57 protein-coding genes and 1 other RNA gene (1 of these 58 only partly in view) are annotated in these 57,273 nt (G+C 38.6%); 38 read left to right on the forward strand and 20 right to left on the reverse strand.

Annotation, left to right across the window (positions count from 1 at the left end; all coding sequences use genetic code 11):
* Positions 1-715: 715 nt before the first annotated feature.
* From lgt to LW137_RS02040, 6 genes are read right to left on the reverse strand one after another with little or no spacing between them, the layout of a single operon-like run.
* Positions 716-1,546, reverse strand: coding sequence for a prolipoprotein diacylglyceryl transferase (lgt, locus tag LW137_RS02015; protein WP_233032768.1), 831 nt, complete (start codon positions 1,544-1,546; stop codon positions 716-718).
* Positions 1,539-1,856, reverse strand: coding sequence for a hypothetical protein (locus LW137_RS02020; protein ID WP_233032769.1), 318 nt, complete (start codon positions 1,854-1,856; stop codon positions 1,539-1,541). Before LW137_RS02020 ends, lgt begins: the two co-directional genes overlap by 8 nt.
* The gene (locus LW137_RS02025; protein ID WP_233032770.1) at positions 1,853-2,584 is read right to left on the reverse strand and encodes an RluA family pseudouridine synthase; all 732 of its coding nucleotides are present in this window, start codon (positions 2,582-2,584) and stop codon (positions 1,853-1,855) included. Before LW137_RS02025 ends, LW137_RS02020 begins: the two co-directional genes overlap by 4 nt.
* A complete protein-coding gene (gene waaA, locus LW137_RS02030) occupies positions 2,560-3,732 on the reverse strand; it encodes a lipid IV(A) 3-deoxy-D-manno-octulosonic acid transferase (RefSeq protein WP_233032771.1) in 1,173 nt (390 codons plus the stop codon). Before waaA ends, LW137_RS02025 begins: the two co-directional genes overlap by 25 nt.
* A 52-nt stretch (positions 3,733-3,784) precedes the next feature.
* Positions 3,785-4,492 carry a zinc ribbon domain-containing protein gene (locus LW137_RS02035; RefSeq protein ID WP_233032772.1) on the reverse strand — a complete coding sequence of 236 codons (708 nt, stop codon included), beginning with the start codon at positions 4,490-4,492 and terminating at the stop codon, positions 3,785-3,787.
* Positions 4,493-4,506: 14 nt separating this feature from the next.
* Entirely contained in the window at positions 4,507-5,241 is a 735-nt protein-coding gene (locus LW137_RS02040; protein WP_233032773.1) for a Nif3-like dinuclear metal center hexameric protein, read from the reverse strand.
* Positions 5,242-5,281: 40 nt separating this feature from the next.
* On the opposite strand from LW137_RS02040, the gene LW137_RS02045 reads away from it, so the two are divergent.
* Complete coding sequence (locus LW137_RS02045; RefSeq protein WP_233032774.1) at positions 5,282-6,070, forward strand: CvfB family protein; 789 nt, start codon at positions 5,282-5,284, stop codon at positions 6,068-6,070.
* Here LW137_RS02045 and LW137_RS02050 read toward each other — a convergent pair.
* Positions 6,063-7,394, reverse strand: a complete 1,332-nt coding sequence (locus LW137_RS02050; protein WP_233032775.1) for a sodium-dependent transporter — start codon at positions 7,392-7,394, stop codon at positions 6,063-6,065. The two genes, LW137_RS02045 and LW137_RS02050, sit on opposite strands and share 8 nt — an antisense overlap.
* A 169-nt stretch (positions 7,395-7,563) precedes the next feature.
* Here LW137_RS02050 and LW137_RS02055 point away from each other — a divergent pair, with 169 nt between their 5' ends.
* From LW137_RS02055 to LW137_RS02070, 4 genes are read left to right on the forward strand one after another with little or no spacing between them, the layout of a single operon-like run.
* Positions 7,564-7,938 (forward strand): YbgC/FadM family acyl-CoA thioesterase, encoded by a 375-nt coding sequence (locus tag LW137_RS02055; RefSeq protein WP_233032776.1) that lies wholly within the window; start codon positions 7,564-7,566, stop codon positions 7,936-7,938.
* Positions 7,926-8,183: an HP0495 family protein gene (locus tag LW137_RS02060; protein ID WP_233032777.1), complete on the forward strand. Its 258-nt coding sequence runs from the start codon at positions 7,926-7,928 to the stop codon at positions 8,181-8,183. The genes LW137_RS02055 and LW137_RS02060 overlap by 13 nt, the downstream gene beginning before the upstream one ends.
* A 3-nt stretch (positions 8,184-8,186) precedes the next feature.
* Entirely contained in the window at positions 8,187-8,864 is a 678-nt protein-coding gene (locus LW137_RS02065; RefSeq protein ID WP_233032778.1) for an MqnA/MqnD/SBP family protein, read from the forward strand.
* 22 nt (positions 8,865-8,886) lie between these two features.
* Complete coding sequence (locus tag LW137_RS02070) at positions 8,887-10,158, forward strand: M20/M25/M40 family metallo-hydrolase (protein ID WP_233032779.1); 1,272 nt, start codon at positions 8,887-8,889, stop codon at positions 10,156-10,158.
* An 18-nt stretch (positions 10,159-10,176) separates the two neighbouring features.
* On the opposite strand, the gene LW137_RS02075 is transcribed toward LW137_RS02070, so the two are convergent.
* Genes LW137_RS02075 through LW137_RS02085 form a run of 3 tightly spaced genes read right to left on the reverse strand, consistent with a single transcriptional unit; the run spans position 10,177 to position 12,574 of the window.
* Positions 10,177-11,355 (reverse strand): replication-associated recombination protein A, encoded by a 1,179-nt coding sequence (locus tag LW137_RS02075; protein WP_233032780.1) that lies wholly within the window; start codon positions 11,353-11,355, stop codon positions 10,177-10,179.
* Positions 11,352-11,696, reverse strand: a complete 345-nt coding sequence (locus LW137_RS02080; RefSeq protein WP_233032781.1) for a heat shock protein transcriptional repressor HspR — start codon at positions 11,694-11,696, stop codon at positions 11,352-11,354. Before LW137_RS02080 ends, LW137_RS02075 begins: the two co-directional genes overlap by 4 nt.
* Positions 11,696-12,574 (reverse strand): DnaJ C-terminal domain-containing protein, encoded by an 879-nt coding sequence (locus LW137_RS02085; protein ID WP_233032782.1) that lies wholly within the window; start codon positions 12,572-12,574, stop codon positions 11,696-11,698. Before LW137_RS02085 ends, LW137_RS02080 begins: the two co-directional genes overlap by 1 nt.
* A 220-nt stretch (positions 12,575-12,794) precedes the next feature.
* Here LW137_RS02085 and LW137_RS02090 point away from each other — a divergent pair, with 220 nt between their 5' ends.
* The 14 genes from LW137_RS02090 to mfd are packed head-to-tail and all read left to right on the forward strand — an operon-like array spanning position 12,795 to position 31,863.
* The gene (locus LW137_RS02090; RefSeq protein ID WP_233032783.1) at positions 12,795-15,389 is read left to right on the forward strand and encodes a vacuolating cytotoxin domain-containing protein; all 2,595 of its coding nucleotides are present in this window, start codon (positions 12,795-12,797) and stop codon (positions 15,387-15,389) included.
* Positions 15,389-18,172 carry a RecB-like helicase gene (locus LW137_RS02095; RefSeq protein WP_233032784.1) on the forward strand — a complete coding sequence of 928 codons (2,784 nt, stop codon included), beginning with the start codon at positions 15,389-15,391 and terminating at the stop codon, positions 18,170-18,172. The genes LW137_RS02090 and LW137_RS02095 overlap by 1 nt, the downstream gene beginning before the upstream one ends.
* Before the next feature lie 14 nt (positions 18,173-18,186).
* The gene (gene nhaA / locus LW137_RS02100; RefSeq protein WP_233032785.1) at positions 18,187-19,494 is read left to right on the forward strand and encodes a Na+/H+ antiporter NhaA; all 1,308 of its coding nucleotides are present in this window, start codon (positions 18,187-18,189) and stop codon (positions 19,492-19,494) included.
* 21 nt (positions 19,495-19,515) lie between these two features.
* Positions 19,516-19,791, forward strand: coding sequence for a preprotein translocase subunit YajC (gene yajC, locus LW137_RS02105; RefSeq protein ID WP_233032786.1), 276 nt, complete (start codon positions 19,516-19,518; stop codon positions 19,789-19,791).
* Entirely contained in the window at positions 19,788-21,362 is a 1,575-nt protein-coding gene (gene secD / locus LW137_RS02110; RefSeq protein WP_233033140.1) for a protein translocase subunit SecD, read from the forward strand. Before yajC ends, secD begins: the two co-directional genes overlap by 4 nt.
* The gene (gene secF, locus LW137_RS02115) at positions 21,349-22,320 is read left to right on the forward strand and encodes a protein translocase subunit SecF (protein WP_233032787.1); all 972 of its coding nucleotides are present in this window, start codon (positions 21,349-21,351) and stop codon (positions 22,318-22,320) included. Before secD ends, secF begins: the two co-directional genes overlap by 14 nt.
* Before the next feature lie 11 nt (positions 22,321-22,331).
* Complete coding sequence (locus tag LW137_RS02120) at positions 22,332-22,673, forward strand: DUF6394 family protein (protein WP_233032788.1); 342 nt, start codon at positions 22,332-22,334, stop codon at positions 22,671-22,673.
* 8 nt (positions 22,674-22,681) lie between these two features.
* Positions 22,682-25,105, forward strand: coding sequence for a leucine--tRNA ligase (gene leuS, locus LW137_RS02125; protein WP_233032789.1), 2,424 nt, complete (start codon positions 22,682-22,684; stop codon positions 25,103-25,105).
* A gap of 53 nt (positions 25,106-25,158) precedes the next feature.
* Positions 25,159-25,632: an LPS assembly lipoprotein LptE gene (gene lptE / locus LW137_RS02130; protein ID WP_233032790.1), complete on the forward strand. Its 474-nt coding sequence runs from the start codon at positions 25,159-25,161 to the stop codon at positions 25,630-25,632.
* Complete coding sequence (locus tag LW137_RS02135; protein ID WP_233032791.1) at positions 25,613-26,734, forward strand: Mur ligase family protein; 1,122 nt, start codon at positions 25,613-25,615, stop codon at positions 26,732-26,734. Before lptE ends, LW137_RS02135 begins: the two co-directional genes overlap by 20 nt.
* Positions 26,724-27,626, forward strand: coding sequence for a M23 family metallopeptidase (locus LW137_RS02140; protein WP_233032792.1), 903 nt, complete (start codon positions 26,724-26,726; stop codon positions 27,624-27,626). Before LW137_RS02135 ends, LW137_RS02140 begins: the two co-directional genes overlap by 11 nt.
* Positions 27,627-27,632: 6 nt before the next feature.
* Positions 27,633-28,571, forward strand: coding sequence for a M23 family metallopeptidase (locus LW137_RS02145; protein WP_233032793.1), 939 nt, complete (start codon positions 27,633-27,635; stop codon positions 28,569-28,571).
* On the forward strand, positions 28,493-28,864 hold the full coding sequence (locus LW137_RS02150) for a bactofilin family protein (RefSeq protein WP_233032794.1): 372 nt from the start codon (positions 28,493-28,495) through the stop codon (positions 28,862-28,864). The genes LW137_RS02145 and LW137_RS02150 overlap by 79 nt, the downstream gene beginning before the upstream one ends.
* Entirely contained in the window at positions 28,864-31,863 is a 3,000-nt protein-coding gene (gene mfd, locus LW137_RS02155) for a transcription-repair coupling factor (protein WP_233032795.1), read from the forward strand. Before LW137_RS02150 ends, mfd begins: the two co-directional genes overlap by 1 nt.
* Positions 31,864-31,877: 14 nt before the next feature.
* Here mfd and motB read toward each other — a convergent pair whose 3' ends face one another.
* The 5 genes from motB to LW137_RS02180 are packed head-to-tail and all read right to left on the reverse strand — an operon-like array spanning position 31,878 to position 35,274.
* Positions 31,878-32,660, reverse strand: coding sequence for a flagellar motor protein MotB (gene motB, locus LW137_RS02160; RefSeq protein WP_233032796.1), 783 nt, complete (start codon positions 32,658-32,660; stop codon positions 31,878-31,880).
* Positions 32,661-32,669: 9 nt separating this feature from the next.
* Entirely contained in the window at positions 32,670-33,440 is a 771-nt protein-coding gene (motA, locus tag LW137_RS02165; RefSeq protein ID WP_233032797.1) for a flagellar motor stator protein MotA, read from the reverse strand.
* Between the two features lie 44 nt (positions 33,441-33,484).
* Positions 33,485-33,898: a M67 family metallopeptidase gene (locus LW137_RS02170; protein WP_233032798.1), complete on the reverse strand. Its 414-nt coding sequence runs from the start codon at positions 33,896-33,898 to the stop codon at positions 33,485-33,487.
* The gene (locus tag LW137_RS02175) at positions 33,889-34,662 is read right to left on the reverse strand and encodes a HesA/MoeB/ThiF family protein (protein WP_233032799.1); all 774 of its coding nucleotides are present in this window, start codon (positions 34,660-34,662) and stop codon (positions 33,889-33,891) included. The genes LW137_RS02170 and LW137_RS02175 overlap by 10 nt, the downstream gene beginning before the upstream one ends.
* 9 nt (positions 34,663-34,671) lie before the next feature.
* Complete coding sequence (locus LW137_RS02180; protein ID WP_233032800.1) at positions 34,672-35,274, reverse strand: MBL fold metallo-hydrolase; 603 nt, start codon at positions 35,272-35,274, stop codon at positions 34,672-34,674.
* Between the two features lie 54 nt (positions 35,275-35,328).
* Here LW137_RS02180 and LW137_RS02185 point away from each other — a divergent pair, with 54 nt between their 5' ends.
* The 3 genes from LW137_RS02185 (at position 35,329) to LW137_RS02195 (ending at position 38,542) form a co-directional block, all read left to right on the forward strand.
* Entirely contained in the window at positions 35,329-36,510 is a 1,182-nt protein-coding gene (locus LW137_RS02185; protein WP_233032801.1) for an aspartate aminotransferase family protein, read from the forward strand.
* A complete protein-coding gene (locus LW137_RS02190) occupies positions 36,511-37,635 on the forward strand; it encodes a metallophosphoesterase (protein WP_233032802.1) in 1,125 nt (374 codons plus the stop codon).
* Between the two features lie 115 nt (positions 37,636-37,750).
* Complete coding sequence (locus LW137_RS02195; protein ID WP_233032803.1) at positions 37,751-38,542, forward strand: hypothetical protein; 792 nt, start codon at positions 37,751-37,753, stop codon at positions 38,540-38,542.
* A 22-nt stretch (positions 38,543-38,564) separates the two neighbouring features.
* Here LW137_RS02195 and LW137_RS02200 read toward each other — a convergent pair whose 3' ends face one another.
* From LW137_RS02200 to LW137_RS02210, 3 genes are read right to left on the reverse strand one after another with little or no spacing between them, the layout of a single operon-like run.
* Positions 38,565-40,745, reverse strand: a complete 2,181-nt coding sequence (locus LW137_RS02200; protein WP_233032804.1) for a flagellar hook-basal body complex protein — start codon at positions 40,743-40,745, stop codon at positions 38,565-38,567.
* Complete coding sequence (gene flgD / locus LW137_RS02205) at positions 40,742-41,647, reverse strand: flagellar hook assembly protein FlgD (protein WP_249206127.1); 906 nt, start codon at positions 41,645-41,647, stop codon at positions 40,742-40,744. Before flgD ends, LW137_RS02200 begins: the two co-directional genes overlap by 4 nt.
* A gap of 13 nt (positions 41,648-41,660) precedes the next feature.
* Positions 41,661-42,962 (reverse strand): flagellar hook-length control protein FliK, encoded by a 1,302-nt coding sequence (locus LW137_RS02210; protein WP_233032805.1) that lies wholly within the window; start codon positions 42,960-42,962, stop codon positions 41,661-41,663.
* A gap of 216 nt (positions 42,963-43,178) precedes the next feature.
* Between LW137_RS02210 and typA the strand changes: the two genes are divergently transcribed.
* From typA to ssrA, 4 genes are all read left to right on the forward strand, one after another.
* Positions 43,179-44,981: a translational GTPase TypA gene (typA, locus tag LW137_RS02215; protein ID WP_233032806.1), complete on the forward strand. Its 1,803-nt coding sequence runs from the start codon at positions 43,179-43,181 to the stop codon at positions 44,979-44,981.
* A gap of 9 nt (positions 44,982-44,990) precedes the next feature.
* On the forward strand, positions 44,991-45,599 hold the full coding sequence (locus LW137_RS02220; protein WP_233032807.1) for an NAD(P)H-dependent oxidoreductase: 609 nt from the start codon (positions 44,991-44,993) through the stop codon (positions 45,597-45,599).
* Positions 45,600-45,609: 10 nt separating this feature from the next.
* A complete protein-coding gene (locus tag LW137_RS02225; protein ID WP_233032808.1) occupies positions 45,610-47,976 on the forward strand; it encodes a ribonucleoside-diphosphate reductase subunit alpha in 2,367 nt (788 codons plus the stop codon).
* Positions 47,977-48,034: 58 nt separating this feature from the next.
* Positions 48,035-48,405: a transfer-messenger RNA gene (gene ssrA, locus LW137_RS02230) on the forward strand.
* 25 nt (positions 48,406-48,430) lie between these two features.
* Here the strand turns inward: ssrA and LW137_RS02235 are convergent.
* Positions 48,431-48,790, reverse strand: a complete 360-nt coding sequence (locus LW137_RS02235; protein ID WP_233033144.1) for a RidA family protein — start codon at positions 48,788-48,790, stop codon at positions 48,431-48,433.
* A 69-nt stretch (positions 48,791-48,859) separates the two neighbouring features.
* Here LW137_RS02235 and tilS point away from each other — a divergent pair, with 69 nt between their 5' ends.
* The 11 genes from tilS to LW137_RS02290 all read left to right on the forward strand — a co-directional run bounded on the left by tilS (position 48,860) and on the right by LW137_RS02290 (position 55,851).
* A complete protein-coding gene (tilS, locus tag LW137_RS02240) occupies positions 48,860-49,858 on the forward strand; it encodes a tRNA lysidine(34) synthetase TilS (RefSeq protein ID WP_233032809.1) in 999 nt (332 codons plus the stop codon).
* Between the two features lie 87 nt (positions 49,859-49,945).
* Positions 49,946-51,406 (forward strand): cytochrome-c oxidase, cbb3-type subunit I, encoded by a 1,461-nt coding sequence (ccoN, locus tag LW137_RS02245; protein ID WP_233032810.1) that lies wholly within the window; start codon positions 49,946-49,948, stop codon positions 51,404-51,406.
* A 9-nt stretch (positions 51,407-51,415) separates the two neighbouring features.
* A complete protein-coding gene (gene ccoO, locus LW137_RS02250; RefSeq protein WP_233032812.1) occupies positions 51,416-52,108 on the forward strand; it encodes a cytochrome-c oxidase, cbb3-type subunit II in 693 nt (230 codons plus the stop codon).
* Position 52,109: 1 nt separating this feature from the next.
* On the forward strand, positions 52,110-52,301 hold the full coding sequence (locus tag LW137_RS02255; RefSeq protein ID WP_233032813.1) for a cytochrome c oxidase, cbb3-type, CcoQ subunit: 192 nt from the start codon (positions 52,110-52,112) through the stop codon (positions 52,299-52,301).
* A 14-nt stretch (positions 52,302-52,315) separates the two neighbouring features.
* Entirely contained in the window at positions 52,316-53,182 is an 867-nt protein-coding gene (gene ccoP / locus LW137_RS02260; protein ID WP_233032814.1) for a cytochrome-c oxidase, cbb3-type subunit III, read from the forward strand.
* Positions 53,183-53,201: 19 nt separating this feature from the next.
* A complete protein-coding gene (locus tag LW137_RS02265; RefSeq protein WP_233033146.1) occupies positions 53,202-53,402 on the forward strand; it encodes a DUF4006 family protein in 201 nt (66 codons plus the stop codon).
* Between the two features lie 103 nt (positions 53,403-53,505).
* The gene (locus tag LW137_RS02270; RefSeq protein WP_233032815.1) at positions 53,506-54,096 is read left to right on the forward strand and encodes a TPM domain-containing protein; all 591 of its coding nucleotides are present in this window, start codon (positions 53,506-53,508) and stop codon (positions 54,094-54,096) included.
* Positions 54,093-54,629, forward strand: a complete 537-nt coding sequence (locus tag LW137_RS02275) for a hypothetical protein (RefSeq protein WP_233032816.1) — start codon at positions 54,093-54,095, stop codon at positions 54,627-54,629. Before LW137_RS02270 ends, LW137_RS02275 begins: the two co-directional genes overlap by 4 nt.
* Positions 54,619-54,870: a hypothetical protein gene (locus tag LW137_RS02280; protein WP_233032817.1), complete on the forward strand. Its 252-nt coding sequence runs from the start codon at positions 54,619-54,621 to the stop codon at positions 54,868-54,870. The genes LW137_RS02275 and LW137_RS02280 overlap by 11 nt, the downstream gene beginning before the upstream one ends.
* Complete coding sequence (locus LW137_RS02285) at positions 54,867-55,475, forward strand: hypothetical protein (RefSeq protein WP_233032818.1); 609 nt, start codon at positions 54,867-54,869, stop codon at positions 55,473-55,475. Before LW137_RS02280 ends, LW137_RS02285 begins: the two co-directional genes overlap by 4 nt.
* A complete protein-coding gene (locus LW137_RS02290; RefSeq protein WP_233032819.1) occupies positions 55,465-55,851 on the forward strand; it encodes a hypothetical protein in 387 nt (128 codons plus the stop codon). Before LW137_RS02285 ends, LW137_RS02290 begins: the two co-directional genes overlap by 11 nt.
* On the opposite strand, the gene LW137_RS02295 is transcribed toward LW137_RS02290, so the two are convergent.
* The gene (locus LW137_RS02295; RefSeq protein WP_233032820.1) at positions 55,819-56,565 is read right to left on the reverse strand and encodes a sulfite exporter TauE/SafE family protein; all 747 of its coding nucleotides are present in this window, start codon (positions 56,563-56,565) and stop codon (positions 55,819-55,821) included. The two genes, LW137_RS02290 and LW137_RS02295, sit on opposite strands and share 33 nt — an antisense overlap.
* 83 nt (positions 56,566-56,648) lie before the next feature.
* Here LW137_RS02295 and LW137_RS07225 point away from each other — a divergent pair, with 83 nt between their 5' ends.
* Positions 56,649-57,273, forward strand: the 5' portion of a protein-coding gene (locus LW137_RS07225) for a J domain-containing protein (RefSeq protein ID WP_233032821.1). 101 nt of this gene lie beyond the right edge of the window; the window shows 625 of its 726 coding nt (coding positions 1-625); it begins with the start codon at positions 56,649-56,651; the stop codon falls past the right edge of the window.

The following is a 57,273-nucleotide window of genomic DNA, read 5'->3' on the forward strand; positions in this document are numbered from 1 at the left end:
GAGGACGGATCTTTTAAAGAGATTTTTTGGATATAGCCGAAATATTTAGATGAGAATTCCTTTGATGGCACTGGGAGAGAGGAATCGCAGTAAAAAGGAGAAAAATACCACAAGATATCTCTAGTTGCAGAGCAAGGAGATAGATAATGGGTTTTTAAAAGGATCTTGGCTAAGAAAGATAGAAGACGGAATTTTTTGTTTGATAAAGAGTAGGGCGATAAAGAGTATGCGTATGAAATAAAATCGAGAGATTGGAGTTTATTTGGTATGGGGTGCATATGATTATTTGGAGGGTATTTTAAAGAATCAAAGTCAAAGTAGTCTTGTCTATTTCTAAGATGCCTTTAAAGATTTTTGAATAGTTTTTGGAATAAATCGCGACATGCAAAAACATCATTTTGTCATCTCTCTAAAAGTGTGATCTGATCCTTAAAATAAGATGATGTAGAGCTTCTGTCAAGCAAAGATCTTTTCAGATTTTTGAAAAAAGAGACTAAAGCAAAGTCTGAGGGAGATATCCAAAAGAAGCTCAAAAAATATGATCAAAATCTGAAAGCTAGATCGCTCTTGTGATTGTTCCCTGCAATTTCAATCTTTTATAAAAGTTGTTTGTGTGGATTTATATATGTGTTGTCACTGATAAATTTATGCCCGATGAGATGCCCAATGATCTCTCTTGGATTTTATGATATTAGATCTTTGTGCCACTGTTTTGCTATGCTTTTTCTTTTGAGCCAAATTGGCTGGCCAAAATCCAAATCCCCCCAAAAAGCATAAGAATAGAGAGAATCTGTCCCATACTAAAGATTCCATAAAGCCCCATTTGAATATCAGGTTCTCTATAAAACTCAGCGATAAAGCGCATAAGGGCATAGCTGATAGCATAGATTGCAATAAGTCCTCCATCAAACTTCACAAACTTTTTAGCTATCCAAACGATGAAGAAAACGACAATTCCCTCTAAAAACCCCTCGATCAATTGGCTAGGATAGCGCAAAGCTCCATTGATAAAGATCCCAAAGTGTTGCCATAGGGTGCTGTCTTGTGGAATGATTCTCCCATAGAGCTCGTGGTTGAGAAAGTTTCCAATACGCCCAAAAGTATAGGCAAGAGGAATGCTTAATGCTAAAAGATCCAAATAAAGCCAAAGATTTTGTTTGTAGCGTTTGCAAAAAAGATAGCTTCCCAAAAGGAAGCCGATGATCCCTCCATGAAAGCTCATCCCTGAGATTCCAACAAAGTTTCCTTGCTGGTCAAAGGGATTGAAGATCTCCCAAGGAGCAAGAAGATAGTCCCATCTTGATGGAGAGTAGATGAGGACATAGCCGATCCTTGCTCCTAAAATGACACCAAGCTCGGCATAGAGAAAAAAGCGCTCTAGATTTTTTTCAGAGATGGAAGAAAATCGTTGTTGTTTTCTAAAATAAGAAGCAATCACAAAAGCTCCAAGAAGAGCAATGATGTAAGCGATTCCATACCAGTGGATTTTGAGACCAAATAATGAAAATGCGACAGGATCAAAAGAAAGATACCATTGGTTAAGCATAGTTTTTCCTATAGATGACATGAAATTTTTGGAGGAGGTAGAGATCCTCAAGCATACGATAATTAGAGTAGTTTGTCACGATGATTTGAACTTCGTAGCGATAAGCATTATTGAGTGTAAGCAAGAAGCCAAGAAAAGAAAGATTGATAGGAAAGAGATGAATGAGAAATGAGAGATTCTTGGGATTAGAGTTTTGTTCAATCAGAGAGAAAATGGTTTTTTTGATCAGAAACAAATCTTTGGGACTTTTGAGTTTTCCCTCACACTCAAACAAAAGAGTATCTTCAGAGAGTGTGCCTGAGATATTCATTGGATAATTCCTTGGAAAGTTTTGGGCATGGGTGAGGAGAATTCATAATCAAAGATCGCGATTTTATGAGCATGAAGCATAAGGCGACTTGATGGGCTTCCGCCATAAAGCACATCGCCAAAAATTGGGTGAGAAATGCTTGAGAGATGAACGCGGATTTGATGTGTTCTTCCTGTTTTGATGATAGCTTGCACTAGGGTTTTTTTCCCGCTGACTTGGAGTGGTGTGATGAGGGTATGTGCAGGAAGTCCGTCTTTTGCGATTTTGCTTTTGGCAAATCCTTTTTTGATCGTCAAAATGGGCTTTGTGATCTCTACTTCTTCACTCAAGATTCCATTTACGATGGCTAAATATTCTTTATAAACCTTTTGGGCCCTGAATTCCATTTTGGCTTTGGTGTGAAAATCACTCCCCTCTTTGATCAACAAAATCACTCCGCTTGTTTCACGATCGAGACGATGCAGGAGATTCCATTCGGGAAAAAATTTGCACAAATCATAACTTTCGACAAAGGGAGGTTTATCTAGAGCTAAGATATTGCTATCTTGAAAGATGATTTGGGGTTTTTGAATCTTTTCAACTGTAAAAATTGTTTTTGGGCTAAGGTTGCCTCTAGCAATATTTAAGCGTTTGCCATTGACACTCACAAGACCTTTATCAATCAGGCTTTTGGCTTCTTTGTGGGAGATGTGTTCTTGAAGAGCTAAGAGTTTATAGGCTTTTTCCATTGATTTGTCCTTTGGATGATTGCAATGAGATGTTGCATCTTGTGTTGATGATTTTTGATTTTTGTTTTTGGAAGTGTATCAAAGGAGGCAAGAGTTTGTGGAAGCTCTTGGGGGGTGATGATAAGGATATTCTCCACAAGCGCATAAAGGGCTTTTTGGTTGTAAAAATATTTTCCACTTAAAATAGGGGCTTGGAAAAATGCTGGTTCAATAGGATTGTGTCCTCCAATTTTTTCAAAGCTTCCTCCCAAAATGACACAATCTGCGATTGCATAGAGATTGTTGAGTTCTCCAAGTGCATTAACCAATACAACATCCCCCCAAGATTCTCTAAAATTTGAAAAGGATAGAGAATGCTTTTGGCAAATCCCACGAAGTGTGTCTTGGACTTGCTTAAAGCGTTCTGGGTGGCGTGGAGCGATTAGAAGCTTGGCTTTGGCTTTGGAGGAGATGAAAGAATTGAGGATAAGCTCTTCTTCCCCTTGGTGCGTGGAAGCTCCAAGGATGATGGGGGTATTTTTGGAGTAATGAAAGGAAATAGAAGGGGTTGAGAAGATTTTTAGATTCCCAAAGACTTCTATATTTTTGGCTCCAAGGATTTGAAGTCTTTCTTGATCTATTGGAAGCTGAGCTAAGGTCTGATCAATGAGAGAAAAAAGAGAGCGATAAAAAAAACTCAAAAGCAAGTAGCTTTTGAGTGAAGAATCTGAAATGCGTGCATTGACAAGTAAAGTGTAAGCATTAGATACCTTTGCGACCCAAAAAAGCATTTTCCAAAGCTCTGCTTCTGTGACAACAAGTGTCTTAAGATTTTTGAGATAGGGGAGCCAAAGGGGGAGAAAAATCTCAAAAGGAAGATAGGCAACGCGGAGATTTTGCGGATATTTTTGAGAGAGGGAGGAGAGATATTTAAATCCTGTGGAAGTTGTGCAAGTTAGTAAAATGCGTGCCTGATGCTCTTGATCAAGGAGTGCCTCTAGGATAGGTTCATAGGATTTGCTCTCTCCAAGTGAGCAGGCATGAAACCAGTAGGTGGGATAAAAACGGAGTCGAATTCTTCTTAAAAAGAAGCGAGCAGGAATAGAGTCTTTGTATTTATTTTTAAATGAAAGATAGAGTAAGAGAGGTATTGCAAGGCAAAATGCCAAGCAACACAGTAAAAAATAAAAAATAGGAAACCGAATCAGTGATTTCAATACATTAACTTTCTTCTACAAAGAGAATTCTTCCGCAGTGTGGGCAGGTAGAAACAGAATCTCCTTTGAGAAGTTCAGAATATGCACGATCATTGAGGCGGATAAAGCACCCTCCGCAAGCTTGTTTATAAACAGGGACAACGCTTGTGCTCTTGGCCCATTTTCTTACTTTTTCGTAGAAAACGACAACTTTTTGATCTAGTTTTTCAACGATTGCAGATTTCTTTTTGGAAATTTCGGTTTGTTCTTTTCTAATATTTTCAATTTCTAATGCAATTTCTGATTCGATCTTTTTCATTTGATCTTCAAGATCCTGAATCTCTTGCTGAGTAGATTGGATTTTTTCTTCTGTAGATTGGATGAGCTTTTCGATTCTTTGGATTTCTGCATTTTGGAAAGTGATTTGTTCTTTTGCAATTTCCTCTTCGATATTGAGAGCTTTGAGTTCCTTTTCTGTTTTGACTTCTTGCATTTTGCTTGCAATATCATTTAGCTTTGTGCTTGCATTTTTGAGTGTTTCTTCGCACTTTGCAAGTAATGTAAGGTGTTCTTTTTTTTCTTCATTGAGATCAGTGATTAACAGTTCTTTTTTTGCTTTTTGTTCTTCTCGCTCCGTGAGACCTTTTCGCACTTGAGCGATTTTGGGATCCATTAGATCAATTTCTTTATCTAGGAGCGAAATCTTGATTAGCTCTTGCAAATTTTTGTTCATCAGCTTTCCTTTATTTAATAAAACTTTAATGGATTTTTCAAATCGTTTATTATAGCTTCATAGCCAAAATTTTGCAAAATTTTGGCTATGACTTGAGCGAAAAAGACTTCACTTTCAAAATGGCCTACATCAATTAAAGAGATTCCTAGGCTTTGGGCTTCCATCGCTTCGTGATGCTTGATATCTCCTGTGATAAAACAACTTTGAGAGTGCGGGGGAATATATTTGAGAAAACTCATACCACTTCCACAAACAATAAAAACTTGCGAAATCTTTTCTGATGCCTTGAGAGCCTTAAAAATGGATGCATTTAGAGCAATTTTTAATCGCGTGAGAAGTGTTTCAAAGCTTTGGGGAGAGAGGCGCGCTGAAAGAATATAATCTTTTTCAATAAGGTTTTGAAAGCCCAGTATCTGAGAGGCAAAATAGTGATTGAGATGTGTGCGATCAAAATTTGTATGCATCGCAATAAGAGAGCAATTTTTGGCTAAAAGAATGGAGGCAATATTGCTTGGATAAGATTGTGTGTTGAGATTTTTGAGGGGTGAAAAAATAAGGGGATGATGGGCAATGATGAGAGAATTGGGTTTGATTTGTTGGGCTAGGTGCATATCGACTTCTAGTGTTGTATAGATGTTTTCAAATTCTTGGAGGGGGTTGCCTAGATTGATCCCGCTATTATCCCATTGTTCTTGTAGGGAGAATGGAGAGATCTCGTTGAGAAGAGAATAGATTTCTTGGACTTGCATAGCATTCCTTACGGATAAAGTAAAATTGCAATTTTATATTATGAGAGGTTGTTTAATGGTTGGGACAAAAATAAAATTAGAGATTGTCAAGATTCTTCCCTTTGGCTGTATTTTGGGAGATGAAGAGATTTTGCTCCCCAAAAAATATGTTCCTTGTGGAGCAAAAATAGGGGACAGTGTTGAAGTGTTTATTTATACAGACAGCCAAGATCGAATCATTGCTACAACGCTTGAGCCTTATGGAATCTTGGGCGAGATTGTTTTTTTGGAAGTGGTGGATTTTTCAGAATATGGAGTGTTTTTGGATTTGGGAATTGCAAAAGACATTTTGATGCCTTGCAAAAATCCTCAACGATATGCCAAGGGTTCCAAAATCGCTGTTCAAATTGGCAAAGATAGAGAAGGGCGATTGCTTGCAAATCAGAAGTTGAGATTTTGCAAATACTATGGCAAACCTTTTGTGCAGTTTGATGCGATGCCTTACCGAAAAACTCCTCTTGGATTTGAGTGCGTTGTTTGTGGAAAGTTTCAGGGGATGTTGTTTGTAAATGAGGTCTTCGAAGATCTTGAGTTGGGGAAGACATATCGTGTGCAGGTTAAAAAAACGCGTAAGGATGGAAAGATAGATCTAAAGCTAGTCCAAAAGGGAGAGGTAGAAAGATTGCTTGATGTTTTGAGACAAAATCACGGAAAGATTCCAATAACTAAAGATAGCCATCCACAAGAAATTGTTAGGGTTTGTCAAATGAGCAAAAAGGCATTCAAAAGAGCATTGGTTCATCTTGCCCAAGAGGTTGGACAAGATGAAGAGGGGATTTATCTTAGATAAACAGGGGAGCGAGTGCAATGATTGCAATCACAATAGGTGCAAGGTAGGCAATGATGATATACCATATCTCAAATAAGGTGGGAGATAGAAAACCTTGTGTATAGGATCTCAATCTTTCTTTTCCGATAACATAGCTTGCAAAAATCAATGTCAAAAATCCACCTAGAGGCATTAGGAACTTGGAGGTGAAGATGTCCATCCAATCAAAGAGTGTCGTACCAAAAAATGTAAATAAATCACCATAGTCTTTTGTGATTGAGAGGATGACAAAGAGTCCTACAATACTGATTGCTCCACAGCAAATCCATGTCGCCTTGACTTGAGAAAAATTGAAGCGATCTCTAAGATAAGAGATTGCTGGCTCAACGATAGAGACTGTTGAGGTGATTCCTGCAAATGCAACACAAAGCATGAAAAGGAATGAGATGATGTTTCCAAATGCTCCCATTTGTGAGAAGGCCAAAGGTAATGAAACAAAAAGCAATCCAGGACCTCCACTTGCTTTTCCATCAAATTGGAAAATAAATGTAAAAATCATCAATCCCGCAACAATAGAGATAAAAATCCCTGAAACTACAACCCAAATTGAGCTTGAAAGGAGATTTTCTCCATCATTTGCATAAGCTCCATAAATAAGAATTGTGCCAAGACCCAAAGAAAGCGCGAAGAATACTTGACCTAATGCGCTCAAAACAACACTTCCTGTAATTTTTTCTACATCAAAAGAAAACATATAGCTCCATGCTTGAGAAAAAGAATCCAAAGTCATTGCATAAATTAATAATCCAATAAAAATGATAAAGAGAAGTGGCATCAAAATTAAATTGAGCTTTTCGATCCCCTCTTTTGCACCTTTTGCGACAATATAGCCAGTCAGAACCATACAGGCCAAGAATCCAGCAATTTGGATAGGTATAGAGCCAGTAGCCAATGTCTCAAATGATGACTTAGCTTCATCAATGTTTTGTGGCAAATCAAAACTTCCAATGAAAAGATAATAAAGCACCCAGCCTAGCACCACTGCATAAAATGTCATTACAATTGGCCCACCAATTGCCATAATTCCAATAAATTTCCAAGTACTTTTGTGGTTTGGCTCAAGTTTGACAAAGCTATCAACAGGGTTTGTCTTTGCTTTGTTTCCAATGAGCATTTCGGCAATAAGCATTGAAACTCCAAGCGAGATTGCTAAAAAGAGGTAAAAAAGCACAAATGCTCCGCCTCCATTTTGTCCTGCCATATAAGGAAATTTCCAAATATGTCCAAGACCAATCGAGCTTCCCAAGGTTGCTAAGATAAAACCTATTTTGCTAAAATTGTTCATCTTTATCCTTTCCTAAAAATATTGAAATTTTTTTACACCAAATAAAATTAAGAATATTAAGTTTGTATTTTTGTGTAAAGGGCAGGATTGTATCTAAAAATTAAAGAGATATAATGCAAAAAAATAAAAAAACATATTGATTTTTGAAAAATTAGACTAGGAAGGCAAAGTGAAGATTCGGGTTTATTATGAGGACACAGATTGTGGAGGGATTGTTTATCATGCCAATTTTATTAAGTTCTGTGAGCGTGCAAGGAGTGAGGTGTTTTTTTCTGTAGGAGAGATGCCTTGTGCGCAAGATGCAGGATTTGTTGTAAGATCTATGAAGGCAAACTTTTATAAAAGCGCCTTTTTGGGAGATTTGCTTGAAGTGAAAACACGGATTCTTGAGTTAAAAAAAGCAACGTTGATTTTGTTGCAAGAAATTCATCGGGATGGAGAGAGGCTCTTTGATATGGAAGTTAAGCTTGGGTTTATTGATCTAAAAAGAGGAAAGCCTCTTGCAATGACGACAGAAATAAAGGAGATTTTATGCAAGTTTTAGAAGGAAAGCCACAAATTATGTATCCAACACAATGGGAATATCGCGTGATTGGAAAAAATAAAGAAGCCATTGAGAATGTGATCTCACAAGTTATCAAAAAAGAATATGAGCTCAAAGAGGGACATCATTCAAGTCATGGAAAATTTGTGAGCGTTGTGGTGAGTGTGGAGGTTGAAAGTGAGCAAGAGCGTGACCATATCTTTGTCGCACTTAGAAATGATGAAGCGGTAAACATGGTTCTTTAAAATATGAGAATAGGGAAGATTGACTATCTAAACCTTTTGCCTTTTGAAGTCTTTATGAAGGCTTTTCCCGTTAGTTTGCAAACAAAAGCAGTGATGGCTTACAAAAAATCTTATCCCTCTAAACTCAATCGTGATTTTTTGTTTGGACGCTTAGATGGTGGATTTCTTTCTTCGATCATGGCTTGTGGTCAAGGCAAAATCGCATTGCCATGCGGAATCATTGCAGATGGTGAGGTGTGGAGTGTTCTTGCACTTCCAAATCCCAACAAAAAGGATTATCAGTCTGCTTCTTCCAATGCGCTTATTCAAGTGCTAGGAATTGAGGGGGAGGTGTTGATCGGAGATAGGGCATTGATTTATAAAATGAGCGGAGGGGAGGGAATTGATCTGGGTCAAAGATGGAAAGAGAAAAAAGGGTTGCCTTTTGTTTTTGGGTTGTTTTGCGTATCAAAACAAAAACAAAGGGCCGAGAAGATTATTCTTAAGTTTGCTCAAGCTAAAGTCAAAATCCCTCAATATATTTTGCAAAAAGCAAGTCAAAAAAGTGGAGTTGCAAAGAAAGATATTGTGCGATATTTAGAAAAGATTCAATATCGTATAGGGTGCAAAGAAAAAAGAGCTTTAGAGGTGTTTTATCGCGAATTATTGTTTCACAAGATCAAAAAGCCCAAGCGCTTCTAAGGTAAAAATCAAAGGAGAGTCAATGCAAGTTGTTTTGAATCATTTTCAAGAGATTGCAAAAATCCCTCATTGTAGTTTTCAAACGCAAGAGCTAAGGGATTTTTTGGTGAGCTTTGCAAGACAGTGTGGAGCACATGTTGAGGTTGATAGGGTCGGAAATATTTATGCCATCAAGGGAGAACCAAAAGTGTGTCTTCAGAGTCACTATGATATGGTGTGTATGGGAAGGGCTCCTAAGATTGAGATATTTGAAGAGGGAGGATATATTAGGGCCAAAGATTCTAGTCTGGGGGCAGATAATGGAATCGGCGTGGCGATTATGATGGAGGCGTTGCAAAAGTTTGAAAACCTTGAATGCTTATGGACAAATGATGAGGAAGTGGGGTTATTGGGTGCAAATGGACTTGAGCATGTGATTCGATCCAAAAAATTGCTTAATCTGGATCATGAAAGTGATTGTGAGGTCACGATTGGTTGTGCTGGAGGGGTGGATTTGTTTGCAAGTTGTTGTGGGGAGATGATTGATGAGGAGGGGGAGGTGTATGAGGTGGAGGTTTGCAATCATAGAGGGGGCCACTCTGGAATTGATATCATTAAAAATCACGCAAATGCAATCAAAACCTTGGCATTTTTCATCGCACAAAATCAGGGGAAGATCATTGAGTTTGAGGGGGGAGAGAGAATCAATTCTATCCCCAAATTTGCCAAAGCTAGGGTCATTTTTCCTCAATCTCCTCAGCAAGTGGAAAATGTTTTGTTCAAAAGCTTGGGTAAGCAAAGAGTGCAAGTGGCATCACAAAGCGAGCAATTTTTGAAGATGATTCAATCTTTTTCTCATGGAGTGCGAAGCTTCAATCTTGATTTGCAAATTGTTCAAACAAGCATTAACTTGGCAATCGCCAAGCTCAAAGAGGGAAAGGCAACTTTTGAGCTTTTTGCGCGATCTAATCATGCAAAAGAGTTGGAGATGATTTGTCACGAAAGCAAAGAGTTTTTCTTGATGTGTGGTTGTGATGTGCATGATGAAAACTTTTATCTGCCTTGGGAGCCTCAAAAAAGTGCCTTTTCAGAAGAGGTTCTTGGTGTGATGCAAAAATACAATCCGCACGCAAAATATTATGCAATCCATGCAGGGCTTGAGTGTGGAATCATTGGAGCAAAATTCAAAGGGTTGGAGTGTTGTTCGATTGGCCCAAATATTTATAATCCTCACTCCACTGATGAGCGATGCGAACTGGCATCAGTTGAGAAGATTGCTAAGGTCGTCTTTGAGGTGGTAGAAAAAAATCATTAATGCCCTTGGGGCTTCAATTTATTGGTTTGGTGATTTAATCTTTTCTAGCCACTCATTGAGTGTTTTTTCAAACCCTTTTGATGTTTTTGGGACGAATTGAAGAGGCGTGGGGAGATAACTTTGTTCCACCCATCCTCCAAAATCATGGGGATAGAGATAATCTTTTGAGTGAGGCAAAATATTGGAGGGAATTGATTGCTTAGAGCGGGAGCGTACAAACTCAAGAGCTTGATTGATAGCTTGGTAGGCTGTATTGCTTTTAGGGCTTGAGGCAAGATAAATCACGCATTGAGCAAGGATGATTCTAGCTTCTGGGTAGCCAATTTTGCTTACTGCCGTGAGAGTGCTTGTAGCAAGATTGAGGGCATTGGGGTTGGCATTGCCGATGTCTTCACTTGCGCTGATAACTAAGCGTCTTGCGATAAACTCCGCACTTTCTTGAGCTTCAATGAGGCGTGCAAGATAATAGATACTTGCATCCACATCGCTTCCTCTGATGGATTTAATTAGAGCGCTTGCTAGATTGTAGTGTGTGTCATCCTCGCTTGTCCCTTCATTGAGGCAATGGGGGCGAAGCATTTGAAGAGAATCTAAAGTGATGGGTTGAGAGAGAGATGCAAGATCTAGGAGGTTGAGCATCGCTCTTGCATCCCCATTGCTTGATTGAATCAAAAAATTTTTGATTTCTTCTTCTATGGAGATTCCAAGCAATGCAAGAGCTTTGTTGAGGATAGATTGCATATCTTGAGGGGTAAGGGGGAGGAATTCAAATAAAAAAGCCCTTGATCGGATGGCATTTGTGAGGGCATAAAAAGGATTGAGTGTAGAAGATCCGATGAGATATGCTTGATTTTCTTCCATAATCGGAAGAAGCGCTTCTTGTTGTCCTTTGTTAAGGCGATGAATTTCATCAATGAAAATGATAGGTTTTAAGAGCGAATGGGGTTGGAGAATTTGGCGCAATTGATCGAGTTTGAAATGCGTGGCATTGAATTCATAAAAACTACATCCAAGACTTGAAGCAAGGATTCTTGAAAGAGTGGTCTTCCCGCTTCCTGGGGCTCCATAAAACATGCAGTGGGGCAAAGTGTTGTGCTGAAGTGCTTGAAAGAGGGGAGAGTTTTCCCCAATAATGTGGGATTGCCCAATGAAGTCTTGGAGGGTTTTTGGGCGCAAAAGGGAGGAGAGATGTTTCATTTTTTCAAAATAATTTCATAAGAGCTTTGTTTGAGTGTGACAGACTTTGGTCGTGGTGATTGTGTGCGTAACTCTTCAACGAGCTCATCCATTTCATCTAGTCTTTCTTTGAGACGCAAGATGATATCTACTCCTGCAAGATTTACTCCCATATCGCGTGTAAGGCATAAAATAGTCTTGATTTTGTCAATATCGCGTTGAGAATAAAGACGCATTTTCCCATCTGTTCGTCCTGGTTGGATTAGGCCTTCTTTTTCGTATTGTCTAAGGGTTTGAGGATGGATTTCTAGAATTTTTGCAACAACACTGATGAGATATACAGGTTCATCATAGCTATACATTAAAGCTCCTTTTGCAGTAGGGTTTTTAGGTCTTGGCTTAGGTGATCAACTGAGGGCAAGAGGATATTTGCCTTGAGATAAAGATCTCCTTTTGCTCCACTTTTGCGATTGATTGCTCCAAGCTCTTTGAGTCTGAATTTTTGATTGTTTTTGACGCCTTGAGGGATTTTGAGGGTGACTTCTTTGTGAGGGGTTTGAACCTCGATACTTCCTCCAAAGAGTGCTAGCTTGAGAGGTATGTCAAGTATTTTGGTTAGGTTGCTTCCCTCTCTTGTGTATTCATCGCTTGGGGCGACATTAACCTTTAGGAGTAAATCCCCGCTTCTTCCGCCCTGTGTATATCCTTTTCCCTTGAGGCGAATTGTTTCTCCATCTTGAATGCCTGCTGGGATTTTGATATCAAAGCTTCCATTCTTGTCATAATGATATTTTCCTCCCAAAATGGCAGTGATGAAGGGGATGGTGATTTGGTCTTGTTGATCTAGATTGGGTGCTCCAAATCCCCTCTCAAATCCTCCACCAAAGCCACCAAAATTACCAAACCCAAACCCTCCTGTACTTCTTGAGCTAAAACCTCCTCCATTCCCAAAAATTTGAGAAAGAATATCATCTAGATTTACCCCCCCTGTTCCTCGCGCAAAATCACTGAAATTTTGCCCCCCAAACATTCCATCACCATATTGGTCATATTGGGCTTTTTTCTGTGGATCGCTGAGGATTTCATATGCTGCTGTAATTTCTTTAAACTTCTCTTCTGCTCCAGGTTCTTTGTTGATATCGGGATGATATTTGCGTGCAAGTTTGCGATAAGACTTTTTGATTTCTTCTGCACTTGCATTTTCGCTGACTTCTAGTGTGCTATAGAGACTTTTTGCCATCGCTAGATTCCTTTTTTGATTGAAATGATGGTTTGCAAATGAGTTTGCAAAGTTTTAGTGTATTTTATAATAAAACTTTAGTTTATAACCATCAAGTTTTGTTAGGAGAGATTATAAGAGTTTTTTAAACAGGGAATTGGGTATGGATAGAATTTTGTATGAAAACAAGATATTTTGACTATGATTCTAAAGTTTGGATTTATTCTTAGGGAGAGGATAAGTGAAAAAAAGCAGAGTTTTATGGATCTACTTATCTCTAGCGTCCTGGGTGGTTGCCGATGGGGCAAATATCTATAGTGATGTTTATGGGCTTAAAAACAAAACCAATGCAAGTAATCAGACCTTTTATCTTCAAAATATGCGAACTTATTCTTGGTCTTCAAAAACATTTTCTCAGGCCTATGTAAATGGAATGCTTGTTTTTGGAAATTCCTCTAAGGCATCAGGAGAGGGTAAAGTTTGGTTTGGGGGAGAGGGAATCAATGGTGGGCTTGTAGGATATATCACAGCCAACTTTAGTGCCAAAGAAGTGTATCTTACTGGCACTTTAGGGGCTGGGAATAGTTTTTTGACTGGGGGTGGGGCGAGTATGCGTTTTGTTTCATCAACCCAAGCAACTTTGCAAGATTGGAAACTTGAGTTTGTAAAATCAGGGACACAAAACTCTCATTTCTCTCTTGTGGCTCAAGATGAGATACGAGCAAGAGGTGTTGCAATCAAGGATGAAAGCGGGGGAAGTGTTACATTTAGGGCAAATTCCTTTGATTTTTATGCAAATAGTATTGTAAGTGATGGACAGGTGATTTTTGCAAATGCTCAAAATGCAAAACAAGCAATGGGACAAATCGTCATTGATTCTGTGTCTATGTCTGGTGGAGAGCTTAATTTGACAGAGCTTGAGAATGTGCATACAGAGCTTAAAGAAATCACAATGAGCAATACAAGTTTTCAGACGCAAGCTATGGCAGGACAATTGACTTGGGGAAGTTATATGCATCATCAAAATGGAGAAGTGAAGGGGAGTTATATGCTAGAGGGTGAGGCTTTGGTTTTGGGGGGATTGATTAGGCCTATAGCTCAGCTAGAGCTTAAATCTCAAAGTGTAGATGCAACAAAAGCAAGGATTGAGCTTGATGGAAAAAGTCTAGATGCAACAAAGGCAAGCAGTGTATCTTTGGGAGAATTGAGCCTGAGCAATCAAGGCAGGGCAAATTTTTGCAATCTAGTGCTTCCAAGACTGGGTGTGATTAGTTTGCAAAAGAGTGATCTTGTTGTAAGTGGAAATTTTGATTTGAATGGAACGATTGAATTTTTTTCAAGCGAAACAAATCGCACTCCTATTGTTGTTGAGGGAAAGACAAAAATTGCTTTGGAAGATCGAGAGAAAAGCTCCCCACTTTTAAAAATTTATAATATCAATCAGCTCAAAGGTGTTGAGGTAGGAGAAGAGTATTTTTTGCTTAAGTCAAATGGGGGAATTGCTTATTCTGGAGAGAAGAATCTCTTAGATTATGTTGGGTTTTATGAAGAGAGTGGGGGATTGAGATTTGATAATACTTATAGTTTTAGCTATAACGGGTTGTTGATTACTAAGATTATGAGTGATCATGCACTTGGCTTTAAGGTAGAGGTTTCAGATGCTCCTCTCAATCCTTATGACCCCAACCGAATCGAACACTGGATTTACCAACGAGGGGGGGAAGAGCTTGTCGCAAAAGTTGGGGCTTTGGATGATGATATGATTGAGCTTTTCCAAAAATTGATGATTTCAAAAAATAGTGTGATTTGGGCCAATGATGTCATTATGGGACAGGATACTGGATATTTGCTAGAAGTTGGCAAAAGGATTCTTTCTTTAAATGATCAGCTTAAATCCATTCAGCGAAAAACAAATGATCTTGAGTTGTTGAGATTTTCTATCAATACAGCCAAAAGCAATCGTCTTGCACGACTAAGTTTTCAAAACAAACAAGGTGTTGAAGAATCTGAAAATCAAATCAATGCTTGGGGGCTGGCTTTGGCTTCTATTGGGTCTAGCAAATTAGAACAAGGCGCGCTTTATGGGGCAAATATTGGATATGACAGCTATATAAATAATTTTCTCTTGGGGGGTTATGTCGCATATGGGTATGGAATGTATCAGGGCGGATTAATGAGTGGGAAAAGTCATAATTCTGGGGTGGGGCTTTATGGGCGTGTTTTTGTAGGAAGAAATGAAATAGACTTTGGCGCAAATGGAATGATGGGCTGGAGGCAGGAAGAGATTTTGGGTGATGAGGTGATTACCCATCAGCTTTCTCAGAGCTATCATTACAATGCTAAGAGTGCGAATGTGAATGTGGATTATGGCTATGCCTTTATGTTGTGGAAAGAGAGGATTGCTCTGAAGCCAAAAGTATCTGTTCAATATGCTTATCTTGTGAGTTCTCAAATTGAAGGTGAGATTTCCAATCCTTTCTATCAAGATCTTGTCACATATGCTGGAGAAGCAAGCAAGCATACATTGGCGACAAGCTTGGGTCTTGAGACAAGAGTTGTAGCCGGAGAAAGTTCATATTGGTGGGTATTATTAGAGGCCTCTCAAGACCTATATGCGATAGGTCAAAATAATAATGATATAAGTTTTGCTGGCTTTCGTGCGATGGGGGGTTCTGAGAATTTAGATTCAAAGAATTTAAGTCTTGCACTGAGTCTTGGTGGCGAAGTCAGACTTTTTGATCGAGCCTTGGTTAATTTCAGCGTGGGTTCGGAGTTTGGGACATCTCAGAAAGCAAAAAAGCTTGCAGGAAATGTCGGAGTGGAATATCGCTTTTGATGAAACGCTCAGAGTGTAAGCAATTTTTGGTTTTGGAGGCCTCAGCAGGGAGCGGAAAGACATTTTCTCTGGCTTTACGCTATGTGTATTTGTTGCTTGAGGGGGCAAAAATAGGAGAGATTCTTGCTCTGACATTTACTAATAAGGCCGCAGAGGAGATGCGTCAGAGGATTGGAGATTTTCTGATGATATTGGGAGGAGATCATACTCCCAAACAAGATGAATTGCTTGGGGCATTGGAGAAAGAATATGGTTGGAATAAGAAAAGCGTTTTGACTCTTGCTCCAATGCTTTTGAAAAATTATTGGACACAAGAGCCAAAGATTCTAACCCTTGATGCTTTTTTTAATTCGATTTTAAAAAAGTTTTGTTGGTATGTTGGTGTCCCACATCAATTTGAAATCAAAGACCTTGATGAAGAATGGATCAAGGAGAGATTTCTATCATCCTTGAGTGCGAGGCAGAAGGATAGGTTTCTCTCTATTTGTCTTCAGGACAATAAGAGATTGGATGATCTTTTAGAGAGAGTTGATCTTGCTAGGGAGAAAATGGTTGATGTGCTTGGGGAAATCGAAGAAAATAAAGATGATTTAGAAGCTCTTGAGAAAGAAGCTCTGTCCTATGCAAGATTGGTTCAGGAGCTTGTGAAGTCCAATCCTGCAAGTTCAGAATCTGCACGTAGGGCTGTTGCATTTGAGACTTTTTTAGAGTTGCTTAATAAGGGGGAAACATGGATTGTGCGTGGAGAAGAGTATCAGTATTTTAAAAAGCTCAAATTAGATTCTGAGATTTTTTGCAAACTGCGAGAGGCTGTGATTAGAGTATTGACTGCGAGGGAAAGGATTTTTCTTAATTTTTTAAGAGAATTTTGTCATTTGTATCAAGAGGCAAGGGATGCTTATTCGCGACAAAAGAATGCTTTGAATTTTTCTGATGTGATGCTGAAAGTTTTCCACTTGCTTTGTGGGAGACATTTATCAAAAGAATTTTTCTATTTCAGGCTTGATGCCCGCATCTCTCATATTTTGCTTGATGAATTTCAGGATACTAATATCGTGCAATACAAGATTTTGCTTCCTCTTATTGAAGAAATTCTCTCTGGGACTGGACGCATTGGAAATCGTAGCTTTTTTGCCGTTGGAGATAAAAAGCAAAGTATTTATCAATTTCGAGGTGGATATGGCGAACTTTTGGATATTGCCAAATCTCTCTCTTTGGAGATGCGCACAGAAAATTTAGATACCAATTATCGGAGCGATTCTGAGATTGTGCATTTTGTCAATGAGGTCTTTCAGACACAAATCAAGGATTATTTTCCACAAAAGCCCCATCATCATGGGGGATATGTTCAAATTTTGGAAGTGCAAGATATGCAAGAGGAGCATTCTTCTTGGAAGGTTTTTGCGCGCGTTAAAGAGCTGATTGATGATCTTTTGGTGCATGGAGCATTGCTTGAGGATATTGCAATTTTGGCCTTTAAGAATTCTGATGTAATGGAGCTGGGGGATTATCTTAAAAAATACTTTAAATCTATCGTGACAAAAGAAAGCATCGCCCTTTCAGAAAAAAGAGATGCGCAGATTTTGCTCAAAGCATTGCAGTGTGCTTTGGGTGATTCTGAGTTGGATCGATTGTGTTTGGCAAAGCTTTTGGGCAAAAGGTTGGGAGAGGATGTGGAGATTTTGCCATGGAGGGGGCAGGGTCTAGGGAGATATATTTATCAAGCGATTCGGTTTTATGGGCTAAATTCGCAAGTTGCTAAGCAGGTATTGGGGATTGCTTGTGAGAGCAAAGAGATTAAGAGTTTTTTTGAAAAAGTCAAAGCTTGTAAGGATTCTGGGGAGGATCAAAAAGGGCTAAAGATTTTAACAATTCATGCCTCAAAGGGGCTTGAATTTGAGCATGTGATTGTTTTGGATCGCTTGAGTGGATCAAGCAAAAAAGGAGAACTTTTTTGGGCGCAGTATGATCAGCAATTACATGGAAAAATTCTTGTTGCTGATGCAAAAAGAGAAAAGATAGATATAAACTTTTGTGCAGAGGTTGAGAAAGAGAAGCAAAAAAAGCAACAAGAAAAGAAGAATCTCCTTTATGTCGCATTGACAAGGGCTTGTAAATCCCTAAGCATCGTTCCTGTTCTTAAGGCAAGGGAGAAGAGTGAATTTGAGTGTATTGGATTGGTGCAAGAGAGTGATGTTTTGTTTGATCGCACAAGAGGGGTGCTAAATGTTGCTCCTAAGCAAAAATCATCTGGGCGTATAGAGCAGTTTGTGGTGCAAGAAAGTTTTGGATGCCAAGAAAACTTTTTACACAAAGAAGAAAAAAGCGAGATTTTTGATCTTCATGCTACAAAGAGAGGGGAGGCATTTCATAGGGGATTGGAGCTGTTTTTGGGGTATGGAATCAGTCAAGAGAAGATTATGTGTCATTTGAGAAATGCTTATGGTGCTTGGATTTCTCAAGCCAAACTTCAAGAAATTCTTGATTCTTTGGAGACAATCAAAGCACTTTTGAGGCTTAATTTTGGTTTAACTCAAATTAAAAGTGAAGTATCATTTATACAAAATTTTAAGTTTCATCGGATTGACTGCTTGCTTTTGTGCCTTGATGAGGAGAAAAGACTTGAAAGAGTTGTTATTTTGGACTATAAAAGTGGGCAAGCAAAAGATGAGTATAGGCAACAAGTTCAAGCATATATTGAGTTTGTCAAAATGCAATATCAGAATGTTCAAGTTGAGGGCTACTTGCTTTATTTGAAACATTGTGAGCTTGTGCGAGTTTAGCAAAAGGAGTGATTATGAAGATTTTAGAGGGGTTTAAGCGTCTAATTCATCAAGAGAGTTTTGGGGGGATATTTCTATTTATTTGTGCACTTTTGGCAATGGTTGTAGCTAATAGCTCATGGAGTGAAGCGTATTTTTCCCTTTGGAATCAAAAAGTTGGTTTTTTGTTTGGAGAGACTTTTGTTGGATTTAGCTTGCATTTGTGGATCAATGATGTGCTTATGTCGCTGTTTTTTTTGATGGTGGGATTAGAGATCAAAAGAGAATTTCTGTTTGGGGGATTGGCAGGTTTTAAAAAGGCTGCATTTCCTGCAATTGCTGCAATTGGCGGGATGATTGTGCCTGCTGGGATCTATTTGTTTTTCAATCTCGGAACATCTGCAAGTCATGGGTTTGGAATCCCTATGGCGACAGATATCGCCTTTGCTTTAGGCGTTGTTTTGTTGCTTGGAAATCGTGTTCCGCCGGCACTAAAGTTGTTTTTGGTGACGCTTGCTGTTGTGGATGATTTGGGCGCAATTATTGTGATTGCTGTTTTTTATAGTAGCGGTGTTTCTATGATGTGGCTTGGAATATCTGCATGTATTGTGGCTATCCTTATTGTGCTTAATCGGGTAGGAATCCGCTCTCTTGTTCCTTATCTTTTGCTTGGAGTTTTGCTTTGGTTGTGCGTGCATGAGAGTGGGATTCATGCGACGATTTCTGCTGTTATATTGGCATTTTGTATTCCTGTTTCTTCAAAAACTTCGCGTGAAAAGTTTTTGGAAGTCCTTAGAGATGAGGGCGGATATTTTGCTTCAGCCCAAACCCCCAATCTTTTGCTTGATATGCGACAAATACATAGCTTACATAAGATTCAGCAAGAAATTAAAAGTGTGCAAAATCCACTTTTGAGGATTGAGCATGCGTTGCATAGTTGGTCTAAATTTTTCATTATGCCTTTATTTGCTTTTGCTAATGCAGGCGTAAAACTTGAGGGCGGTATAGATCTGTCAAGCTTGCATATTGTGTATGGGATTGCGCTTGGGCTGGTTGTTGGGAAGCCTCTAGGAATTCTTCTTTTTACGCTTTTGTGTGAAAAATTGGGAATAGCTTCGCGTCCAAATGGTCTTTCTTGGGGGGCAATTTTGGGTGCTGGAATGCTTGCAGGAATTGGCTTTACAATGTCTATGTTTGTCTCCAATCTTGCATTTGATGTGCCTATTTATGGTGAGATTGCAAAGATTTCCATTTTGTCTTCGTCTGTGCTTGCTGGAATCTTGGGAAGTCTTTTCCTTTTGTTTCTAGGGAAAAAAACTAATGTGCTAGAATCGCGAGCTTAATTTAACGATAAGGAAAAAGTTATGGAGCAAAACAGCGTAACAGGAATCTTGACTTCTCTTGTCCCTTTTGTGGCGATTTTTGCTATTTTTTATTTTTTGTTTATTCGACCACAAAGAAATCAGCAAAAAAAGCATAAAGAAATGCTTGAGTCTTTAAAAGCTGGCGATAAAGTTGTCTCATATGGTGGAGTTTTTTGTGAGATTATTAAAGTTGAGGAGAAGTTTTTTACAGTGCGATCTGGTGAAAGCATTATGCAGATTGCTAGAGAGTATGTTGCTTATAAAGTTGAGCAATAGTGATGTTAAATTCTAGATTAATTGTTTTTGTTTTATCTGGAATTCTTGGGCTTTTATTGAGCCTTCCTTCATCTTTCCCCATTTCTGGCCCAAGGATTAATCTTGGGCTTGATTTGCAGGGGGGACTTACAATGCTTTTGGATGTGGATACCCAAAAGGCTGTGCAATCCAAATATGATTCTTTGGCAACAGCAATTGGCTTTGAGGCAAAGCAGGCAAAAATTTTGATTGGCAAACTTGAAGTTAAAGATAATATCTTGCATTTTGAGCTTTTGGATCTTGATGAAAAGCAAAAAATGGATGATATTTTAAGCAAGCTTGGTGGCCTTGAGTTTTCTTTTGAGCAGAATGGGGATTATCAAGTTTTATTTTCTCAAACAGAAATAGAAAACATCAAGAAAAGTGCTATTGATCAAGCGATTGGAACAATACGCAATCGACTTGATTTGTTTGGTTTGGCTGAGCCAAGTGTCACGCGCCAAGGGCAAGAAAATATTTTAGTTCAATTGCCAGGTATCAAAAATCAAGAGGAAGAAAAGAGAGCAATTGATTTAATTTCAAAATCTGCACATTTGCAGATGATGGCTGTTGATGAAAATCGCAATATGCGTGTTGAGGCAATGAGTGAAGCTGAGGCAAAAAAATACGGAGATGTGATTTTGCCATTTGTTGAGGGAGGTGGAAAGATTTTGCTTAAGGCGGTGCCTATTATTGATGGGGAAATGATTACAGACGCAAGAGTAGCTTATGATCAAAACTCACAACCTGTTGTTTCCTTTACTCTTGATTCTAGAGGAGCGCAACTTTTTGGAGATTTTTCTGGAAACAATGTGGGAAAAAGAATGGCAATCGTTTTGGATGGAAAGGTGTATTCTGCTCCTGTGATTAGAGAAAGAATCGGTGGAGGAAGTGGGCAAATTAGCGGAAATTTCACCCCACAAGAAGCAAGCGATCTTGCGATTGCCTTGCGAAGTGGTGCTCTTTCTGCTCCAGTTCAGGTTATAGAAAAGCGAAGTGTAGGACCAAGTCTAGGAGCTGATAGCATTAAGGCTTCTATGATCGCACTTTTTAGTGGCTTTGTTTTGGTGCTTATTTTTATGATTGCTTATTATGCAATGGCGGGTGTCATTGCTGTGTCGGCATTGGTGATTAATATTGTTTTGATTGTTGCTATTATGGCCAGTCTTGGTGCCACTCTTACTCTTCCGGGGATGGCTGGGATTGTTTTGACTGTTGGAATGGCTGTTGATGCCAATATTATTATCAATGAGCGTCTAAGAGAGGCTTTGCGAGAAGGGAAGAATATCGTTCAGGCTATTAAAGAGGGGTATGCTAATGCCTCAAGGGCAATTTTTGATTCTAATCTCACAACAATTCTTGCAGCTCTCTTGCTTTATGTTTATGGCTCTGGAGCCATTAAGGGTTTTGCAATCACGATGGCTATTGGAATCATTGTTTCTGTTTTGACTGCAATTGTTGGAACACAAGGAATCTATATCGCTTTGGAGAAAAAAATCGCCAAAAGCAAAAATCTATCTTTTTGGTTTGGGGTAAAGTATGGAGCTCATTAAAAATAATAAAATTATAGATTTTGTTAAATACAGTTATTTTACTTTTGCGATTTCTTTGCTCTTGATTGTGGGATCCATTTGTCTAATTGCATTTAAGGGGTTTAGTTTTGGGGTAGATTTTTCTGGAGGGACACTGGTTCAGATTCAATATACCAATGATGCACCTCTTGCGCAAATAAGATCTTTGCTTGAAAGGGATGCCAACTTTAAGGGTTCTCAGGTTAGTGAATTTGGCTCCAAGCAAGAAATTCTTATTAAAATACCTTTTTCGCCAAATCTAAAGACATCCGACGTGGATGCACAGATCAGCAAACTTTTAGAGCAGAGCGGGACATTTGAGATTCGTCGCGTTGATTCGGTGGGTCCAAAAGTTGGAAAAGAGCTCAAAGAGAAGGGCATCTTGGCTTTAAGTTTGGCAATGCTTGCTATTTTGGCCTATGTGTCTTTTCGATATGAATGGAAATTTGCTCTTGCTGCTGTTTTGGCACTCTTTCATGATGTTCTTATCTCTTCGGCGTGTATTATTCTATTTAAAGTTGATTTCAATCTTGAGGTAGTCGCTGCTCTTCTTACAATCATCGGATATTCCATTAATGACACGATTATTATTTTTGATCGCATTAGAGAGCAAGTGATTGGCGGGAAGGCAAATGACTTGAAATCTGTGATCAATGATGGATTGTCCTCCACTCTTTCTCGTACGCTTTTGACTTCTTTGACTGTGTTGTTTGTGGTTGCGACACTTTATGTTTTTGGTGGAGAGATTATTGTTGGTTTTAGCTTGCCTATGCTTGTAGGTGTTGTTGTGGGCACATATAGCTCACTCTTTTTTGCTCCGCGCTTAATTATTCTCTTTGGTTTTAGTTTGCAAGATTATCGTTCTAAGCTTCTTGAAAAACAAAAGCGTGCCAAAGAGAAACAAAAAATGCGTGAAATGTATGAAAATGGACGAGTTTAAAAGGAGTTAGAATGGATTGGGGTCGAGTATTTTTTATATTTTTTAGTTTGATGAGTTTGACATCAGTGATTGGTTATGTTTATAATGAAAGCTTAGTGATGCTCTTTATTGCTGCTGCTGTCAATTTCATCTCTACAACATTAAAAATCGGTGTCAAAAATATGTTGTCTTCTGAAATGCTTGCGAGTTCTTTGGTTGTGGATTTGCATTTGATACCTGCTTTTTTGTTTTATCAGCTAGCTGGAGATCTTGAGATGACCAATGCTCTTGCAATTGGTGCTTTGGCTGCAAGTGTGTTTTCTGTCGCTCTTATGTTGATTGAGTGTGCAAAAAGCAAAGATTCTGATTATTAGGATAGAAGATGCAAGAATATAATCCAAAAGAAATAGAGCAAAAGTGGCAAAAGCAATGGCTAGATCAAGGTAGTTTTGAATGGAGTGATGATTTAAATCTTCCTAAGAAATATATCTTAAGCATGTTTCCCTATCCGAGTGGATCAATCCATATGGGACATGTAAGAAATTATTGTATTGGCGATGCGATGGCGAGGCATTATCGCAAAAAGGGTTTTAATGTTTTGCACCCCATTGGATGGGATGCGTTTGGAATGCCTGCAGAAAATGCAGCAATCAAACACGGAATCCATCCCAAAGATTGGACTTATTCTAATATTTCTGCAATGAAAGAACAACTAATGAAGCTAGGCTTCTCCTTTGCGCAAGAAAATGAATTGGCAACATGTGATGAGGATTATACGCATTGGGAGCAGAAGTTCTTTATTGATATGTGGAATGCTGGATTGATTTATCGCAAAAAAGCGATGCTTAATTGGTGTCCCAATGATCAAACTGTACTTGCAAACGAACAGGTGATTGATGGCAAATGCTGGAGATGTGATACAGAGGTTGTGCAAAAAGAGATGTATCAGTATTACATCAAGATTACAGATTTTGCACAAGATTTGCTTGATGATTTGGCGACTTTAGAGGGAAAATGGCCCGCTCAAGTGATACATATGCAAAGAAATTGGATTGGAAAGTCTAGTGGGTTGGAATTTAGCTTTGACCTTGCTGAAGAGGGAAGAGAAAAAACTCAGATTTCATCTCTTAAGGTATTTACAACGCGCCCTGATACAATCTTTGGAGTGAGCTATTGTGCCATTGCTCCAGAGCATGAGATCATTAAGGCGCTCTTTGATTCTCTGCCTTTGGAATCTCAAGAAAGAATTAGGGCGATGCAAAATACAAATGCACGCCATCGTGCAATGGCAAAAAAAGAGGGTATTCCTTTGGGAATCAGTGTTATTCACCCCTTGAGCCAAGAAAAAATCCCACTTTGGGTGGCAAATTTTGTTCTTGGGGATTATGGAAGTGGGGCTGTGATGGGTGTGCCTGCTCATGATGAAAGAGATTTTGAATTTGCCTCTTTATATGAGATCCCGCTTAAGCAAGTGATTGAGTGTGATTGTCTGCCTTATACCGATGAGGGTAGGCTCATTAATAGTGGGAAATTTGATGGTTTATGTGGAGTAGAAGCCAAAAAGGCAGTGATTGCTTATTTTGAATTTCAAGGGTTGGGAAAAGAAGTTGTGAATTTCAAGCTTCGAGACTGGGGAATTTCCCGTCAAAGATATTGGGGGACACCAATTCCTTTAGTGCATTGCTCATCATGTGGAATCGTGCCTGAGACTAATCTCCCAGTTCTTCTTCCTTATGATGTAAAAATTGATGGAGAGGGAAATCCATTGCAAAAACACCCTACTTGGAAAGAATGCCAATGTCCAAAATGCGGGAAGAGTGCTGTGCGTGAAACAGACACGATGGATACTTTTATGGAGTCAAGCTGGTATTTTTTGCGTTATTGCACTCCCAAACATATGCGACAAGAGAGAGCGCTTGATTCTGAGTCTTTGCGGTATTGGCTTAATGTTGATGAATATATTGGTGGTGTGGAGCATGCGATTTTGCATTTATTGTATGCGAGGTTTTTTACAAAGGTCTTAAAATCATTGGGCTATGTTGAGATTTCTGAACCTTTTGAGAATCTGCTTACACAAGGTATGGTTCTTAAAGATGGAGCCAAGATGAGCAAGAGCAAGGGAAATGTTGTTGACCCTAATGCGATTATTGAGGCATATGGGGCAGATAGTGCAAGGTTATTTGTTCTCTTTGCCGCTCCTCCGACAAAAGAATTGGAGTGGAATGATGATGCTTTGAGGGGGGCATATCGCTTCATTAGGCGTTTGTGGGATCAATCAAAGCTCATTTCTCCCACTCAAGTTCAGCCCGTGATTGATGCATCAACTTTGAGCAAAGAAGAAAAATATGCCCGCAAAAAGGTTTATGAGGCATATAAAAAGAGTGAAGAAATCTTTGATAAGGTGATTGCTGGATATCCTTTTAATACCTTAATTAGCTCTTGTATGGAGGCGCTCAATGCCTTGGGTGAGCAAAAGAATCCTTTGATTTGGACTGAGGGATATTATGTGCTTTTATCTATTTTGGAACCTGTGATTCCACATGTGTGCCATGAACTAAGTGCTTTATATTTTTGTGGAGAGAATCTTAAGAAAATCACTTTTGATCCTTTGGCTCTTCAAGAAGAGATGCAAATAATGATTGTGAGCATCAATGGAAAGAAAAGAGCTGAGATCGAAATTTCAAAAGGAATGGAAAAGGAGGCAATTTTAGAGCTTGCAAAACAAGCGGCTGCTCGATGGATTGAAGGTGATATCAGCAAAGAGATTTATGTTCCAAACAAGTTAATTAATTTTGTTTTGAAATGAGAATTTTTGTTTTAGTTTGCATTTTTTTGCTCGCTGGTTGTGGTTATAAGCCTTTGTCCTATTATGCAAAAACAGCTTTTGGGAAGAGTGTTTATGTCGAGATCAAAAATCGATCTGATTTTCCTCAAGCAGGAGTGAATCTAAAGGATCGTCTAAACCGCGTTGTTTTGGCGCGACTTCACTTGGAGCTTGCTTCAAAGGAAAAGGCTGAGAGTATTTTGGAGGCAGAAATTACGGGTCTTGATTTTGAAATGATTTCTCAGGATGCGCAGGGGTTTGCCAATTACTATAGAGCCAATGTTAAGGTTGCATTTAGCTATAAAGTTTTAGATGGAGAGCGATATCAAGTTGTTCTTGAAAGCTCAAGCGATTATGCTTCCAATGAAAGCTTAAACTCAATTATGATCGAAGAAAATCAGATGAATGCTATAGATACTGCGCTAAAAAACATCGTTGATCAATTTGTATCACGCATTTTCTATCAAGGGACTCTGCATCAGAGGAATAATGCAGCCAATGCACAATAATCTTCAAAAATTTCTTGAAACCAAGGGTGCAGAATATGCGCCCTTTGATCCTAGTCGTGCTTTGAGAATCTATGAGTGTTTTAGACGAGATTTTTTGGGAAATTTTTTGCCAAAAGTGATCCATATTGTTGGGACAAATGGCAAGGGAAGCACAGGAAGGTATATCGCTCTAAGTTTGGCAAAACACTATCAAATCTTGCATTTCACATCTCCTCATTTGTTTGAGTTTAATGAGCGTTTTTATTGCAATGATGGATATCTTGCGTGGGAGAAGTTGCAAAAGGCTCACCAAGAGATAATTCAAAAGGCATATATGGAGGAGGCAAGTTATTTTGAGTATGCGACTTTTATGGCGCTTTATCTTGCAAGAGATAGGGATTTTTTGATTCTTGAGGCAGGATTGGGCGGAGAGTTTGACAGCACAAATGTGTTGTCTGAGAAGATTTCTGTTTTCACTCAAATTGGATTAGATCATATGGAATTCTTGGGTGATAGGATTGAGGAAATTGCGCGCACAAAACTTAATGCAATGGGAAAAATTGCATTTATTGGGATTCAAAAATATTCTCAAGTTTTGCCCATAGCTCAAGAAATTGCTCAAAAAAAACATACGCGATTGGAAGTGCTAAGAGAATATCCCATCGCTTCCAATTTTCCCTTGTTCTTAAGCCAAAACTTTGCCTTAGCGCAAAAGGTGTTGGAATTTTTGGGTGTTGAGATTTGTGCAATAGAGGAATTAAATCTGATTGGAAGAATGCAAAGGGTGAAGAAAAATATTTGGCTTGATGTTGGACATAATTTGGATTCGGCTTTGGCGATAGCAGATGAGTTGCAAGGGAAAAAAGTCGTTCTTGTTTATAATGCTTATAAGCAAAAAGATATTGATGCAATTCTGGGTGTTTTTAAAGACTGCGTAACTCGCGTTGAGATTATTTCTGTTTTTCATGAGAGGATTATCCCAAAGAGGATCTTGCAAGATAAATTAGAGCGATTAAAAATACCCTATAGCGATTTTTGTGGTTTTAATTCTTGGGAGGATTATCTTGTGTTTGGTTCTTTTAGTGTTGTGAGCGAAGTGATGAGGCAGTATCTTGAGAGATAAAATTCTTATCAGTATTGTTGATGAAAAAGGATCTAGACAATTTAATCTTCATCGTCTTGCAAAAAAAATAATCCTCTATTTAGTCTTATCATTAGTGGTCTTGATTGTGGGTGGATTTTTTTTGATGACATTTTTGATGGAGCAAGTGAAAGAAATTGATGCGATCAAAGAGCAAAACATCGATCGCTATCGTGCAATGTTTGTGCAAAACCAATCCCTCAAAAAGCAAATCAATCAAAAGTCTTCAGAGCTCATTGAGGTCGGGAAAAGAGTAGAGGATTTGGAAGAAATTATTGATTATTCCAAAAATAAAGATGTGCCCATTACTCAAGAAATTAATCTCTCAGGGGTGGATGCTAAGGATCAGTTTTTTTTATTGCAAATCATTCCCAATGGTCATCCGATCAAAAAGTTTGAAAAGATCACCCCCATCAAAGAACGCCTTCATCCGCTCAAAAAAAAGTATGGAGTGAATTCGGGGATAGATTATCTTGTGGCATCAGGGACTCCCGTTTTTGCCACAGCTGATGGAATCGTTGAGCTTGTTCAAAAAAGGGCAAGCATCAAGGGATATGGCAAATTTGCCAAGATTACGCATGCATATGGCTTTTCTTCTTTGTATGGGCATCTCTCTGAGGTTTTGGTCAATAAGGGGGATTTTGTCAAGAAGGGACAATTGATTGGCTATTCTGGAAGGAGTGGGATGAGTCAAGGGGAAAGATTGTGTTATGAGGTGCGATTTCTGGGAAGCCCTCAAGATGCACTTGCATTTGCGTATTGGGATAGCGAGCATTTTGAGAGTATTTTCAAAAAAGAGGGAAGTATTGATTGGAATCGTCTCTTTTGGGCCTTGGAAGATTTAAGAGACCTTCAAGCTTATCAAGATAGGTAAGAGCCAGTGTTTAGAAGTCGTCTTGTTTTGATGATCACGGATATATCCGGCAGTCATATTGTAAATATCAATATCTTTTTTAAGCGCATTGCTCTTTATCTTGTGCTGTTGGTTTTGATGCTTATTGTCTTTGCTTTTGTGTCTATTGGAGTTTTTAGAAGCGAGATTCAAAATATTGCTCAAAGCAATCTTGAGTTAGTCGAAGAATATGAAAAGCTTACAAAGAAAAATGCTGCACTCAATCAAAAAATGAATCAGCGCATTGAGGAATTTGAGCTTGTGGGGGATAGGGTAGAGTATCTGGAGGGGATGATAGGGGTTGCTTCTAATGCTGAGGATAATAAAAATGCAGAGAATGGTTTGCAAGAAAGGCTAGATAAAGCCTCTTTGGCAGGAGCACAAAAGATTTTTTTTATGAAATTTATCCCCAATGGTTATCCTATCGATTATTATCGTCGGATTTCAGATGTGTTTGGATATCGGATACATCCTATTTTAAAAAGCAGGCACTTGCACTCAGGCATTGATTTTAGTGCAGAAGTTGGAACCCCAGTTTATGCAACTGCTGATGGTGTGGTAGAATTTGCCTATAAGGGTTTTAATGGTGGATATGGGCATATGATCAAGATTGATCACTCTTTTGGCTTTAAAACTTATTATGCCCATCTTGATCAGCTCATTGTGAAGAGGGGAGATTTTGTTAAAAAGGGGCAAATGATCGCATATAGTGGCAATTCGGGGAATAGTACAGGGGCACATTTGCACTATGAAATACGCTTCTTGGGAGCCTATATCGATCCAAAAAACTTTATTCAATGGAATATAAGGGATTTTGATTCAATTTTTGAAAAGGAGAAAAAAATACCATGGCAGTCTTTGTTAATAACGACAAGAACAATGATGGAGCAAATGGCGCAACCATCATTGCAAGTGGAACTCAAATAAGGGGTGAGATACACATTCAGTGTCATTTGCATATTGATGGGGATTTTGATGGTGTGATACATTCAGATTCTACGGTCAATATCGGGAAAAATGGATCTGTTAAGGGAGAGATTTTTGCTGAAAAGTTAGTTGTAAGCGGGAAAATGACGGGTAATGTCAAATCCAAAATCGTTGAAATTATGCCTTATGGGAAAATTGATGGCAAGGTGAGCAGTCATGAGCTTGTGATTGAACGCAAGGGAATCTTGACAGGCGAAAGTGTAGTTGAAGATGGGGAAAGTTTGGATTCTTAATGGTTGCTAGTGCTTTATATAAACTTGCTTTAGAGAAAAAGCTAGATTGCGAACTTCTCTTGTGTCAAGATTCTCGCGAGGCAATGTGTGCATTTGAAGTGCTTGAATTTATCTATGAGCAAACGCAATTAAAGCCTTTTTTGCTTCCTGAGTTTAGAGCAATGCATAGAGATGATTTGCGATCTTTTATGTCTGAATTTCATCGTTTATGTGGAGGACTGAGAGATTTTTATCAATATGAGGGCAAAAAAATTCTCATCTCCCCATTTGTAAGCACCCTCTTTTCTCTTCCTTCATCTAGGCATCTTGAGGGGATTGAACTTCAAAAAAACAAAGAGTATTCGTTCAAGTATCTAAAACAGACAATTTTAGATTATGGATATGAGCCAGTTGAGCTTGTTGAGCTTGAGGGGGAGGTGAGCTTTAGGGGAGATATTATTGATATTTTTATACCCAGTCAAGAAAAGCCTTTGAGGATTTCTTTTTTTGATTCTTTGATTGAAGACATCAGGCACTTTGATTTTGAGACGCAAATCTGTGTTGGAGATGAGTTGCAAAAGATTCTTCTTGTCCCTGCTTTATTTGCTTTGAGTCAAGAAGAGAGAGAGGCATTGGAAAATATGATTGCCAAACACTCAAGCAATGTATTGAGTGCAGATATCCAAAGTCTTGGATTTTGGTTTTTGTCTGAGAAAGTTTTGTTGCCTCAAGCTTATAAGACGCAAATAACTCAAGGGGCAGAGCAAGAAGCGCGTGAATTCTTTTTATTTGGAGAGAAGGCAGATTTCACGCAAGAGATATTTGAAACCCTAAAGATCCTGCCCGAATTTGAGGGATATAGCGATATTGCTTTTGATGTGAAAAATTTGGGGGCTATTCTTGAAGCGCATCCCAATAGAGCAATTACCCTCCTAGCTAGCCAGCAGAGTGTATTTGAGCATCTTGCTTATCAATATGATCTAAGTGGAGTGATTTGTCGGCAATCTCCGTGTGTTGTCAATCTGATCACGCCTCAAGAGTTGATTCTGTCTTTGAATAAGCCTTCAGTCTCTAAAAAAAAGAAAAAGCCTAAAATTCTCCTAGATGAGCTCAATGTGGGTGAGTATGTTGTGCATAGCGAATATGGTGTTGGAATCTTCAAAGGGATTGCCCAAACAGAGATTTTGGGAAGTGTGAGAGACTTTATCCGCATTGATTATCAAGGAGAAGATCGTTTGCTTCTGCCTGTTGAAAATTTGCATCTTATTGATCGCTATATTGCCAATTCTAGTGGAATCCCCCTCCTTGATCGTCTAGGTAAGGGGAGCTTTGCAAAGCTCAAAGAAAAAGTTAGAACAAAGCTTATGGAGCTTGCCTCAGGGATTATTGCTTTGGCAGCCAAAAGAGATTTGATTGAGGGGCATCAGATTCGGTGTGATTTGGAAGAAATTGTTTTGTTTCAGAAGCAATGCCCCTTTACTCTGACTGCCGATCAAGAAAAGAGTATTAAGGAGATTTTTTCAGACTTAAGCAGTGGCAAGGTGATGGATCGCTTGCTTTCTGGAGATGTGGGATTTGGGAAAACAGAAGTGGCGATGAATGCTCTTTTTGCAGTGTGTCAAAATGGGCTTCAGGGGGCGATGATTGCCCCTACGACTCTTTTGAGCTTGCAACACTTTAAAAGTATGCAAAAGAGATTTGAGAGTTTTGGAGTGCGTTTGGCTCGTCTTGATGGAAGCATCAAAAACAAAACAGAGGTTTTGCAAAATATTGCTCAAGGCAATGTGGATATTGTTGTGGGAACACATAGTATTTTGGGGGCAAATTTTAAGAATCTTGGGCTTGTTGTTGTGGATGAGGAGCATAAATTTGGTGTTAAACAAAAAGAAAAAATTAAAGAGCTCAGTCAGAATGTTCATCTTTTGTGTATGTCTGCTACGCCAATTCCAAGAACGCTCAATATGGCTTTATCGCAAATCAAGGGTATGAGCTCGCTCCTCACGCCCCCCAAAGAAAGAGAGGGTGTTAGAACTTTTGTCAAAGCCTATCAAGATGGACTTGTCAAAGAAGTGATTAGTCGCGAGTTAAGAAGAGGTGGCCAAGTCTTTTTTATCCATAATCATATTTCAAGCATTCAGACAAGAAAAGAGGATTTGTTGGAGCTTTTGCCCCACTTAAGGATTGCTGTTTTGCACTCACAGATTCCAAGTGTGCAAAGTGAGAAATTGATGCAGGAGTTTTCTGAGCAAAAATATGATCTTTTGCTTTGCACTTCGATTGTGGAATCAGGGATTCATTTAAGCAATGCCAATACGATGATTGTAGAGGGGGCAGATCGTTTTGGGATTGCTGATTTGCATCAACTAAGGGGTCGCGTGGGGCGAGGAGACAAGGAGGGGTTTTGCTATTTCTTAATTGAGGATAAAGAGAAGTTGACAGAAGAAGCACTCAAGCGCCTTAATGCATTGGAGAAAAACTCCTATCTTGGCAGTGGCGCTAGTTTGGCTTATCATGATTTGGAAATTAGGGGAGGGGGGAACTTGCTTGGAGAAGCGCAAAGTGGCCATATTAAAAATATTGGATACAGTCTTTATTTGCGTATGCTTGAAGATTGCATTCAATCTCTAAGCGGTCAATCTAAACTCACTCAAGAAAGTGTGGATCTCAAACTCAATGTGAGCGCATATCTCAATCCTGAACTTATTCCTGCTGATCGCTTGAGGCTTGAGCTTTATAGACGGTTGGCTTTGTGTAAAGATGTAGAATCTGTCTTTAGTATTCAAGCAGAAATTGAAGATCGATTTGGAAAAATTGATGTATTTACCAAGCAATTTTTAGATTTGATTCTTATCAAGGTTTTGGGCGGGGCGTGCAAGATCAAAGCTATTTCTAACTATGGTCAAAACATTTCTTTGACTTTTCAAAGTGGAGAAAAGGAGATGATAAAAGCACCAAGTAAAGATGATGATGATATTTTGTCTTGTATTTTGCAAGATTTAAGAAAGAGGATTAGGGGATAAAATCCTCACCTCTTTTATTTTTGGGATTGTTTTTGGGATTGGAGAAATTGGTTGAGGATTTCTTTTGTTTTTTGATGTTGATGATCGCTGACAAAGAAATAGATTTCGACACGATTACCTTTAAGAATCTTTTCTTCCTCATCTTTTCCTTCAAGCGCTTTACCATATTTTCCTTGTGAGGAGAAAAAGATTCGCTTTGGAGAGATTCCATCTTTGATAAGAGCATTCATCACAAATAATGCACGACTAGCTCCTAATTCATAATCTGTTTTATAAGGAGTTTGTGCAACATTTGGATTATTGGAAAATCCTCTAACATCGATTCTGACATCTTTGGGAAGCCTTTGAATGATTTGTACAATTCTTTGAAAGAAGAGTTGCATATCTTTGTCTTTAAGTTCGTGAGAATCGATGGGGAAGAAAATATTGGTTGGAAGCTTAAGAAGCGTTCCTTCTTCGATTTGCTCAAGAACTCCTCCTTTTTGAATCATTTCAGCAACAGATTCTTGTGGTCGTTCTTCAGACAAATCTCCCCCCTCTTGTTTTCCATCTGTCATATCAAGTGTTTCTGATGGAGTGGGGGCGATGGGAATAACAGGTTGGGCCTGTTCGGGTTTGGGTGCGTAGTCAAAAATCTTGATAAATTCTTCTTTGAGCGCTTTTGTTTTTTCTGTATTTTGAGCTGAGATGGCATAGAGGGCGATAAAAAGTGCAAGAAGAAGCGAGAGGAAGTCCGCATACGGGACTGCCCACTTTTCTCCGGCTGGACATTCTGGACACTTTTTTTTCTTTGCCATATATGATCCTTAGTTGAATTGTGAGATTTTTGGTTGGCTTGGATCAAGGAATCCAAAGAGTTTTGCTTCAAGATTGCGAGGATTGTCCCCATTGGCAATGCCAATCACGCCTTCTAAGATCATTGTTTTTTCTTTGACGATATCTTTACTTTTGGCAATCATTTTATTCCCCCATGGGGCAAAAATAGCATAAGCCCCCATAATTCCTGTAACAGTTGCTGTAAAAGCTCCAGCGATCCCTGCAGCCATTTTGGCGGGATTGTCTAGAAGTTGAAGGGCTAGCATAAGTCCAAACACGGCTCCTACAAGTCCAAATACAGGACAAGACTCTCCTGCCAAAATCCAATAATGTCCTGCGCCATGATAGTATTCCTCAATTTGCTCAATCTGGATTTCCATATCTTCTTTTACAGAGTGAGCATCGCGTCCATCAATGATCATACTTAAAGCTTCGCGCATAAAGTCATCATCAAGTTGAGCCACTCTTGACTCTAGGGCCAAAACACCATCCCGTCTAGCAATTGTAGAAAACTCAACAAGCAATTTGATCTTTTCGGGGATATCAACAGGAGAGCTAGCAAAAACAAGTTTGAGTTCTTTGTATCCAGCTTTGATGAATTTTGCATTTGTTCCTGTCATGGCTGAAAATAAGGCTGTAGGTATAACAATAAGAACCGAGCTGAGGTGGATAACATGCAGGGGGTTTCCTCCCTCTAAAATATCTCCCACTGAAATACTTGTAACGGCCAAGACCATCCCTAAAATCGTCGATAAATCCATAGTTTCTCTCTAAAAATAAATTGAGTTTAAAGATTAATTTTACCTCAAGATAAAATCTCAATCTTTTCTTTTTTTGCTTTATGGGCGTTGATGCGATAAGAAGCAAAAGTGATTCCATTTTTAAGAGAGATAATTAAAAAGCTCTGAGTGACAAAGAATGAAAAACGCAAATCTTCTTGTGAGGGGATAGGAGGGGAGTTAGGGTGAGAGTGAAAAACCCCAATGATTTGTAAGCGTTTTTGTTTTAGGATTCCAAAAGCCTGCAGTTGATCAAGAGGATCAAAGGCAAAGTGAGTTTGTGGAGTTTTGTGAGTATTGGGCATAGGAATATAGGACTGAAGGAGGTTATTTTGTCCTTGGGTAGATCCCAAGAGATAGCCACAACACTCTTGGGGGAAGTGATGCTTGGCTTCTTGAATGAGTTGGCTATAAAGGCATTGAGGGATTGTTAATTGCATGCAATTTGACGAATCTCGCGCTTGGAGTCTTTTCCGCAAATTGGGCAGTTGGGGTTTTTGGAAATTTGAAGTTTTGAAAATTGCATCGAGGCAAGATCAATGCTTAAAATTGAATCAGTAAGCGGAGTTCCTATATGGGTAAAAAACTTTAAAACTTCACTTGCGCTAATTGATCCTAGTATGCCTGTAATTGTGGCAAATAGCCCATTTTTGTAAAGTTTCATATTGGAAGGAGGAGTGGGGAAAATGCAAGCAAGGCAGGCGCTCTGATGTGGAATGACCCCCATAATTTGACCACAATAGCGCATAATGCCTGCATGGATAAAGGGCTTGTTTTCTAAAACACATACATCATTGATAAGAAATTTGGAGACAAAATTATCTGTCGCATCAATAATCAAATCATATTCTTGGATGAGAACTTTGGCATTGCTTAAATCAAAACGCATTTTGTGGGTTTGGACACAAATATTGGGATTGATAGCAAGCATTCTGTTTTTGGCACATTCTACTTTTGGTTTTCCAATATCGCTTGTTTGATATATCACTTGTCGATGAAGATTGCTTACATCAACCACATCATCATCAATAATCCCAATAGTTCCAACTCCCGCACCAGAAAGATAAAGTGCATTTGGGGTTGCAAGTGCTCCTGCTCCTATGATCAAAATCCGAGCATTTTTGATTCTTTCTTGTCCTTCTTCTCCGACATCTTCTAACATCAAATGGCGAGAATAACGAATTTTTTCTTCTTGTGTCAGCATAGCGACTCCCTACAATGTGCGTTCAATCCAAAAATCAATATGGCGTTGTTCTTCATAAACTTCCGTATCTCTCCCATGTCCTGGATGAATGGGGAGATTAGGAGAGAAAGTTTTGAATCTCTTAAGTGATTCTTTCATATCCAAAGGATTGGAATACTCAAAATCACTGCGACCAACACAATGATAAAAAATAAAATCTCCACTAAATAAATGATGATTGATCTCAATCATACAGCACCCTGGCGTGTGTCCAGAAAAGAGAAGAAATTTCACTTTAAAATCTTCAAAATCCAAAGCATTTTCTTCCCCCTCTAAGACAATATCTGGAGCACAAGGAGTGAGGCCAAGTCCAAAGCAATCGCTCTCTAGCATAAAGGCATCGTTTTTGTGGCAGATGAGGGGAATATGAGGGAAGAGGGATTTGACTTTGGCATTGTCCCAAATATGATCAAAATGCCCGTGAGTACATAAAATCGCTAAGGGATTCTTGCACTCCTGTTCTATCCAATGGCTTGCCCCCATCCCCGCATCAATGATGATTTCTCCACAATCAAGTGAGAGAATATAACAATTGGTTTCATAAGCGCCAAAGGGCTTTTTGAGAATCTTCATTGCTCTCCTTTAAGATAGAATCATCACATTATATTAAAACTAAGGAGTATAGCGATGACTTTGGAGGAAGTAAAAGAGATTGATTCTACATATGTGATGCCTACATATGGAAGAATGCAGATTGCATTTGAAAGAGGAGAGGGGGCAAGATTATATGATCTTCAGGGGAGAGATTATATTGATTTTGGGAGTGGGATTGGTGTCAATAGTGTGGGATATGGGAATCAGAGATTGTCCAAAGTCTTAGCAGATCAGACGCACAAACTTCTTCATACTTCCAATTTGTATTTGATCCCTCAACAAGCCTTGCTTGCCAAAAAGCTTGTTGAGCTGAGTGGGTATGATATGAATGTATTTTTTGCCAATTCTGGTGCAGAAGCCAATGAGGGAATGATCAAGCTTGCACGCAAATATGGCGAGGTCAATTTCTCCAAAAAACGCTATAAGATCATTACGCTTGCTTCAAGTTTCCATGGACGCACCCTTGCGACATTGAAAGCTACAGGACAGGAGAGCTATCATCGTTTTTTCTCTCCTTTTCCTGATGGGTTTGTGATCGCTCAATCTCTTCAAGATGTGTATGCAAAGATTGATGATGAAACATGTGCTGTGATGATTGAGCTTATCCAAGGAGAGGGCGGGATTTATGCTTTGCCCAAAGAAGAAGTTCAAAAACTTGAGAAGCACTTGAGGAATAAAGAGATTTTGTTGATGATTGATGAGGTGCAGAGCGGAGCCTATCGTAGTGGAGAGTTTTTGGCAAGCCATCTTTATGGAATCTCTCCTGATGTGATTGCCTTGGCTAAAGGGATTGGGGGAGGAGTGCCAATTGGAGCTGTGATGAGCAAACACAAAGACTTATTTCAAGCAGGTGATCATGGGAGCACTTTTGGGGGAAATTTTTTGAGCACGAGCGCATCTCAATGTGTGCTTGAGATCTTGGAAGAAGAAAAGGCAAGTGGAGCATTGCAGGAACGTATTGAGCTTTTTGATCATAAGCTAGAAGAGTGCTTAAGAGATTCTCAAAAATTTATCAAAAAAGTGGGAGTAGGCTTAATGGTGGGGCTAGAGGCTAGAGATGCGCAAATCCAAAGGGAGGTGATCAATCAAGCTTTGGAATCTGGAGTAATTGTGCTTAGGGCAGGGAAAAATATTGTGAGATTTTTGCCTCCATTGACAATCTCTAGAGAGGAAATTTTGGAGGGATTTGAACGTTTTAGAAAGGTGATTGTCTGATTGGAAAAGTATCTTTTTTATTGTTTGGCTTTGACTGTATTTGCCTTGATGCATTGGGCGATCTATCAATGGTTGCTTAAGTCTTTACTTTCAAAAGAGTGGGTAAAGAGAGTGAGGTGGGTTCTTGTTGCTAATTTTGGTGTTTTGCTTTTATATTTTTTGGGAAGATATCAAGAGTTGGTTCCTTATAGAATTCATGCTTGGCTTTCTGTGAGCGTGGGGTTTTGTTTTATTCTTTTTGTGTGCGCGATTGTATATCGAGTCCTGTTGATGGCGTGTTTGCTTTTGGATAGCAAGCGTAGGGATAGCTTAAAGCGAGGGCTTGATCTTTCTGTGGGGGCGTTAGCTTTGGGATATGGTGGATGGGGACTATATGAGGGGATGATGAGGCCTGAAGTTAGAAAAGTCAAACTTTCTCTTGAGGGTCTCAAATCTCCTTTTTCAATGGTGCAAATCAGTGATTTGCATATTGGAGGGTTGATTGATGCAGAGCGCGTGAAGGTCATCGTCCAAGAAATCTTAGCACTTCATCCAGATGTGATTGTTTTGACAGGGGATATTGTTGATGCACGCATTGATAAGATTCAAGAGGCTTTAGATGAGCTGAAGCATTTAAGGGCTCCTTTGGGGGTATATTATGTGCTTGGGAATCATGAATATTTTCATCATGTTTATGAGGTTTTGGAAGAAATAAGGCGGTGCGGTTTTTGTGTCTTAGATAATAAGGGCATTATCTTAAAACGAGGGCAAGAGGAGCTAGTCAATCTTGTGGGTGTTAATGATTTATTTGGGAAGCGATTTGGTGATTTGGAGCCTGATTTGGAGTTGGCATTAAAGAATCAAAAGGAGAATTTGCCTACGATTTTGTTGGCACATCAACCTAAATTTGCTTTTACAATTCAGCTAGATCAAAAAATTGATTTGATTTTGAGTGGGCATACCCATGGGGGACAAATCTTTCCTTTTAATCTTTTAGTGAGATTAGATCAGCCTTATCTTGCGGGGCTATATCAGCATTCAAACAATACACAGATTTATGTCAATCGTGGTAGCGGTTTTTGGGGTCCTCCTATGAGGGTAGGGGTGAGGGCAGAGGTGACATATTTTGAGTTTAGGCCTAAATAGAGATATTGGAAAATTAAATTTAATCTATTTTTGATCTTAGCGCTTAAAACTAAAATGAAAAATTTTGATGTTTTTGTGTTTTAATACTCCTTTGATTTTGAAAAAGGAAAACAATATGAAAATACATTCTCTTACCCATTCTTTGGGGAAAACCTCTTTTTATGCATTATCTTGTATTATTTTTTCTTTGAGCAATCTCTCTGCGCAGGATAAAAGTGGCTTCTTTCTTGGCTTAGAAGGGAATCTAGGTCAAAGCACGTTGTCTTTTGCAAGTCATCTTTCTGCAAATGAGTTTAAAAATGAAACTTCTCAGAAGTCGCATTTGTCTTTTGATGGGGGGATCAAGCTAGGATATCAGCATTATTTTGACAAAGAAGCATTGGGAGTTGCAAAAGCTTATGGGATCAATTTGGGAATCTATGCTGGGGCAGGGCTTCCTATCAAAAATGAAAATCCTGTTTTTGCCAAAAACGGACAGAGTGGCCATTATTATAAAACTCAATTTTTGCCTATTCGTGCTGGGTTGGATATCAATTTTTTGTGGGATTTTTGGGAGAAAGAAAAGCATGCTTTGGGCTTAAGTCTTGGTGCGAGCTATCGCTTTAGCTATTTTTTAAGTCAAGACAATCAAGAAAATATTTTTTCAAGCAATGGGCAATTGTTGCCTGATGCTCACTCTGTGCACTATGCAGATTTGATGGCGCATCAGTTTTATCCACAAATTGGGCTTCATTATTATTATGGACATCATCAATTTGGGATCAATTATCGCTTTGGAGGTTTATTGAAGTTTGGAAGCAATACAGGAAAAAACAAACCATTTGAATTGGCTCCAGATGATATTTACCTCTCCACTCAATTTTTAGAAACAAGCTATGTAAGTTTTGGATATAGCTATCGTTTCTAGGCTCTAAGTTAGAAGAGGGCCATTATTTTTTGAGATTAATGGCCTCTTTGATGAGTTCATCACCTGTGGTGAAGCTTTTGGCATTCATTGAATATCCCCTTTGCATCAAGATGAGTTCAGTCAAAGCATTTCCGACATTGACATTGCTTGTCTCAAGATAGCCCTGTTTGATATTGCCCATTGTAAGCTTGCCTGATTCGTTCCAGCCAAGGATAGGATTACCGCTTTTTAAATGCTTTTCTCCTCCTATAAGAGTGCTCTCAAGTCCAAAGAGATTCCCTCCCATTTTGCTTAGTCCCTGATCATTGACAAAGGCGACAACCCCAATTCTCCCCATCGCTTCTTGCTTGCCATTGCTAAATTTGAGGAAGATCACCCCATTTTCATTGATGCTTGTTTGCTCAAGCAGACCATCAGGGTAGCCATTTTGCGAAGATGAAACAACCCTTGATTCGCTATAGAGCTCATCAGAGCTTTTTTCTTTTTCTGTTCCGGCTATATCATAGGCGATTTTTTTGCCTTTGAAGTCTATCTCTGCGGTTTGAGCGGTGGGTTGGTTGTCTTGATCAAAGGAGATAAAATGTGTCACTTCATCTCCCAAACGATTTTTGCTTTCTATATCTTGGATATAGGTTTTAACTTCCCATTTTTGGTTTTTTTGATCTGTGGTGTTAAAGCCCTCTACAAGATTGTATTGGCTAATGAGATGATATTTTTTCCCATTTTCATCATAAATATCAATATTGCTCGTAAAATGGGGGACCTCAAGAGATTTGCTCAGAATCTTCCCAAGAGAGATTTCTTGCCATCCTTCTGGATCTTGTGCGGGATTGGAATTCCCTGTTTCGCCTATGCGTTCATAGAGTTTGTTTTCAAATTGGACAAAGGTGTTTTTTCCATATTGTTCTTGGGGGTTGTATGTAGGATATTGGAATGTTTTTTCATCGCTGATTTTTAAAAATTGATTTTTGTCATCCATAAGATAAACACTTCCATCTTTTTTGACCACATCTCCTGCGCTGTAAGTTTTGTTTTCATCAAAATTTTTGACATTGTTTGTACCTACAATTTCCCAATCTTTCGGGCTTTCAAGAGGATTTGAGTTTCCTGCTTGATTGATTTTTTTGAATGTGATTCCAAGATAAGAAACAAGTTCATTGGGAGCATAAGATTGATTGGGGGTATAAGGAGAAACAGTCGCCATTTGTTGCTCTCTTTTAGTGTTCATTCCCAATGCTTCAAAAAAGCTTCCATCAGTTTGGATATCAGGTTGTGCAAAATTAGGGCTTGAGAGCTCCACAGCCAAAGAGGGCGTTTTAGAATCTGTGTTTTGTGTGGCGATATTGAGATCAAGACCTGTTTTTTCTTTGATGAGAGATTTAAGCTCTCCTAGGGTTCGAAAGGAATTTTCTTTTCCTTCTCCATAATAAAAAGTATAAGTTTGCTGTTTTCCATCATTGCTAGTGAGGGTGATCTTTGCTTCATTGTTGATTTGAGAATCAAGGGATTTTTGATTGGCAAAAAAGATATTGACATCCGCATCAAGTATTTTTTTCTCATCAAGTTTTCCATCGACAACAAATGCATCATAAGCGTTTTTGGGGTTTTGGGTTTTGTTGAGATTGATGCTTGCTTGCACTTTTGTAGTCTGTGCAGGTTTGCAATGCAGATCTTGTGGAATACGCAAAGGAGAGAGTTTTTCAGATGCTAGATTTTGTTCGTCATCTTGAGGGGAAGAGATAAAAACCCCATTTTGAATCTTCCCAAGATTGACGCCATACACATAATATCCTCTTGAATTGACAAGATAGCCTTGCGCATCTTTGCCAAAATTTCCATCACGCGTAAAAAAATTTTCTTGTTTTTGGGAGAAGCTATCTTTTTTGACTTCCATTTCTCCCTCTTTGTTTTCTCCTACAACAAACCAACCCTTTCCTTGATAGGCCAAATCAAATTCTCCATCGCTGAGCTTATAACTTCCATTTTGTGTAGAGATTGCATTTGAAGCTGCTGTTGCTCCCATATTGATTTCATTGCTTGTTGGGCCATTGCTAGAAGTTTTTGGCGCAAAGAGTGTTTCAAATTCTGGACGACTTTCTCTGAAGCCAACTGTATTGACATTGGCGATGTTGTTTGAAACACTATCAAGTCCAAATTGGTGAGTTTTGATTCCGCTATAAGAGTTTAGGATTGTATTGTTCATGATGAGCTCTTTTCATAAAATTCAAGGGCTGATTGGATGGGAACGATCAGCTCACCCATACGAAGCATAGGTTTCCCCTCTTTGAAAATGACGCTTTGAACCTCTCCTCTTCCTATGCGTGCTTGGTGATATTCTCCACTAGATTCATTGAGGTTGTATTCTGCTTTGATGGTGTAAGTTCCGCTTGGAGCGTTTTTGCCATTTTTTTGTTTTCCATCCCAGCTAAAGTTGATATATCCCTTTTCTCCATTTTTGTCTTTAAGATCGATGCTTGCCACAAGATTGTTTTTTCCATCAAAAATATTGATACTAGGATGCCCCTTAGAAGCATCAATGGCCTCATCAAAATAAAGACTAAAATCAGCCTTTCCTTCTTTATCTAAAGTGATTCCAAAGATATCTGTTTCAGCAATCTTTCCAATCATTGCCACAGTATTAAAAGCAGACATTTGTGTCATTGTATCGCTTGCTGTAGCACTTTTTCCCATACCCTGATTAAGTCCTTCTAGACTTTCTTTGAATGCTTCTTGAAACTTTTTGAGCTCTTCATTGACCTCTTTTGTGGATTTCATCGCATCTGCTACTTCTAGCATTGTTTTTTTGTTTTGCTCCATCATCTCCACTTGCGTAAGTTGTGCTGTTTGGGTAATGATTTTATCTGTCTCCATAGGTGCAGTTGGATCTTGATTTTTGAGCTGTTCCAAAAAGAGCTTCATAAATGCATCATTATCAAGCTCATTGATATTGCGTTGATTTTTCTTTTTTTCGGCCTCTTTGATGTCTTGACCAGTGAGTTTGGCTAGAGTGTTTGGTTTTTCAAGAGGTTTTTTGGTTTGAATCGGAGTTTCCTCTTTGGAGGGAGCCGAGGTCGTGCTAGGGGTTTTTGAGATTATTTCTGTCATAAAAATCCTTTTTTTATGCGTATTGCACCATATTGATTTCCATTGATGTAGCTAATGGAGCATCTTGGAAGTTGTCTAAGCTATTTTTGTTCCCTTTTTGATTTTGATCCTCTTGTCTTTTCTGTTGTCCTTGAGAATCTCCCCCAGAGAAATTAAGCTCTATATTGCCAAATCCAGCATTGGCAAGCGTGGCTTTAAATTCACTTTGATTTTGAATAAAGGCTTGCAGTGCATTTTGATTATTGGCATTGATTTGGATTTGAAGATCTTTGCCTTTTTTGGTGATTGTGACTTCAAGTTTGCCAAGCTCTTGGGGGTTGAGGTCCATTGAAAGTTTTGTAAATGGAGGTTTGTAGTTGGCAATCTCTTCTTTTATGCGCTGAGTAAAGTGAGAGAGCGTTTCTTTGCTTTGTGCGATTTTAAATTGTGTTTCTTTTTTGGGATCAAGGGTCAAAAAATCTTGCACTTTATCACTCTTTTTTTCTTCTGTTGTTTTCTCTTCGAGCTTGAGAGCTTCTGCTTGGGGTTTTTGTGTCAATAAATCTGTGAGTGCAGATTCTTTGAGTGCAAGCAGAGGGGCTTGAGGGCTCGAAAGAGAATGCTGAGGGGAGGGCTGATTAGAAACTAGGTTTTGTTGGGAAGAGGGAGTGGTTTGGGTTTGTTTGATTGAAGATAAATCTCTGCGCATTTTTCTTGTTTTTTGCGTGTTTTGAGGTGATGTATCTTGCAAGACAATGCGTTCTTTTTGCTTGGTGGGTAGAGGAACTTGTTGTGGGGATTGCAAGATGTCTTGTTTTTTACGTGTTTTTATTTCTGGTTGAGTGGAGATTTCGAGTTTGGCGAGATTGAGTTGGTGATCATTTGCAATTTTTTGAAGATCTCCTAGTGTTTTTTGTTTGGGTTGTTTTGAGGGAAGGGTTTGTACATTTTTAGACAAGAGGGCTTCGCGTAAATTGTTTTGTGAGATTTGAGAGAGTTTTTTTTGAACTTCTGGCTGATTTTGTGTCAGAGAGGGTTTTTGTGAAAGTGATGAAGAGATGAGTTTGATTTTCTTGGAGCGTTGTGTGCGTGAGATTTCTGCTGCATTTGGGAGAGGGGAGGGGTTTTTGGAATCTGTTTTTGCTTGTTGTGTTTGGGTTGTGGAGGCAGATAATAAGATATTGGCAAAATCTGTGGGCGGAATTTTTGTTTTGGGCTTTTTATTTGATTCTGTAGTGGGCAATATGGATAAGGAAAGCGGAGATTTGGCTCTTGTTGTTTTTTTGCTGTTTTTGGCTTGAGGCAAAACAGAAATTTGCAATGAGTTAGAAGTCATATTTGTCCTTCAGTGATTTTGACAATCAATTAGATTTTTAGAACTTCAAAGCAAAGATTATTCCCAAAGGTGTTTTTAGGATTTTTTAGAGAGAAAAAGTGGTAAAAATAATGAGGACTTTTTTTGGTGTAAATAATCTCGTCATCTCTTAGATTTTTGATTAAAATTTCACTTTAAAAATCAAAAAAATCATCCCAATTTATACATCGGAGACTTATGCAAAATATTAGAAATATCGCAGTAATCGCACATGTTGATCATGGTAAAACAACGCTTGTAGATGGGCTTTTGAGCCAATCAGGGACTTTTAGTTCTCATGAACAAGTCGATGAGCGAGTGATGGATAGTAATGACTTAGAAAGGGAGAGAGGAATCACTATTCTTTCTAAGAATACAGCCATTCATTATAAAGGGACAAAAATCAATATTATTGATACTCCAGGGCACGCTGATTTTGGAGGAGAAGTTGAGCGAGTACTTAAGATGGTAGATGGCGTGTTGCTCCTTGTAGATGCGCAAGAAGGAGTTATGCCTCAGACAAAGTTTGTGGTCAAGAAGGCTTTAAGCTTTGGAATCCGTCCTATTGTGGTTGTGAATAAGATCGATAAGCCTGCTGCAGAGCCTGATCGAGTTGTAGATGAGGTATTTGATCTTTTTGTGGCAATGGATGCCAATGATTCTCAGCTTGACTTTCCTGTGGTTTATGCCGCAGCACGTGATGGCTATGCAATTAGAAATCTTGATGATGAGAAGAAAAACCTTGAGCCATTGTTTGAGGCGATTTTGGAGCATGTTCCCGCTCCTCAAGGGTCTAGTGAAAATCCTTTGCAGATGCAAATTTTTACTCTTGATTATGATAATTATGTTGGAAAGATTGGGATTGCACGAGTATTCAATGGACGTGTCAAAAAAGGGGAGACTGTTATGCTAGCTAAAGGGGATGGGAGCAAGGAAAATGGCAGAATTACTAAGCTAATTGGATTTTTGGGCCTTGCAAGGACAGAGATTGAGCATGCAGAGGCTGGAGATATTGTCGCTGTTGCTGGGTTTAATGCAATTGATGTGGGAGATTCTCTTGTAGATCCAAGCAATCCAATGCCTCTAGATCCTATGCATTTAGAAGAACCAACAATGAGTGTTTATTTTGCTGTCAATGATTCTCCTTTGGCTGGACTTGAAGGCAAGCATGTCACAGCCAATAAAATTAAAGATAGATTGCTTAAAGAGATGCAAACCAATATCGCAATGCGTTGTGAGGAAATGGGCGAGGGGAAATTCAAGGTCAGTGGAAGAGGGGAGCTCCAAATCACAATTTTGGCAGAAAATTTAAGAAGAGAGGGATTTGAGTTTTCTATCTCTCGCCCTGAAGTGATTGTCAAAGAAGAAAATGGTGTGAAGATGGAACCCTTTGAGCATCTTGTGATTGATACTCCACAAGATTTTAGTGGCGCGATTATTGAAAAGCTTGGACGACGCAAGGCTGAGATGAAGGCAATGAATCCGATGGGGGATGGTTATACTCGCTTGGAGTTTGAGATCCCTGCAAGAGGATTAATTGGATATAGAAGTGAGTTTTTGACAGATACCAAGGGAGAAGGAGTGATGAATCATTCTTTCTTGGAGTTTCGCCCATTTAGCGGGAGTGTTGAAAGTCGTAGCAATGGGGCATTAATCTCAATGGAAAATGGTGATGCAACAGCGTTTTCTCTTTTTAATATCCAAGAGAGAGGTGTGTTATTTATCGCTCCTCAAACTAAGGTTTATGTGGGGATGGTGATTGGTGAGCATAGTCGTGATAATGATTTGGATGTCAATCCTATCAAATCAAAGCACTTGACCAATATGCGTGCAAGCGGGAGTGATGATGCTATTAAGCTTGTGCCACCAAGAGAGCTTACTCTTGAAAGAGCACTAGAGTGGATTGAAGATGATGAGATTTTGGAGATCACACCGCTTAACATCAGAATCCGCAAAAAATATCTTGATCCTACGCAACGCAAAAGAATGACGAAGAAATAGGGAGGGAAGATGAAATTTTTGGAGGCGATGGAGTTTGCGCATGCGTGCAAAGTTTTTGATGAGGCGCGTAAGATTCCAAAAGAGCAGTTAGATCAGATTTTAGAGGCTGGGAGACTTACCCCAAGTTCTTTTGGCCTAGAGCATACACGCTTGCTTGTTGTGCAGTCTCAAAAGCTTAAAGAGGAACTTCAGCCTTTGTGTTGGAATCAAAAGCAGATTCCCACTTGCAGTGAGCTTGTGATCTTTAAATCAAAGGTGAAAGATATTATTGCTCCTTCTAAGTATATTTTGGATTATATGCAAAGACGAGGACTTGATGAGCGTTTTATGGATCGCTTGAAAAGTTTTCAAGAAAAAAGTTTTCAAACTCGTAGAGAACTTGAAGATTGGAGTATGAAGCAAGCTTATTTGATGGCAAGCTCAATGGTGAATTGCGCGGCATATTTAGGAATTGATTCTTGTTGCATTGAAGGGTTTATGAGAGAAGAAGTTGAGGGGGCTTTGGGAATTGAACCGCAAGAGGAGCGTATAGCCTTGCTTGTAGCGTTTGGTTATCGTGTAAATGAGCCAGCTCCGAAATTCAGAATCAAAAAAGAACAATTTGTAGAAATTAGATAAAGGATAGGAAATGTTGACTGTGATTAAACGAAGTGGAAGAGTAGAAACTCTAGATATTACAAAAATTCAAAAATACACCAATGAGGCTGTAGAGGGGTTGGAGGGAGTCAGCCAAAGTGAGCTAGAGGTCGATGCTAAAATCCATTTTCGTGATCAAATCACAACAGAAGAGATTCAACAAACATTGATTAAAACTGCAGTAGATAAAATTGATGTTGATCGACCCAACTGGACTTTTGTCGCAGCAAGACTATTTCTCTATGACCTTTATCATAAAGTTAGCGGATTTACGGGATATAAGCATTTGAGGGATTATTTTGAGAAGGGAGAGAGCGAGGGAAAGATTCTCAAAGGGTTTAAAGAAAAATTTGATTTGGATTTATTGAATTCTCATATTGATCCAAAACGCGATCTGCAATTTAACTACTTGGGGATCAAAACACTTTATGATCGCTATTTGTTAAAAGATAGAGAAAATCGCCCCATTGAGCTTCCACAGCAAATGTTTATGGCATTGGCAATGTTTTTGGCTCAAAATGAACAAGATCCAAATCAATGGGCTATTCAGTTTTATGATGTGATTTCAAAATTTGAAGTCGTGACAGCTACTCCTACCCTTGCCAATGGTAGAACAACACGTCATCAATTAAGCTCTTGCTATATCGGAAGCACACCAGATAATATAGAGGGAATCTTTGATGCTTATAAAGAGATGGCATTATTGAGTAAGTATGGCGGAGGAATTGGCTGGGATTTCAGCAAAGTAAGGGGGCTTGGAAGCTTTATAGATGGACATAAAAATGCCGCAGGGGGAGTTGTGCCATTTTTAAAGATTGCCAATGATGTAGCGATTGCTGTAGATCAGCTTGGCACAAGAAAAGGGGCAATCGCAACTTATTTAGAGGTATGGCATACAGACATCAATGATTTTATTGATTTGAGAAAAAATAGCGGAGAGGAGAGAAGGCGAACACATGACCTTTTTCCTGCAATATGGATATGCGATCTTTTTATGAAACGTGTGGAGGAAAATGCACAATGGACGCTATTTGATCCTTATGAGTGTCCAGAGCTGACAGAGCTTTATGGTGAAGAGTTTGAGGCAAAATATATTGAATATGAAAATAATCCCAATGTCCTTAAAGAACATATTTCTGCCAAAGAATTATGGAAAAAGATTTTGACAAATTATTTTGAATCAGGTCTTCCATTTTTGGCATTTAAAGACAGTGCCAATCGGGCCAATCCCAATAAACACGCAGGAATTATCAGAAGCTCCAATCTATGTACAGAAATTTTCCAAAACACAGAGCCAAGCATTTATCGCGTAGAGGTGGAATTTGAAGATGGAAGTAAGCAAGAATTTGGAGAATTTGAAGAAGTTACGACAGATAAGGGAATCACAAAGCGAGCCAACAAGCTGACAAGTATTGATTCGCTCAATGGAAAAAAAATCTTTATTGCTCAAAAGATCCAATATGATGGATTGACGGCTGTATGCAATCTTGCAAGCATTAACTTGAGCAAAATCAATACGCAAGAAGATATTGAGCGAGTTGTACCCATAGCGGTAAGAATCTTAGATAATGTTATTGATCTCAATTTTTATCCTAACCGCAAAGTGCGTGTTACCAATGCCCAAAATCGTGCGATTGGTTTGGGGGTGATGGGTGAGGCTGAAATGCTTGCAAGCGCAAAAATTGCTTGGGGCAGTCAAGAGCATCTTGAAAAAATTGATGAAGTGATGGAGATGATTAGCTTTAGTGCAATCTCTGCAAGCTCTGATTTGGCAAAAGAGAAAGGAATCTATCCGCAATTTGCAAATTCAAATTGGAGCAAGGGGATTTTTCCTATCGATGTAGCCAACAAAGAAGCACTCAAGCTTGTTGATCGTGGAGGGCTTTTTGGTAGTTCTTGTGATTGGGAATCATTGCGTGGGAAAGTCAAGACTCAAGGGATGAGAAATGGCTATCTTATGGCGATTGCTCCTACAAGTTCGATCTCTATCCTTGTTGGCACAACTCAAACAATAGAGCCTGTTTATAAGCGCAAATGGTTTGAAGAGAATCTCTCAGGACTTGTGCCTGTGGTTGTCCCCAACCTCAATCTTGAAACGTGGAATTATTATGTCAGTGCATATGATCTAGATCAAATGGATCTTGTAAGGGCTGCTGCTGTTCGACAAAAATGGATCGATCAAGGACAAAGTGTCAATATCTTTATGCGTTTAGATAAAGCAAGCGGGAAGCTTCTTAATGATATTTATATGCTTGCTTGGAAGTTGGGGCTTAAATCTACTTATTATCTCAGAAGTCAAAGTCCAGATGCGCAAGAGCAGATTATGGATCGCAGTGTGGAATGTGTCAATTGTCAGTAATTCTAAAATGGTTATGTTGATACATTGAGAGATTTGGATTATAATTTAATTGTTTATCGGGGCTGACTTGGCTTTCGACAGGAGTCAAACCGCTTAAACTGCATGTCGGATGGCATTCCGTAATCCTGCCTTTTAAAATTAAACGCAAACAATACAAATTACGCTCCAGCTTACGCAAAAGTCGCGTAAGTTTAATCTACTCTTCGGAGCCGATCGGATAAGTCATGCTAGCTAGCTTATTTGATCGTCATTTCTGCTAGCTGCTTCTATATTGAACCTAGGGATATAGATTAAGATCATAGGTTGCGATAGAGAGTATTTTTGGGGATTGAGTCTCTCTATTTAAGAATTTTCAATTCCGACTAAGCATGTAGAGGTTTTTGTGGGTTTGGTTTTTGGACTGGGGTTCGATCCCCCACAGCTCCACCAATTTATATCCCCCCCCCCTTTTTTTTTATTTTTTTGAAGCGATGACTTCAATCTCGACTTTTGCACCCTTGGGTAAATCTTTGACTGCAAATGCACTTCTTGCAGGATAAGGAGCAGAGAAGAATGTCGCATATACTTCATTCATTTCGGCAAAATCAGCAATATCTGCAAGCAAAACTGTTGTTTTGATCACGCAATCCATTTGAAGTCCCAATTCTTTTAAGATGGCTTGAATGTTGCTTAGGGATTGGTGTGTTTGTCCTTTGATATCAGTGCTTGCAAATTCCATTGTTGTAGGATCAAGGGGGAGTTGTCCTGAGATGAAGATCAAATCTCCTGATTCTCTATATGCGCTATAAGGTCCGATTGCTTTTGGATAAGTCATTTTTTCTCCTTTATTTTTAAGAATCATTGCATTATAGATAAAATTACAAAAACTTCGATAGGGATAGATGTGCTTCATAAGATTTTAGAACTTCCAAGGAATCAAAAATTTCTATTAGGCTTTTCTGGAGGGGTTGATAGTTGTGCACTCTTTTTTTTGCTGAGGGATGAGGGGATAAATTTTGATATAGCAATTGTGGATTATGGGGTGAGAGAGCAGAGCAAAGAGGAGGTGCTGTATGCTCAGCAATTGGCTCAAAAATATGGGAAGCAGATTTTTGTTTTGAATGCTCCAAAGTTGGATCATAACTTCGAATCTCAAGCGCGCAAAGTGCGTTTTGATTTTTTTAAAAAAGTAGTGCTAGAGCATAAATATCGTGGTTTGATTCTGGCTCATCAGTTAAATGATCGGATTGAATGGTTGCTGATGCAATTGCAAAAGGGTGCAGGACTAAATGTGCTTCTGGGCTTCTCATTTTGTGAAGAGATTTCGGGGATTGATGTTTTTCGCCCTCTTTTGGATGTCAGCAAAGAAGAACTTCATCGCTTTTGTTTGCAACAAAAAATCAAATTTTTTGAGGATGAGAGCAACCAAGATGATACTTTTTTACGTAATAGATTCCGCAAATTGTCAGCATTTCTTATGCAGAACGCTCATGGAATTAGGTCAAGCTTTGAATATTTGCGAGAAGAAAAAAATAGACTCTATCCTGATGTTGAGGTGAAGAATCTAGGAGATATTCGATCTTTTACGCGCACAGGAGAGGCACAGGATTTGCATAGAGTAGATTTGGAATGCAAAAAAATGGGATATGTGCTTTCATCGAGACAGAAGCAGGAAATCATCAAGTGTCAATTTTCTTGCGAAGTGCATCGGTTGGTTATTGAATGCAATGATGAGAAGATTTTCGTTGCCCCTAAGGTTCAGTGTGTGATGGATGAGGGATTTCGCGATATGGCACGCAAAAATAAGATTCCAAAACGATTGAGAAAAAACTTCTATCTTCTTTGGAAGGGTGGAATTGATGAGCAAGAGATGAGAGCTTTCTTTGAAGGGACAAAAACATAAAGAAGTAAATGATTACCAAACTTTTTTGCATCAAAGGTGTATAATCATTTTTTAAATATTGGGGGTGATCTAAAGGAGGAAATAATGATGCAAAAAAGCATTGAATATGATTATTCTATTGCCAAGTTGTTTGTATTTACAACTCTCTTGTTTGGAGCTATAGCGTTGCTAGTGGGCGTTGTGATTGCTTTTCAGATGGCATTCCCAAGTCTTAACTATTTGGCAAGCGAATATGGAACTTTTGGTCGATTGAGACCTTTGCATACAAATGGTGTCATTTATGGCTTTACTTTAAGCGGTATTTGGGCAGGATGGTATTATTTTGGACAAAGGGTGTTGAAAATTTCTTATGCTGAGCATCCCTTTTTGAAATTTGTCGGGTATGCACATTTTGCAACCTATATAGTTGTGATGATTCTAGCTGTCATTACTCTTCTTGGAGGATTGACACAGTCAAAGGAATATGCTGAGTTAATTTGGCCTATTGACTTTTTGGTTGTGATCACTTGGGTTCTTTGGGGGATCAGTCTTTTTGGTAGTATGGGTGTAAGAAGAGAAAAAACAATTTATGCCTCTCTTTGGTATTTTATTGCAACATTTATTGGAATAGCGACACTTTATATTTTCAACAATCTTTCTGTACCTACTTATTTGATTTCTGGAGTGGGAAGTGTTTGGCATTCTATTTCGCTTTATTCTGGAACAAATGATGCGATGATTCAGTGGTGGTGGGGGCACAATGCCGTGGCTTTTGTTTTTACGACAGGAATTATTGGGCTTATTTATTATTTTCTTCCTAAAGAATCTGGTCAGCCTATATTCTCTTATAAACTAACGCTCTTTTCATTTTGGGCATTGATGTTTGTTTATATTTGGGCTGGCGGTCACCATTTGATTTATTCAACAACACCTGATTGGGTGCAAACTCTTGGATCTGTATTTTCTGTGATTTTGATTTTGCCTTCTTGGGGTACAGGGATCAATATGCTTTTGACAATGAGGGGTCAATGGCATCAATTAAGAGAATCTCCAATTATCAAATTTATGGTATTGGCATCTACGTTTTATTTATTTACAACCCTTGAGGGGCCTATTCAATCTATCAAATCTGTCAATGCTCTTGCACACTTTACAGATTGGATTATTGGGCATGTTCATGATGCCGCACTTGGATGGGTTGGATTTATGATTATTGCTGGGACTTACCATATGGTTCCAAGAATTTTCAAGCGAGAAATTTATTCTAAGAAAATTATTGATGCGCAGTTTTGGGTGATGACAATCGGTATTATTCTTTATTTCTCAAGTATGTGGATTTCTGGAATCACTCAAGGAATGATGTGGAGAGATACAGATGAATATGGTGTTTTGAGCTATCAGTTTATCGATACTGTTTTGGCTCTTATTCCCTACTATATCATCAGAGGAATTGGTGGTTTGATGTATTTGATCGGCTTTGTTATGTTTATTTACAATATTTTGATGACGATGACTGCTGGAAGGCTTTTGGAAGAAGAGCCTAAATATGCTACACCAATGGCATCTTAAGGAGGAATTATGTTTGGTTGGTTAGAAAGAAATCCTTTCTTTTTCTCATTAGCTTTTGTGTTTGTGTTTTCAATCGCGGGTCTTGTGGAAATTCTTCCTGGTTTTGCAAAAACAGCAAGACCGCTAGAGGGTTTGAGGCCCTATAGTGTGCTTGAAACAGCTGGAAGACAGGTATATATTGAAGAGGGGTGTTACAACTGTCATTCTCAATTGGTGCGACCATTTAAGGCAGAAACGGATCGATATGGTCCTTATAGTTTGAGTGGAGAATATGCATATGATCGTCCATTCTTGTGGGGTTCTAAAAGAACTGGGCCTGATTTGCACCGTGTAGGGGACAATAGAAGTACAGATTGGCATGATTATCATATGTGGGATCCAACAAGTGTTGTGCCTGGATCTATTATGCCTGCCTATAAGCATTTATATAAAAATAATGCAGACTTTGAAACAGCCTATGCAGAAGCCTATACACAAAAAGTGGTTTTTGCTGTTCCTTATGATATAGAGGGTGGTGTGAAGCTAGGTGATATCCAAATGGCCAAAGAATTGTTTTATCAAGAGGCAGAAAAAATTGTTGCGGATATGAAAAATGAGCAGGTAAAAGAGGCTTTCCAAAAGGGTGAGATTAAAAAAATTGTTGCTTTGATTGCGTATTTAAATAGTTTGGGGCAATCAAGAATGGCGCCAAAAGGGGAATAAAATGGAAATAGAAACTTTGACGCTGATTCAAAAGAATGCCTACTTGATTATCACGATTATTTTATGCCTTTGTCTTTATGGCTATATTTTGTCTATGTATAGAAGCGAGGCAAGAGGGGAAAGAGATTATGAAAAATATTCGCGTTTGGCATTGGATGATTCGATGAATGATGAAGTGATTGAGAAAAGATAAGAGGGAGAAGTGAAATGCAATGGTTTAATTTGAGCGATCCGATTAATCTGATTTCGGCGATTGGCGCGGTTGTGATTTTGGGTTTGACTGCATTTGTAAGCAATTTTTATATTAATAAAATGAAAACATCAAATCCAAAAGGGGAGCTTTCTGGAGAAGAGTGGGACGGAATTGGTAAGTTCAAAAACAATGTTCCTTTTGGTTGGGGAATTTGCTTTATGTTTGTGATGATATGGGGATTTTGGTACATCTTTGTTGGGTATCCACTTAATTCGTTTTCACAAATTGGTCAATACAATCAAGAAGTAGCGGCTTATAATGAGAAGTATCAGAAGAAATGGGAAAACCTATCTCAAAATGATCTTGTAGCAATGGGAGAGAGCATGTTTTTGGTGCAATGCTCTCAGTGTCATGGTGTAACTGCAGATGGAATGCAAGGTAAAGCACAAAATTTGACACACTGGGGTAAAGAAGAGGGGATTTTGCATACAATTAAATATGGATCAAAGGGCTTAGGGTTTCCTCTTGGTGAAATGCCTCCTGTGGAACTAAGCGAGGCGGATGCAAAAGCTGTTGCTGCATATGTTATGGGTGAAATCTCTGAGGTTAAAAATACAAAATATCCCGCAGATGTTGCAAAAGGAAAAGAGGTGTTCAATACTGCTGGATGTACAGCTTGCCATGGTGAAGATGGAAAGGGGATGGATGGAAGCGCTCCGGATTTGAGTACTTATGGGACAAGCAAATTTCTATCTTATGTTTTAGAGAATGGAAAGCATGGGGAAATTGGTCGTATGCCTTCTTTTAAGTTTGCTCAATTTAATGAAGTTCAAATCAAGGCCTTATCAGCCTATATTGAATCTTTAGAAGATCTCAATTAAGGAGAGTGTTGTGGATAAAATGTTTGGATTAAATGGAATCTTGGGACTTTTGTTGTTGGTTTTGGTGTTGTTAGGTGTAGTTTTTGGACTTGGATCTCAAGCTTTGAAAACACAAAGAAGTCAAGCAACTCAATTTTACACTTTGGATTTTCAGGCGATTCAACCCAAGAATCCTGATAATAAGCAATTCTATCAATTGCAAAAAAAGGAGCAAAAATGAAAGCAACACCTTTGGAAAAAATTTTATTTGGTCTAGTTTTGGCTTTGATTGTGATGGCAATTTCATTGCCCTTTATTCCTGATTTTCTTTTGACATTGAATTGATGAAACAAATTGTGTGGCTAGTCTTTATGGCTAGCTTTCATACTCTTCTTTTTGCAAAAAGTCATTTTGTTCTTTATAACCCCAATGGTCTTATTGTCGATAAAAGTCAAGATTTTGTCCAGAAGCTTTCTTCTGAACTAAAGCAAAAAACAGGATTCTCTCTCTATGTTGTTGCTGTTGATGCCATTGGGGAGACTTCAAAAGAAGAAAGAAGTTTGTGGAAAAAATCTTTTTTAGATTCACTAGCTTCTCCTTATGGAGTGATTTTCTTTTTCAAAGAGAGTCGCAAGATTGATATTGTTATGAATCCGGATTTGGGGATTGATCGTGGAGAAATTATTTCTCGCTTTATGGTTCCGATCCTAACACAAGACAAAGAAATGAATTCTTCAAAAATTTCTGCAGCTATTCTAAATGGTTATGCCCAGCTTGCCGATGAAATTGCGTCGCATTTTGGTGTTGTGCTCGAGGAAAATTTGATTGTGGATCGGAGTGGAGTACAGGACTATGTGCATTATTTGGTTTATGTCATGTTGGGTATTATGTTTGGACTTCTTGGATTGATTTATGTGACAAGGAATAAAAGATGAAAAATACAAAAGCCCCTTTATTGCTTTTTGGTTTTTTGGGAATTTTGGTTTGCTGTATTGTGATTAGTATTGTGATTGCTTTAAAAAATCCTGCCATAGATGATGATTCTTATTTTTCTTCCAAAAAACAAGTTGATTATGAGATCAATGCAATACTCAAAGAGCAGAGATGGTTTTTGAAAAATTGTCAGATTTATTTGGATTTTGAGAATGAGAAAAATGCCAGATTGGAGCTTTTGCCTCCTTATTTTCAGACTAAGACTCGCGATGCTGTGAAAATAGAAAAAGCAAAAGAATATAATCTTAGGTTAATTACCCAAGGTCAGCTCCCCGATCAATTTCAGGCACATCTTTATCTAGAAAGGATTAATTATCAACAGCCAAGAATAGATTTGGGAGATTTCTCGCAATCTGATTCTAAAAAATTGATGATTGAGCACAAAGGAAGATACAAAACCCTTCTTGTTGTCACATATGAACGCAATAAAGAGATGAAAAAGATTTTCTTTGAGGGAGAGATTTTTGCCCTCTAATGGATTTGTTTTGTTGGAGGCTGTTGTTTGTTTGGTATTTGTAGGATTTGCGCTTAGTTTATTTGGAAGCTATGTTTCATATCCTAAGCTTCCTTTAGCCAATCAAGAATTGATCTATCCTACAAAAATTCTTTCTCAAAACTCTCTTCTTTTGGAAAGTTCTGGACTTGTCTTTGAAGTCACGCATCAAATGCTTCAAGAAAAGGGAGAGATATTTTTTTCTTTTAAAATAAAACAATGAGAAGAGCTTTTGGGATTTTAGAATCTCTGTTTGCTCTTATGGTTTTCTCGCTTTTGATTTTGGTGTGTTCTAAATTAATGTTGCAAATTCAAAAAGATTTGCATGTTTATGATGAGATGCAAAGAAGCAGATCAAGCCTTGCCAATGCTATAGCGTATCTGCAAAAGGCCTTGCAATATGCCATCATAGAATCTAGCTCCAAAGATCAAATAACATACTACGAAGTCAATCGCTTGGTTTTCTTCTCCTCATCTTTTTCTCCAGCTTATGATTTTTGCGATTCTGAGAGAATTCCAAGGTGGGGCGATATAAAATATTTTGGTCTTTTTTCTTCAGATTCTGTAAAGATTGCTAGGGTGATAAGAGAAGAAAAGCAGTGGCTGATCTTGGATCAGAAAGTGGGATGCAGGATTGCAGTTCCACTTGGAGAGAAGAGGAGAGTTGTTTTGAGGGGAGATGGGCTATATGTAGATCAGGAGATTTTATTAGAAGGGGTTAAAAAGTTTGAATTCTCTAGGCAGGGAGATAAGTATAAAATCCAAATTTGTCAAGTTTTTTGCATGAGTAAAGAATTCTTACAAAATGAAATAGTTTATGAATTCTAGAGCTTTTTATTCTTTTTATGTTTTTGTTTTGTTGGTTTTTATTGCCCTTGCTGTGGGTAAGTATTTTTCAAGAGTTGGAAGAGATCAGCATCAGGGGATTTCTTGTCATATAGAGATGCAGATGGAAATGTTTGCAAATGATTTGTCTCAATTGACCAAAGCATGCCTTAGACAATATGACCTTAAACAGTGCCAAGAGCTTTCTTTTGAGCTCAATGGCTATCAAATGCAGTCATTTGTCCATCATTGCAAAAATGATGTTTGCATCTTAGATGTGGTGATTGAGTATATTTCTCCGCTCTCTTCGCTTCCTCTGCGCTACACTAATCGGACAATTTGGAATCTAAAAAATCTTAAACAAAGTGGAGCTGATTGAAAAAATATAGATTCCAAAAAGAATTTTTTTATGAAGGTTGGGCTGGATTTTTTGCATAAGACAAACTCCAAAATAAACTCCTATCATAGAAAAGAATCCGACGATGATTCCATTTTGAAGATGCAGAAAGCCTGCCAGATAAAGGCTTGTTGCTCCAGATAAGGAAGAAAAACAAATAAAAAATAGTGCCAAAGGAACAACTTCTTTGGAGTTTAGTCCCAAATAGGTTCCCAGTAATGGAGCCAAAAGAAGTCCCCCTCCGACCCCCAAACTTGAAGAGAAGATTCCTACAATGCACCCAAAGAGGGCCAAAAGAGGATATGTGCGAAGAGCACAAAAAGGTTTGCTTGCATAGTGTTGTTTGGGGAAGAAAAAATACTTGATAAAAGAGGCGAGCGTAAAGCCCAAAAAGGATATGTGCAAGATAAAATCTGATGCTATAGAGAGAATAATTCCGCTCAGGCTTGAGCCTATGAGGCCTCCTATTCCAAGGGCAATCCCAAGATCAACAGAGATTAGTTGTTTTCGGTAATTAAGATAAGAGCCAAAAAAACTTGCAAAAATCATCTGAAAGATAGAGATGCCAATAGCGCTTGTGATGTCAAATTTGGCAAGCAGGAGAGTTGGAACGATGATTGTGCCTCCACCGATTCCAAAAAGTGCTGATGCGATCCCTGAGAGAATACCTAGCAGTGCCAAAGAAAGATTTTCCATGTAATCCTTTCTATTTTGGAGATTCTAAAAAAGAAAATAATCTAAAATAACGAAAGATTTTAAGCAAAAGAAGAGAGTTTTTGGTGTATTTTGGAATCAATTCGGGTTTTTTGCAAATTGCGATTAAGAAAGATTGTGTTGAGCTAGAGAGGATTTTGTCCAATGCGCAAAGAAATTTTAAAACACATTATGTTTCCAATGAAGTTTTGATTTTAGATAGCCAAAAAGTGTTGAAAAAACGCTACTTTTTGAATTGGTTATTCCATTTGCAAGAAATGCCAATCAATCAAATAATATTAAGCCATGCTTATTTACCAATCCAAATCAAAATCATCCCCCCTCAATCTTTTTTGTATCGCATTGATGTGCGGGCGCGAGTTGTTGATGCCAGACTGATTGAACTGACGCCAACCCAAACAGATCAAAGGGCAAAGAGTTGGATTAGGGATTTGTTTAGTGGGTATTTTTTTGATTCTCAAAGACTTCTTCTTGATGCTTCAAGGGAGGGATTTTGGGAGTTTTTGATGAAGATCATATATGCAAAAACAATAAATGACGTTGTGTTGCATATTGATTTTGAGAATCCAGCTTGTGCCAATGAAGATGCCCAGCTTGGATGGGCTTATCAAATGTTAGATGCCTATAGGGGAGAGAGTTTTTCTCAAATTAGAAAAAAATACATCAGCTTGGTTAAAAAATATCATCCAG

It is taken from the genome of Helicobacter kayseriensis (assembly GCF_021300655.1).
Lineage (GTDB): Bacteria > Campylobacterota > Campylobacteria > Campylobacterales > Helicobacteraceae > Helicobacter_G > Helicobacter_G kayseriensis.

Excerpts from the sequence above, each read along its gene's own strand:
- flgD (WP_249206127.1), bottom strand. The coding sequence starts at position 41,647 with ATGACAGAAATAATCTCAAAAACCCCTAGCACGACCTCGGCTCCCTCC.
- ccoP (WP_233032814.1), top strand. The coding sequence starts at position 52,316 with ATGCAATGGTTTAATTTGAGCGATCCGATTAATCTGATTTCGGCGATT.
- LW137_RS02265 (WP_233033146.1), top strand. The coding sequence starts at position 53,202 with ATGTTTGGATTAAATGGAATCTTGGGACTTTTGTTGTTGGTTTTGGTG.
- LW137_RS02255 (WP_233032813.1), top strand. The coding sequence starts at position 52,110 with ATGGAAATAGAAACTTTGACGCTGATTCAAAAGAATGCCTACTTGATT.
- LW137_RS02075 (WP_233032780.1), bottom strand. The coding sequence starts at position 11,355 with ATGAAACATCTCTCCTCCCTTTTGCGCCCAAAAACCCTCCAAGACTTC.
- LW137_RS02120 (WP_233032788.1), top strand. The coding sequence starts at position 22,332 with ATGGATTGGGGTCGAGTATTTTTTATATTTTTTAGTTTGATGAGTTTG.
- LW137_RS02020 (WP_233032769.1), bottom strand. The coding sequence starts at position 1,856 with ATGAATATCTCAGGCACACTCTCTGAAGATACTCTTTTGTTTGAGTGT.
- LW137_RS02200 (WP_233032804.1), bottom strand. The coding sequence starts at position 40,745 with ATGAACAATACAATCCTAAACTCTTATAGCGGAATCAAAACTCACCAA.
- LW137_RS02045 (WP_233032774.1), top strand. The coding sequence starts at position 5,282 with ATGAGAGGTTGTTTAATGGTTGGGACAAAAATAAAATTAGAGATTGTC.
- LW137_RS02170 (WP_233032798.1), bottom strand. The coding sequence starts at position 33,898 with ATGCAATTAACAATCCCTCAATGCCTTTATAGCCAACTCATTCAAGAA.
- ccoN (WP_233032810.1), top strand. The coding sequence starts at position 49,946 with ATGCAAAAAAGCATTGAATATGATTATTCTATTGCCAAGTTGTTTGTA.
- LW137_RS02285 (WP_233032818.1), top strand. The coding sequence starts at position 54,867 with ATGAGAAGAGCTTTTGGGATTTTAGAATCTCTGTTTGCTCTTATGGTT.
- lgt (WP_233032768.1), bottom strand. The coding sequence starts at position 1,546 with ATGCTTAACCAATGGTATCTTTCTTTTGATCCTGTCGCATTTTCATTA.
- LW137_RS02220 (WP_233032807.1), top strand. The coding sequence starts at position 44,991 with ATGAAATTTTTGGAGGCGATGGAGTTTGCGCATGCGTGCAAAGTTTTT.
- LW137_RS02195 (WP_233032803.1), top strand. The coding sequence starts at position 37,751 with ATGAAAATACATTCTCTTACCCATTCTTTGGGGAAAACCTCTTTTTAT.
- LW137_RS02210 (WP_233032805.1), bottom strand. The coding sequence starts at position 42,962 with ATGACTTCTAACTCATTGCAAATTTCTGTTTTGCCTCAAGCCAAAAAC.
- motA (WP_233032797.1), bottom strand. The coding sequence starts at position 33,440 with ATGGATTTATCGACGATTTTAGGGATGGTCTTGGCCGTTACAAGTATT.
- LW137_RS02025 (WP_233032770.1), bottom strand. The coding sequence starts at position 2,584 with ATGGAAAAAGCCTATAAACTCTTAGCTCTTCAAGAACACATCTCCCAC.
- LW137_RS02135 (WP_233032791.1), top strand. The coding sequence starts at position 25,613 with ATGCAGCCAATGCACAATAATCTTCAAAAATTTCTTGAAACCAAGGGT.
- motB (WP_233032796.1), bottom strand. The coding sequence starts at position 32,660 with ATGGCAAAGAAAAAAAAGTGTCCAGAATGTCCAGCCGGAGAAAAGTGG.
- LW137_RS02040 (WP_233032773.1), bottom strand. The coding sequence starts at position 5,241 with ATGCAAGTCCAAGAAATCTATTCTCTTCTCAACGAGATCTCTCCATTC.
- ccoO (WP_233032812.1), top strand. The coding sequence starts at position 51,416 with ATGTTTGGTTGGTTAGAAAGAAATCCTTTCTTTTTCTCATTAGCTTTT.
- LW137_RS02175 (WP_233032799.1), bottom strand. The coding sequence starts at position 34,662 with ATGCTGACACAAGAAGAAAAAATTCGTTATTCTCGCCATTTGATGTTA.
- leuS (WP_233032789.1), top strand. The coding sequence starts at position 22,682 with ATGCAAGAATATAATCCAAAAGAAATAGAGCAAAAGTGGCAAAAGCAA.
- LW137_RS02185 (WP_233032801.1), top strand. The coding sequence starts at position 35,329 with ATGACTTTGGAGGAAGTAAAAGAGATTGATTCTACATATGTGATGCCT.
- yajC (WP_233032786.1), top strand. The coding sequence starts at position 19,516 with ATGGAGCAAAACAGCGTAACAGGAATCTTGACTTCTCTTGTCCCTTTT.
- LW137_RS02080 (WP_233032781.1), bottom strand. The coding sequence starts at position 11,696 with ATGTATAGCTATGATGAACCTGTATATCTCATCAGTGTTGTTGCAAAA.
- LW137_RS02270 (WP_233032815.1), top strand. The coding sequence starts at position 53,506 with ATGAAACAAATTGTGTGGCTAGTCTTTATGGCTAGCTTTCATACTCTT.
- LW137_RS02050 (WP_233032775.1), bottom strand. The coding sequence starts at position 7,394 with ATGAACAATTTTAGCAAAATAGGTTTTATCTTAGCAACCTTGGGAAGC.
- LW137_RS02095 (WP_233032784.1), top strand. The coding sequence starts at position 15,389 with ATGAAACGCTCAGAGTGTAAGCAATTTTTGGTTTTGGAGGCCTCAGCA.
- LW137_RS02180 (WP_233032800.1), bottom strand. The coding sequence starts at position 35,274 with ATGAAGATTCTCAAAAAGCCCTTTGGCGCTTATGAAACCAATTGTTAT.
- LW137_RS02235 (WP_233033144.1), bottom strand. The coding sequence starts at position 48,790 with ATGACTTATCCAAAAGCAATCGGACCTTATAGCGCATATAGAGAATCA.
- typA (WP_233032806.1), top strand. The coding sequence starts at position 43,179 with ATGCAAAATATTAGAAATATCGCAGTAATCGCACATGTTGATCATGGT.
- LW137_RS02085 (WP_233032782.1), bottom strand. The coding sequence starts at position 12,574 with ATGGCAAAAAGTCTCTATAGCACACTAGAAGTCAGCGAAAATGCAAGT.
- nhaA (WP_233032785.1), top strand. The coding sequence starts at position 18,187 with ATGAAGATTTTAGAGGGGTTTAAGCGTCTAATTCATCAAGAGAGTTTT.
- LW137_RS02225 (WP_233032808.1), top strand. The coding sequence starts at position 45,610 with ATGTTGACTGTGATTAAACGAAGTGGAAGAGTAGAAACTCTAGATATT.
- LW137_RS02035 (WP_233032772.1), bottom strand. The coding sequence starts at position 4,492 with ATGAACAAAAATTTGCAAGAGCTAATCAAGATTTCGCTCCTAGATAAA.
- LW137_RS02295 (WP_233032820.1), bottom strand. The coding sequence starts at position 56,565 with ATGGAAAATCTTTCTTTGGCACTGCTAGGTATTCTCTCAGGGATCGCA.
- LW137_RS02275 (WP_233032816.1), top strand. The coding sequence starts at position 54,093 with ATGAAAAATACAAAAGCCCCTTTATTGCTTTTTGGTTTTTTGGGAATT.
- mfd (WP_233032795.1), top strand. The coding sequence starts at position 28,864 with ATGGTTGCTAGTGCTTTATATAAACTTGCTTTAGAGAAAAAGCTAGAT.
- LW137_RS02290 (WP_233032819.1), top strand. The coding sequence starts at position 55,465 with ATGAATTCTAGAGCTTTTTATTCTTTTTATGTTTTTGTTTTGTTGGTT.
- LW137_RS02065 (WP_233032778.1), top strand. The coding sequence starts at position 8,187 with ATGAGAATAGGGAAGATTGACTATCTAAACCTTTTGCCTTTTGAAGTC.
- LW137_RS02070 (WP_233032779.1), top strand. The coding sequence starts at position 8,887 with ATGCAAGTTGTTTTGAATCATTTTCAAGAGATTGCAAAAATCCCTCAT.
- LW137_RS02060 (WP_233032777.1), top strand. The coding sequence starts at position 7,926 with ATGCAAGTTTTAGAAGGAAAGCCACAAATTATGTATCCAACACAATGG.
- secF (WP_233032787.1), top strand. The coding sequence starts at position 21,349 with ATGGAGCTCATTAAAAATAATAAAATTATAGATTTTGTTAAATACAGT.
- LW137_RS02150 (WP_233032794.1), top strand. The coding sequence starts at position 28,493 with ATGGCAGTCTTTGTTAATAACGACAAGAACAATGATGGAGCAAATGGC.